The sequence below is a fragment of the Tessaracoccus zhenghani genome, assembly GCF_055326325.1.
This window is the reverse complement of record NZ_JBUZNQ010000002.1, coordinates 625,314-682,072: the sequence shown is the minus strand read 5'-3', so window position 1 is coordinate 682,072 and position 56,759 is coordinate 625,314. Positions and strand designations below refer to the sequence as shown.

The window sequence follows — 56,759 nt, the reverse complement described above, 5'->3', positions numbered from 1 at the left end:
TCGTGATCCTCGCCATCGCCGCAGGAGTCACCGCCCGGGTGGGAAGGGTGCGGCCGCTGATCATCGGGCTGGGCCTGGCCGCCATTCCCGTGGGGCTGTACCTCACCGGCCTGCTCAGGCTGCTCATCAACGGGATCATGAGCCTGGTGGACTGGTTCCAGCGCACCGTGTTCACCGACGCCGTGGCGTGGGGCCTGGGCCTGCTGGTGGGCGGCATCATCCTCACCGTCGTGGGGCTCATGCTGCCCCGGAAGCCCGCCCGTGAGCATGCGGTTAAGCCTGCCGCGGGCCGGGAGGCCCCCCAGCGCGACCGCACCAGGCAGTTGCCCGGCGCCACCGCGGCCAAGCCCGCCACCGGCACCGCGCCGTCGACGCCCTCCCCCGCCGCGAAGCCGGCCGCCAAGCCCGCCGCGCAGCCGGCTCAGAAGGGCACAGACCCCGAGGACGCGGAGATCGAAGCGCTGCTGCGCAAGCGCGGCATCATGTGAGCTGGGCGGCTCAGTCGGCGTCGGCGCTGCTGTAGCCCGCCGAGGTCGCCCCATTGGCCTTCAGCCACCGGCGCAGTTCGATGATCTTGCGCTTGCCACCCTCACCTTCGAGGAACTGGATGGCCAGCACGGGCCTGCGCTTGAGGGTGTCCTCCTGCTTGACCAACAGTGAACTCCAGGCATCGCCGGGACGCAGCCGCACCCCCGCGATCGTGTCCACGCCGTAGCGGCGCAGGAACGGCCCGTTGCGGACGGTGACCACACCGTCCGCCGCCCACAGCCGTGAATAGCCGACGGACAGCATGATGGCGATCATCAGGAACACGATGAACAGCAGCGTGCCCGCCTGCGCCCAGGTGACCTGCCCACGGATCTCCGGACCCAGCGCGTACCAGCCGTACAGCGCGCCGAAGAGCAGCACCATGGACAGCACGACACCGGTCATCAGCGCCGGCGGGCTGGAGTACGAGAGCCTCGCGGGGACGGGGTCTTCCTCGGGGGTGAGCGGCTGGTCGACGGGATCTGTCACGACGCTCCTCAGAGCCTGCAGGCGGCGAGTTCGGTGAGCAGGATGCCCCGCGCGCCGGCGTCGTGGAGGCGGTCCATGAGGAGGTGGGCACCCTTCCGGGGAACCAGCACGCGCACGGCGCTCCAGCCCTCCTTCGAGAGCGCCGACACCGTCGGGCCCTCCACGCCCGGGGCCAGCGACGTGGTGGCCTCCAGGTCATCGGTGTGCACGTTGTAGTCGAGCATCATGTAGTTCTGGGCGACGAGCACCGAGTGCAGGCGGGTCTTCAGCGCCTCCGCCAGAGGCGGCAGCGCGCTGCCGCCGTTGCGCTGGATGAGGACGGCCTCGGATTCGCAGATCGGTTCGCCGAACATCTCGAGGCCCGCGCGACGCAGCGTGGTGCCGGTGTCGACGACGTCGGCAACGATGTCGGCGACGCCCAGCCGGATGGCGGATTCGACAGCGCCGTCGAGCCCGACGAGTTCGGCCTCGATCCCCTTCTCGTCGAGGTACGTCTGGAGCAGGCCGGTGTAGGACGACGCGATGCGCTTGCCGCGGAGGTCTTCGAGCGTCATCGACGACCCGTTGACCGCAGCGAAACGGAACCGGGAGCCGCCGAAGCCGAGCGCCATGACCTCGGTGGCGTCCGCCGCCGAATCCAGGAGCATGTCGCGGCCGGTGATGCCGATGTCCAGATGGCCGCGGCCGATGTAGATCGCGATGTCACGGGGACGGAGGTAGTAGAACTCCACGCCGTGATCGGTGTCGATCAGCGTGAGGTCCTTGCTGTCGGTGCGCTGCCGGTAGCCGGCGGAGCGCAGCATCTGCGACGCGGCCTCGGCGAGGGCGCCCTTGTTGGGCACGGCGATGCGAAGGAGTCGTTCGGTGGTCACGTGTTCGTCCTCAGAGGTAGCGGTAGATGTCGTCGAGGTCGAGATCAAGGGCGATCATCATGACCTGCAGGTGGTAGAGCAGTTGGCTGATCTCCTCGGCGGCCTGGTCCTTCGACTCGTACTCGGCGGCCATCCACACCTCGGCGGCCTCCTCGACGACTTTCTTGCCGATGGCGTGCACGCCGGCGTCCAGCCGCTCCACAGTGCTCGAGCCTTCGGGCCGGGTGCGCGCGGTTTCGGTGAGCTGCTCGAAGAGCTGTTCGAAGGACTTCACGTTTCCAGACCTTATCGCTTAGAGCTTGATGCCGAGCAGCGCGTTGACCGCGGCGGACATCTCGGAGATGGCATCGGTGTCGTCGCCACCGATGCTGAGGCTGGCCGCCGCCCAGGTGTCGACGGCGGCAAGGGCGGCAGGGGCGTCGAGGTTGTTGCGGAGCGCGGTGCGCATGGCGGCGATCGTCTCGCCCGCAGGCAGCGCCCCGCCATCGTTGACCATGCCGCGCCACAGGGCGAGGCGCTCGGTGGCCCGTTCGAGCTGGTCCGGCGTCCACTCCCAGTTCTCCTGGTAGTGGTGGTCGAGTAGCGCCAACCGGATGGCCATGGGGTCCGCCCCGGCCTTGCGCAGGCGGCTGACGAGCTCGAGGTTGCCCTTGGACTTGCTCATCTTCTCGCCGTGGAGCGCCACCAGGCCGGAGTGCACGAAAGCATCCGCGAGAGGCTCACGGCTGGCCACGATGGCCTGCGCCGCGCACATCTCGTGGTGCGGGAAGACGAGGTCCGCACCGCCACCCTGGACGTCGAAGTTCGCTCCGAGGTAACGCAGCGAGATGGCTGTGCACTCGATGTGCCAGCCAGGACGACCCGCACCGAGTTGCGAGGACCAGCTGGGTTCGCCGTCGCGGGAGTAGCGCCACAGCAGGCTGTCGAGCGGGTGCCGCTTGCCCGGGCGGTCCGGGTCACCGCCGTTCTCACGGAAGCTGGCGATCATCTCCGCCTCGCTGAGGTGACTGACGCCGCCGAAGCCCGGCGCGGCTGCGGTGTTGAAGTACCAGTCCGGGTGCTCGTCGTCGCCCACCTGGTAGATGAGGCCGCTGGCGAGCAGGTCATCGATCAGTTCGGTGACGCAGCTGATGGACTCCACGGCGCCGATGTAGTTGTTCGGGGGCAGGACGCGCAGGTCCTGCATGTCGCTGCGGAACAGCTCCGTCTGGTCCGCGGCCAGTTCCTCCCACTCGACGCCGGTCTCGGCGGCACGCTCCAGGAGCGGGTCGTCGACATCTGTGACGTTCTGCGTGTAGTCGACGTTGAGCCCGAGGTCGCGCCAGACGCGGTTGATCAGGTCGAACGTGAGGTAGGTGTTGGCGTGACCCAGATGCGTGGCGTCGTAGGGGGTGATGCCGCACACGTACATGCGCGCGGTCTCCACATCCGCGGCCACAGGCACCAGGTTGCGCGACGCTGTGTCGAACAGGGTGAGCTTGTCCGGAACGGCGCCACCCGAGGGCGGCAGGGCCGGGACGTCAACGGTTTCCCACGCATACATGGGTCACAACTTACCGCCTAGATCGGAGGCCACGGGATGCTGGGCCACCGCTCGGATGGCCGCGGCATCGCTCCTTCCGCCAGCATCGCCTCGGCCCGCCCCGTCAGCGCGGCCCATTCCTCGTCGGTCAGTCCGGGCGCGAGCGGCGCGTCGATGCCCGCCGCGAGCGCGACGATGGAGAGCTCTTCCTCGGTGAGTGGATCGCCGGCCCATCCCCACAGGACGGTGCGCAGTTTGTTGTCCGGGTGGAGGCTCACGCCGTGGTCGACACCCGCGAGGGCGTCGCCGTGCGTGATGACGTGGCTGGCCTTGCGATCGGAGTTGTTCAGCAGCGCGTCGAACAGGGCGAGCGCGCGGAGCCGGGGGTCGTCGCGGTGCGCCAGCACAACGGGCAGGTCCTCAGCGTTCAGACCGGTGAGGATGGGCAACCAGGTCTCGTCCACGTCGGTGGGCTCAAGCAGATCGATCAGCGGCGTGGGGGCGCCGTCCACCCAGCGCTGGGCAGATCCCTCGCCGAGCGGCCCCTCGCACCAGACGGTCAGCGGCACCACACCGAACCCGAGTTCTTCTGACAACGCGTAGGCCGCGACCTCGCGGCGGCCGAGGGTGGCCATCGGGAAGTCCCACAGCGGAGCCTCCCCCGCCACCGGCTTGTACACCCAGTGCGCCTCCTCCTCGTCTACGGCGAGGAAGGTGGCGTTGGAGGCATCGACGAGCCGCCCTACGACCTGGAGCGCTCCGCTGGGCCCGGTCATCCGAACAGCGGCCCGCGGTAGCCGTTCGCGCGGGGGCAGATGTGTCCTGCCGGGTCCAGTGGCTGGCTGCACGCCGGGCAGGAGGGCCGCCCGGAGGCGACGACGACCTCCGCTCGGGAGGAGAACTCCCGCGCCATCACGGGCGTCATCCGGATCTGGACGAGCGAGTTCTCACCCTCCTCGTCAGGTTCGGCGGAGAAGAGTTCGAGGAGGAGGCGGTTGCGCTCATGGTCCCAGGCCAGGCCGATGGCCGCCGCGCGGAACAGCACCTCGACGGGCGCGTCGAGCGGACCGTTGTCAGCCGGTGGCTGCCGCGGCGGCACTTCGTGGCCCAGTTCCGCGAGCTGGTCGAGCACGTCGCCGACCCGCACGCCCAGCAGGAGCGTCTGCTCCTTCTCCAGTGCCACGGCCGCCAGGCGGTTGCCCTGCGCCACCTGGATGAGGAACAGGCGTTCACCAGGCGCGCCGATGGTGCCGACGATGCAGCGATCCGGGTTGTCGAAGGCGAGCATCATGGCATCACCCTACGCCCGCGACATCGCCGCCGCCGATGGTCGGAGCGGAGTTGCCCCCGAGGAGCGAGGCGAGGTCGCCTCCGGTGTTCACGCACACCACGAGGGGCCGCTCGCCGCTGTAGTCGATGACGCTCAGGCCGGCCGGGTGCACGTGGAGGCGCTGGAACTGGTCCAGATGCATTCCGAAGGCGTGCGCGAGGATCGCCTTGATCGGGTCACCGTGCGAGAACACGGCGATGACCTCGTCCGCGCCGTGCCTGCCCGCCACGTCGGCGATGGCCGCGGTGGTTCGATGGAACATGGCCAGCATGGACTCGCCGCCGGGGAAGGCCACGACGGAGGGCCTGGCCTGCACGTCGGCCCACACCTCCTGGGAACTCAGGTCGTCGAGTTTCGCGCCGGTCCATTCGCCGTAGTCACATTCGCTGACGCCGTCGAGCAGCTCAGGGTGGGGGAAGCCTGCCAGCGTGGCCGTCTCGATGCACCGCTCCACCGGGGAGCTGTAGGCGGCCGCGATGGTCACGTTCCTCAGCAGTTCACCGAGGGCCACGGCCTGCCCCCGCCCGATGTCGTCCAACGCCACCCCCGGCGCGCGCCCGGCGAGCACGCCCGCTGCGTTCGCCGTCGAGCGGCCATGCCTGATCAGCACCACCTTGGTCATGGGGCCCAAGCCTAGTAGCCTCATCGGCGGTACAGTGGCCCCCGGTTTGGCTTCGGGAGGACGCACATATGGACTGGTTGCAGGCGATCGTGCTCGGCATCGTGCAGGGGCTCACGGAATTCCTGCCCATCTCGTCGAGCGCGCACGTGTCGATCGTCGGGCAGCTGCTGTTCGACGGCCGCGACCCCGGCGCCGCCTTCACCGCCGTCACCCAGCTGGGCACCGAGACGGCCGTGCTCGTCTACTTCCGCAAGGACATCGCACGCATCATCGCGCGCTGGTTCGGTTCGCTCCGCGGCACGGTGGAGCACTCCGACCCCGACGCCCGCATGGGCTGGCTGGTGATCATCGGCTCCGTCCCCATCGTCGTGCTGGGGCTGCTGTTCCAGGACGCCATCGACACCACGCTGCGCAATCTCTGGATCACCGTGGCGATGCTGGCCGGCGTCGGCATCGTGCTGGCGATCGCTGACAAGTTCGGCGAGAACAACACCAAGGACCTGCGGCAGCTGAGCTGGCGCGACGGCATCCTGTTCGGTCTGTTCCAGGCTGCAGCGCTGATCCCCGGCGTGTCGCGCTCCGGTGCCACCATCTCCGGCGGCCTGTTCCTCGGCTACGACCGGCCCGCCGCCACCCGCTACGCGTTCCTGCTGGCCGTCCCGGCCGTCTTCGGCTCCGGCCTCTACAAGCTCAAGGACATCGGCGGCGACTCCACCGCGGCTTGGGGTCCCACCATCGTGGCTACCGTCCTGGCGTTCATCATCGGCTACGCCGTGATCGCGTGGCTGCTGCGCTACATCTCCACGCACAACTTCCGGCTCTTCGTCGTCTACCGTCTGGCGGTTGCCGCGATCGTCGCGGTGCTGTTGCTCACCGGCGTGCTCGCTGCCGCCTAGGCTGGGTCCCGCTATGCAGCTTCGTCCACTCGGTGCCACCGGTCTCCATGTCTCCCCCCTCGGCTTGGGGACCATGGCGTGGGGCCGCGACGTCGAGTGGCCGATGGCGCAGGCCCTCCTGCACGATTTCGTCGACGGTGGGGGCAACCTCGTCGACACCGCACCCGCGTACGGCGCCGGGGTCGCGGAGAAGATGATCGGCAAGGCCCTGCACGCGGGTCTGCCCAGGGAGTCGCTGGTCATCGCCACAAAGGCGGGCTTCGTCGTACGCGACGGACGCCGGGTGATCGACACGTCCCGCGGCGCGTTGCTCAACGACCTGGAGCAGTCGCTGCGGCGGCTGGGGACGGACCACGTGGACCTGTGGCAGGTGCACGCCTGGGGTGACGCCCCCGTCGACGAAACGATGTCGGCGCTGGACACGGCCGTCGCCCGGGGTATGGCCCACTACGTGGGTGTGTCGAACTTCGTGGGCTGGCAGACCGCCACGGCCGCCACCTGGCAGGACGCGGACCGGGCCCGGGTGACGCTGTCCAGCGTTCAGGTGGAGTACTCCCTGCTGGCACGGCGTGCCGAGGTGGAGGTCATCCCCGCCGCCGCGCACCACCGGCTGGGCGTGCTGGCGTGGTCCGGGCTGGGCCGCGGGGTGTTGACCGGCAAGTACGCCGGCGGCCGGATCCCGCGCGATTCCCGCGGCGCCTCAGATCACTTCAGCTGGTTCGTCGAGCCGTATCTGCAGCCCCGCTCGTCGGCGATCGTCGACGCGGTGGCACACGCGGCCCAGGGTCTGGGGCTGACAGCGGCCCAGGTGTCGCTGCTGTGGACCAGGGACGCTCCCCAGGTGGCCTCGGCCCTGATCGGCCCCCGCACCACGGAACACCTGGCCGAGCTCATGGACGTCGAGCACAAGACGCTCGTGCCGCCCATCGTCGCCGCCCTCGACGACATCTCCGGCGGCCCGAACGGGCTACGGCCGGCTAGCCCAGCTCGAACGTGATGTGGTGCAGGCCCTCGCCGTCGATCTCGAGGTGCAGCGTCCCGGTGACCTCTTCCAGTTCACCGGTGCCCGAGCCGGGGACGATCTCGTAGCGAAGCTCCTGCACGCCGCCCTGCATGGTGCCGAACTGCTGGAACGAGACGGCTCCCTTGCGACCGTCCAGCGTACCCTCGAAGACCTCCATGGCCACGTAGCCCGCCGTCCCGCTGGACGCGTCCCCACCTGAGACCATGACCCCCTTGCTGACGCCCTGCGCCGCGCCCTCCCACACCTTGGCGAAGTCGAACCTGCTGGTGGCGGGCAGCAGAGCCTCGGTGGGGGTGATCTCAATCTCAAAGGTCGCCTCAACGCCCATGTCATCTGCTCCTCAGACGTTCCGCGCCCACCTGCCGGGGCCCTTCTGGAGTCCACCCTAGCCCCGATTTGCGTAGTCCCGGGGTGTACCTGCTAGAGTTCCTTGTCGCTCCCCGAAAGGGAAGCACACCCTGTCCGGGTGGCGGAATTGGTAGACGCGCTAGCTTGAGGTGCTAGTGCCCGTTTAGGGCGTGGAGGTTCAAGTCCTCTCTCGGACACAAGTTGGAACCCCCAGTCAAATCGGCGAAAGCCGCACTGACTGGGGGTTCTGCCTTTTCTCCGTCTCGCCACGCCCCGACAGCGTGCACCACTCTGTAGCATGTTCATCGCACGTTCATCGCACGAGATCGCACGACGGGGGCATGCCATGAGGTTTGGCTACATTCGCCAGTCCGCCTCGTGCTCGTCACCGGCCGCACACTGCGTCACCTGCGGGCCGGGTTCGCCGATGTGGACAACTGGTTCGACGCAATCGTCGCCGAAAACGGCGCGGTGCTCCACACCAGTGCGGGGTCGCAGGTGCTGGCTCAGCCGATCGACCCAGCGCTGGCCGACGCACTCACGGGCCGCGGGGTCCGGGTCGACCGCGGGCAGGCACTCCTGGGCTGCTCGGCGACCCACGACCACCTCGTTCTGGAGGAGGTCCGTCGGCTCGGAGCCGACTACCAACTCACGCGCAACCGCGGCGCCCTGATGATCGTGCCGGCCGGCGTCACCAAGGGAACCGGACTGGACGCCGCACTCGACAACCTGGGCCTGTCCCGACACTCCACTATCGCCATTGGCGACGCGGAGAACGACCACACCATGCTCGCGCGCTGCGAGATTGGCGTCGCCGTCGCCAACGCCGTCGAGTCTCTCAAGCGCCGCGCCGACATCGTCACACTTGCCCCGGACGGCAAAGGGGTGATCGAGATCCTGCGGGGTGACGTCCTGGCCGGGCGCTCCCACGTGCACCCCGAACGCTGGCAGATCTCGCTCGGCACCTACCTCGACGCCACCCCTGCCACTATTCCGGCCTCCCAGGTCAACATTCTTGTGACGGGTGGCACCCGTGCCGGGAAGTCCTTTCTGGCCGGGCTCATCGCCGAGCAACTCATCCGTCTCGCCTACGCCGTGGTCGTCATCGATGCCGAGGGGGACCACACCAGTCTGGGCGCCCTGCCCAACGTCGTTCATCTGGGTGGGCACGAGCCCGGTCCCAGGACCGGGCTCATACGCACCCTGTTGAGTCACCATGGCACAAGCATCATCGCCGACCTGTCCCAGCTCACGGGGAAAGAAAGGCAAACGTGGTACCAGGAAACACCGCCCCGGCTCGCCGATCTGCGCAGCGACCGCGGCCTGCCCCACTGGGTGCTGATCGACGAGGCCCACGAATCTCTCGGCCAAGAGAGCAAGACTCCACACCTGTTCGCACCGGACCGCAAGGGCCACTGCATGATCACCTATCACCCCACCGAACTCAGTGCTGAGGCTCGGAACAGCATCGACATCCTTGTGTCCCTGCAGCCAACTACCCTTGATGCGGAGGACGCGGTCGTCGCCGCCCCCACGGCGTTTAGCAGGCTCCCGGTCAACGATGTCCTCGCCGCATTCTCCGCCCTCCCCACCGGGGCCGGCTTGCTCGTGCGCGCCAGCGAGCCCGGAGTGCTGCGCCCCTTCATAGTCGGCCACCGGCGTACCACTCACGAGCGCCACTGGCACAAGTACGCGACGGCGGACCTACCGGTCCATCGGCGGTTCGTGTTCCGCCGCAGCCGGGAGTCAACCTCCGGTCACGAGGCTGCAAATCTACGCGACTTCCACAGTGAGTTGGACGTCTGCGAGGCCGACGTCATCGCTCACCACGCCGAGGCCCATGACTTCTCCCGCTGGATCCGGGGCGTATTCCGCGATGAACGCCTCGCCGCCGAAGTCGAGCAGGTCGAGGCCGAAATGACCACCGCTCGGCGGGAGAACGTTGAGGCCGCCCGGCGTCGGCTCCTGGCTGCCCTCGAGCACCGCTACCCCGGCTGAGGCTTGCCCGGCGAGAGGTGCGCCGGCCGCGGCTCGCCAAGCCACGGCCCCCCCGACGGTGCCGGGAATGCCCCCGGAAGGATCCGAAGGGGTTCTGCTGGGCGGCTGCGGCCTACTTCACGCGTGAGCCGCGCGACCATCCCTCAATCTTCTCGGGCCTGGGTGAGCGGTGTTGCCCGTCTCATATCCGTGGTCGCGCAGCAGTCGCAGGCCACACAGCCCCAGAACCGGCCAGGTGTTTGAGGGTAAAGGCCAGCAGCAAGCTGATGGCTCTGGCTCCTCGTCGATTACCCCCTGTGGGGTGCGGACAGTCGTTCGGCCACGTTCTCCAGAGCCAAACCCCTTGACCCCTTGACCAGCACGACGTCCGCAGGACTCAGCCAGGCGGCGGCGGTAGCAGCGGCGGCGGCCCTGTCCGATGCCACGGTGCTCTCGACGCCACCGGCTCCGGAGACCAGGTCGTCGGCATGGGCGCCGATCGCGATCAACCGGTCCACGCCGAGCGCTGCGGCAAGCGCCCCGACCTCGACGTGCGCCGCGGCGGCCCCGGGGCCGAGTTCCAGCATGTCGCCCAGCACCGCGAGGAGGCGCCCGCCGGGTCTACGCAACGAGGCGAGGGTGCGCAGTGCCGCGGTCATGGAGTCGGGATTGGCGTTGTAGGCGTCGTTAACCACCAGCGCCCCGTCCGGACGGGAGCTGAGTTCCATCCGCCAGTGCGAGCGGGCGGTGGCGTTGCCAAGAGCCAGGGCAACCGTGGAAACGTCCAGGCCCTGCCCCAGCGCCGCCACGGCTGCGGCCAGCGCATTGCCCACCTGATGGGCTCCGGTCACCTGCAACGCCACCGGGGCAGACCCTCTGGCTGCGCCGCTGGCGTGCAGCATGAAGGTGGGCCGTTGCCTGTCAGAGGCCCCGACCTGCTCGGCCCAGACCCGCAGGTCCCCCCACCCGGGCGCAGCACCGACGGCAAAGGTGGCGATGCGGGCGCCGGTGCGTCCGGCCATCGCTGAGACGAGCGGGTCGTCGGCGTTCAGGACCGCCCAGCCTTCTGCGGGCAGCGCCTCCACGAGTTCGCCCTTTGCCTTCGCGATCGCCGCTACCGACCCGAACTGGCCGAGGTGAGCGTGGCCGACGTTGAGCACAATGCCAACGTGAGGCGTCACAATCGGGCACAAGGAGGCAATGTGACCACTGCCGCGGGCTCCCATCTCGCTGACCAGGAACCGTGTGGCCGCATCCACCCTGGTGGCAGTCAGCGGCACCCCGAGCTCGTTGTTCAACGAGCCGACAGGGGCGACCGTGGGGCCGGCGGTCGCCAGCACCTGGGCCAGTAAGTCCTTGGTACTGGTCTTGCCTGACGACCCGGTGATGCCGACGGTGACCAGTCCGGCCGCGACGGCTTCCTCCACAAGCGCCGTTGCCAGGGCGGTCAGCCCGGCCAGCGGGTCGGGCACCACAAGTTGCGGGACCGCCATGGGGAGTTCCTTGCGCACGAGGACGGCCGCGGCGCCAGCCGCGACCGCCCCCTCAACGAAGTCGTGACCATCGGCCCGCTCCCCCGGCAGAGCGACAAAGAGGGCGCCGGGGGAGCATGCGCGTGAGTCGATAACCACGTCGGGGCCGACGAGAGTGCCAGGGTCGCCGACCAGCCTGGCTCCCGTCAGGCGGGCCAACCGGTCGGCGGTCTCTCTACGCATGCGATTCATCATTCACGAATTCTGGTACGTCTGTCAAGTTACAGTCCACCATGATCAGCTTCTCGCGACTGACATCTCCGACGAGCGACGCTGACTTGACGTGGAGACACTTCTCCTGTTTCCTGGGGCAAGAAGGGGAGTAATCCTCGCTCCGCATCGTCAACACGGTCCCCACCTCGGGATCCGGTGCGCAGGGCCCACAAGGCCGATGAGACCTTCACGAAACTCGTGGAGGTCTTTGTCATGAATGTTCCTTGGTGGGCGTGGTTCGCCGTCCTAGGTGTGATCCTGGTGATGCTCGCCGTGGACCTGATCGCCCACCGCACAGCCCACGTGATCGGCGTGCGAGAAGCCGCCGTCTGGTCGATCGTGTGGGTGACGATCGGTGTCGCGTTCGGTGTGCTGGTGTGGACGTTGTGGGGGGCGGAATTCGGGCAGCAGTATTTCGCCGGATACCTGATCGAGAAATCCCTCGCCGTGGACAACGTGTTCATCTGGGCTATCATCTTCGCCGCGTTCGCGGTCCCGCGCGAGTTTCAGCACCGAGTGCTGTTCCTCGGCGTCCTCGGCGCGCTGATCTTCCGCGGAATCTTCATCGCCGCCGGCGCTGCGCTGATTGAGAACTTTTCCTGGATCCTCTACGTATTCGCCGCGTTCCTGATCTACACCGGGTGGCGAATGTTCCGCTCACGCAACGAGCACGTCCACCCCGAGAAGTCCCGCATCCTCAAGCTGTTCCGCCGGTTTGTGCCGATGACAGACGCGTACCACGGGCAGAAGTTCCTGATCCGCAAGGCAGGACTAGTAGTGGCGACGCCGCTGCTCGCGGTGCTGGTGCTGGTGGAGATCACTGACATCATCTTCGCCGTCGACTCGATCCCGGCGATCTTCGCCGTGACCAGCGAACCGTTCCTCGTCTTCACCGCCAACGCGTTCGCGATCCTCGGCCTGCGAGCCATGTACTTCCTCCTCGCTGACCTGATCCACCGGTTCGTCTACCTCAAGATCGGACTCTCGTTCGTCCTGATCTGGGTGGGCATCAAGATGCTGCTCCTGGATGTGCTCTACATCCCGACCACGATCAGCCTCGCCGTCGTCGCGACCATCATCACGGTGTCCATTGTCGCCAGCCTGCGCGCCACCCGCGGCCAAGGCCGACGCGAAGTGCAGGCCGAGGCTGCAGGGGCGTTCCGGATCGCCACCGACGAGGAGCTGGGCGCGGTCGAGCCGGTCTTCCGCCGCCGTGTACTTGTGCTCGCGGGGAGCCGGAACGATCGCTCCGGCGACTGACCGTAACGCCGGCCCGCTGCGATCAGGGAAACACCCGCGGCGGCGCTACACCCGATCCCTCAGCCAGTCAGAGGAGGTACACCCGACCGCCAGACTGAAGGGTGGTTGGCCGAAACTGCTGACGATGCCCAACGCCCACCGGCCGAGACGCGCCATGACCCGAGCTCAACCGACCCGCCGTTATCCACATCACCGCCCACCCCGAAGGGAACGCTAATGAAGTTGTTCGACCTCCTCACCAGCCTGGCTTCCCAGGCCCGCAACAAGACCCCCTCCCCAGCGCCGACCCCCGGCAGCGAACCCCGAGACTGGAGAAGCACGCTGCGGGGCACAGTGGACGCACTCATCGGTAACACGGCAGCGGAACCAGCCCAGCCGCCGTTCACGCCGCCCGCCGCCACCCAGTCAGCACCCTCGGGATCGGTCGGACTGACCCCATCGCCGCCGGATCACCAGGCGGCCGACCGTGCCGCTGTGGCCCGCTACGAGTACCTGCTGCGCACCGCCGAACCCGTCCAGCTTGAGCGGATCCACGCAGACGCGTTCGCACGCCTCACTCCCGCAGAGCGGGACCAACTCCACGCGCGACTGCGCACCGAATTACCCCTTGGGGAGCAGCCGCGCACATCGCAACCGGCCGATCTTGCCCGCACCGCCACCCGTGCCGAGGCTGCTCAGCCCGGCTTTCTGGCCGGTATCCTCGCCCGCATCCCTCGACCCGGCGCCGCCACGACCGGGCAGAGGGTCGGGGTGGCCGCTGCCAGCGCGGGAGGTGGACTCCTGATCGCCGTCGCCGGCGGTGCGGCAGTTAGCGCCATCGCCGCCCCGCTCCTCGCTGAAGCCGTCAACGTCGGTATCGATTTCGATGCCCTTGCCGGGTTGGTCAGCGTGGAAGGCTTCACCAGCGGTCTCGAGGATCTCACCCCCGGGGCCACTGACCTGGCTGACGGGGTGAGCGGCGTCGCTGCCGGGGCATCCGAGCAGGTCGGCGGATTGGGAGAAGACATCACTGGCTTCGGGGAACAACTCTCCAACCTTGAGATTCCCGGCTGGGGAAGACTCTTCGGAGGCTGACCGGAGCCAACCACGCTAAGCACGTCATCCCTGACCGGACAACAGACGGCGCCCGCTCGCTTGTTGAGCCAGTGCCCAGCAGGCCTCGCGCTTTCATGACTGAAGCGACTGGGATTCATGAGATGCGGAACATAGGCAGGGCGCCGTTATCCCGAGAAACCCCCTGTCCCTGCGGACGCTGACAAGGCGTGACGACCAACGCTCGGGATAACATATTCCGGCTCTTCACAGATGGCGGTGGGTGATGGGGCTGGATTTCGGACGGGCCCGGTGATGTGAAGGGGGCCCTCGGGTTGGCAGGATGAAGGTGTCTAAGCCACATCTGAAACCCAAGGGCCCTTGTGCGAAACGCTACCCCACCCTGCCTCGATACGTTCTGCCGTCTGGACCCTCTCGGGCTGTCCGTGACCGCCCAGCGCGTCGAACCCGACCACACTGTGCTGCGCTGCCGCCCCACGACACCTCCGTCGCCGTGTCCGGGGTGCGCCGGGCCGGGGGTCCGTGGGGTGTGACACTTCTCGTGGACAGTCGTTACCAGGAAGGAACGACGAGACGAGATGTCATCGAAACGCAGGAAGTACACCCCGGAGTTCAAGGCTGACGCGGTCCAGCTCGTGGTGGTCGCTCAGCGGCCGATCGCGCAGGTCGCGCGGGAGTTGGAGATCAATGAGAGCTCGCTGGGCTACTGGGTCAAGATCTACCGGGAACAGCACCCTGACCCGGCGAAGGCCCCGCCCCCGGTGGAGGGTCTGTCAGAGAAACGGTGTAAGTGGCTCCATCGCCCTGCGGGGCAGGAGGAGTCATGATGACCGAGACAACCACAAGCAGCAGCTCGTCGGCCGTGAAGTCGGCCAGACTGGAGGCTGTGACCCCAACACCACCCTCAGATGAGTCGGCTGAACTGGACAAGGCCCAGCGCGAGGCGATCGCGCAGTTGGTGCGCCAGGCCAAGGACGCCGGTGTCGCCCTGACCGGCCCCGACGGGCTGCTGAAAGCGTTGACCGCCCAAGTCGTCGAAGCAGCCCTGGACGAGGAACTCAACGAACACCTGGGCTATGACAAGCACGACCCGGTCGGCCGCGGCTCGGGCAACTCCCGTAACGGCACCAGGTCGAAGACGGTGATCACCGACAATGTCGGCGCGATCGACATCCAGGTGCCCAGGGATCGTAACGGGACCTTCGAGCCGCAACTGGTCAGGAAACGCCAACGCCGCTTGTCGGACATGGATGCCATGGTGCTGTCATTGTTTGCGAAGGGATTGACGACCGGGGAGATCGCCGCCCACTTCGCCGAGGTCTACGGCACGTCGGTCTCGAAGGACACGATTAGCCGGATCACCGACCGCGTCGTCGACGAGATGACCACCTGGATGACCCGCCCGCTGGAGCCGATCTACGCGGCGGTCTTCATCGACGCGATCGTGATCAAGGTCAGGGATGGGCAGGTCCGTAACCAGCCCTACTACGCCGCGATCGGTGTCGACCTCGAAGGCCACAAGGACATCCTGGGGATCTGGCCCGGCAACGGCGACGGCGAATCGGCGAAGTTCTGGTTCGCCTGCCTGACCGAGTTGAAGAACCGCGGCGTCAGGGACGTGTTCTTCATCGTCTGCGACGGCTTGAAGGGGCTACCCGACAGCATCGGCAACGTGTTCGGCCAGGCGAAGGTCCAGACCTGTCTGATCCACTTGCTGCGCAACAGTTTCGGTTATGCCTCGAAGCGGCACTGGCCCGAGATCGCCGCGAACCTCAGACCTGTCTACGAGGCCCCCACCCCAGAAGCGGCTGAGCGGGCGTTTGAGGAGTTCACCGCCAAGTGGGGCAAGACCTATCCCGCGATGATCCGGCTCTGGCGCAACGCCTGGAACGAGTTCGTCCCCTTCCTGGACTATGACGTCGAGATCCGCAAGGTCCTCTGCAGCACGAATGCGATCGAGTCGCTCAATGCCAGGTTCCGTCGCGCGGTGAGGGCCCGCGGTCACTTCACGAACGAGCAGGCCGCGTTGAAGACCTTGTATCTGACCGTGAGATCGTTGGACCCCAAGGGCACCGGACAGACCAGATGGGGCATGCGCTGGAAGCCCGCCCTGAACGCGTTCGCCACCACCTTCGCCGACCGCATGCCCGCGGCCAGCACCAGCCACTAGAAACCGCCACTTACACCGTTAATCGGACAGTCCCCGCGGGATCATGCTGTTCAGGATGTGACAAGATATATCGAGTTGCGTTACAATCAGAAAAGGTTGCACTCGGGTCTGGAGTATTCAACCCCGAATCGGGTCGAGGCGGCCTGGTACGAGGCCCAACAAGCAGCGTGAAATCATGTTTGGAACCGGTCCGAAATTCGTCCCACCGCTCAGACATGAATCGCGTCGATGAACACCACCGGATACACCGGGTCCAGTGGTCGGTTCTGCCACTCGCCCATCGAGTCCAGGACCTTGTCGGTGATCGTCGAGATCGTGGTCTTCGACACCTCAGAGCCATAAACATCGGCCAGATGCGCCGCGATGTCGCCATGGGTCAGCCCGCGAGCCGACAGCGACAACACCACGTCCTCGATCGCCCCCAAACGCCGTTGCCGCTTCGCCACCACGACCGGCTCAAACGACCCGGCCCGATCCCGAGGCACAGCGATCTCGACCGGGCCGGCCTTCGTCAGCACCGTCTTCGACCGCGTCCCGTTACGAGCGTTGTCGCTGCCCTCGACCCGCTCGTGCTTGTCATAGCCCAGATGCGCGGTCATCTCGCCCTCCAGGGCCGACTCCAGGACCAGCTTGGTCAGCTGAGCCAGCAGCCCGCCCTCGCCCTCCACGGACAGCCCCAGCCGCTGCGCGTCGCCCACGAGCTGCGCCACCAAATCCTTGTCCACCAGCGGGGGCGTTCCCGTCGCCGTCACCTGGTCCTCGACCTCCATCACGACCGCCTCAGCGACCGGCTCAACCTGCATCCTCATCGGGTACCTCCTACATCGGAGTTACACCGGAAAACGTACAGTCCCCTTTTCACCGTCGAAAGTGTTCAGTTTTCAAGCGTTGCCGACAGAGACGCGTGGAGTTCGCTACGCTTTGCCGCAAGAACGTGCTCCGGGGTCGGTGAAACTCCGAACCGGCGGTGATAGTCCGCGACCCGGCGGCTCCTTGTGAGCCAATGGTTGAACCGGTGGGATTCCGGTACCGACGGTTAAAGTCCGGATGGGAGGCGCACGCGGTTCGTGGCATTGCCGCGCGCCGACGCTCCTGCGTTGGCGGGTCCGGCTTCGCTGCGCGCTGGCATGTCCCTGCCCCGGAGTCGTCACACGAGACGACGGAGGGGCAGATGAGTCCGACCATCCTGGAAGACCGGCGATCAGCCGATGCGACCACAAGCGCGCACGAGAGCGCCATGGACCGTGCCCTCATGCTCGCCGCCCGGTCCCCGCGGGCCGACCCGAACCCACGCGTCGGCTGCGTCCTGGTCGACGATGACGGCCGGATCGTGGGCGAGGGCTGGCACCATGGCGCCGGAACGCCGCACGCCGAGGTTGAGGCGCTCAGCGGCGCCGGTCCGGACGCCGCGGGCGCCACTGCGTACGTGACCTTGGAGCCCTGCAACCACCATGGCCGCACCGGTCCCTGCGCCGAGGCGCTGCTGCGCGCCGGCGTCCGTCGCGTGGTGTACGCCCAGGCCGACCCGAATCCGCCCGCGTCCGGCGGCGCGGCCACGCTGGCCGCGGGTGGAGTGGAGGTGCTGGGCGGCGTCCGGGCAGCGGAAGCGGCCCTCCTCAATGAGGCCTGGACGTTCTCGGTGACGCACGGGCGTCCTTTCGTCACCTGGAAGGTTGCGGGCACCCTGGACGGCCGGACCGCCGCCGCGGACGGCACGTCGGCGTGGATCACGGGCCAGCCCGCCCGGCTCGACGTCCATCGGTTGCGGTCCCGCTGCGGGGCGATTGTCGTCGGGACGGGGACGGTGCTGGCCGACGATCCCCGCCTCACCGTCCGCCGCCCCGACGGCACGGAAGCGCCCCGGCAACCCGTCCGGGTGGTCGTCGGACGTCGCCCGATCCCCGCTGACGCCCGTGTCCTGTCGCCAGACGCGTCCACGCTGCTGCTCGCCGACGACCCGGCAGGTGTCCTGGCACGCCTGCAGGAAGCCGGTGTCCGTCATGTCTGGCTGGAGGGTGGGGCCACCCTCGCCGCGGCGTTCCTCACCGCCGGCCTGGTCGACGAGATCGTCGCCTACCTCGCGCCCGTCCTGGTGGGTTCCGGCTCCCCGCTGGTCGGCGACCTCGGCGTCGCCACCCTCGCGGACGCCCACCGGTACGCCCTGGTCGATGTGCGTCGTCTGGGCGACGACGTCCGGCTCACCCTCCGCCCCCTCCCCGATCTTTCAGAACCCCAACCGAACTCTGGCAAGGAGTGATCATGTTCACCGGCATCATCGAAGAACTGGGCGAGGTCGTCGAGATCCGCCACCTGGAGGACTCCGCCGTCGTGACCGTCCGCGGTCCGCTCGTCACCTCCGACGCCACCCACGGCAGCTCGATCGCCGTCAACGGTGTCTGCCTCACCGTGACCGGCCTGGACGGGGACCTGTTCATGGTCGACGTCATGGCCGAGTCACTCCGGCGAACATCGCTGGGCGGCCTCACCCCGGGGGACCGGGTCAACCTGGAGCGGGCGATGGGGTCCGACGGCCGGTTCGGCGGGCACATCGTGCAGGGACACGTCGACGGAACGGGCCGCATCCTGTCCCGTACGCCGGGCGAGCAGTGGGAGGTGGTCGAGATCTCCTGCCCAGCCGAGGTGCAGCGCTACCTGGTCGAGAAGGGCTCGGTCACCGTCGACGGCGTGTCCCTGACCGTGTTCGACATCCGGCCGGACCGGTTCACGGTCTCGCTGATCCCGACCACGCTCGAGCTGACGACCCTCGGTCCCGCCGCTGTCGGGGCGGTCGTCAACCTCGAGGCGGACATCCTCGGCAAGTACATCGTCGCCCACCTCGAGCGTCTCGAACTTGGCGCCCTGCGGGAGACCATCCATGCCTGAGTTCGCCACCATTCCCGCAGCCCTGGACGCGCTGCGCGCCGGCCGTCCGGTCCTGGTCCTCGACGACGCCGACCGGGAGAACGAGGGGGACGCCATCTTGGCGGCCTCGACGGCGTCCGCCGAATGGGTCGGGTGGATGGTGCGGCACACATCGGGCTACCTGTGCGCCCCCCTGCCCGTCGACTGGGCCGACCGTCTGGGCCTGCCCCTCATGGTTCCCGACAGCGCCGACCCGTTGCGGACCGCGTACACCGTCAGCGTGGACGCGGCGTCCGGGGTCACGACCGGGATCTCGGCGGCGGACCGGGCCACCACGCTCCGCGTCCTCGGCAACCCGGACGCCGCGGCGTCCGACCTGATCCGGCCCGGGCACGTCCTGCCACTGCGCGCCCGGCCCGGCGGGGTCTTCGAACGGCAGGGGCACACCGAGGCGACCGTCGACCTGTGCCGGCTGGCCGGCCTGCCGCCCGTGGGCGTGATCGGTGAACTCGTCCACGATGCGGGTGAGGTGATGCGGACGCCCGACGTCGTCGCCCTCGGCGCGGCCGAGTGCCTGCCCGTCATCACGATCGCGGACCTGGTCGCCTGGCGCGACCTGTACGACCGCGTCACGCTGGCCGCCGTAACGACGCTGCCCACCGCCCACGGGACGTTCGCGTTGCACGGCTACCGGGACCGGCGCACCGGCGCCGAACACCTCGCCTTGATCAGCCCACGCGGCCTCACCACCGATGGCGCGGCACCGCTCGTCCGCCTCCACTCCGAATGTCTCACTGGGGACGCGTTCGGTTCCCGCCGCTGCGACTGCGGCCGCCAACTCGACGAGTCCCTCGCCGTCATTGCCCGTCAGGGGGGTGTCGTGATCTACCTGCGAGGTCACGAGGGGCGCGGCGTGGGGCTGCTCGCGAAGCTGTCGGCGTACGCCCTCCAGGACGTCGGCGCGGACACCGTCGACGCCCAAACCCTGCTGGGCCTACCGGTCGACGCCCGCGAATACGGCGCCGCCGCCGCCATCCTGACCGCCCAAGGGGTGGTCCGGGCCGAACTGCTCACCAACAACCCGGCCAAGGCCGACGGCCTGCGCACGGCGGGGATCGACATCACCGGCCTCCGTCCGCTCATCGTGGAGCCCAACCCCGACAACGTGCACTACCTGTCCACCAAGCGCGAGCGGATGGGCCACCGCCTACCCACCGCGTCCACCCTCGTCCAGGAGGCCTGATGGCTGGCTCCGGCACCCCCCACCTCACCGTCGACGGCCGCGGCCGACGCATCACCGTCGTCGCCTCGTCCTGGCACGACCTCGTCATGAACTCTCTCGTCACCAACGCAGTTACCACGCTGGAACGGGCCGGCGCGACCGTCACGGTGGTCCGCGTCCCGGGCACGTTCGAGCTGCCGGTCGCCTGTGCCCGCCTGGCCCACCACTTCGACGGGCTGGTCGCGCTCGGTGTCGTCATCCGGGGCGGGACACCCCACTTCGACTACGTCTGCGCAGGCGCCACCCACGGCATCGTCGACGTGATGACCCGCACTGGAACGCCCGTCGGTTTCGGTGTCCTCACGTGTGACACCGAGCAGCAGGCGCTCGACAGGGCTGGGCTTCCCGGATCACCGGAGGACAAGGGACGCGAGGCGGCCGAGGCCGTCCTGGCCACCCTCTCTGCGCTGACCGCCGCGGTGCCCTGATCCTCCTACCATTGCAAGCGCCCGGACACCCGGAATGGCCGCCGCCGGTGAGCCGTTCGATCGTCTGCGCGTGTCACCACGTTCAAGGCGTGCGTGGCAGCTGGGCGACGTCCCTCACCTCTCCGATTGCTCGCTCGACGACGTCCTCGAGGATCGCGGCACCGATCGTTTCCTCACCGTCGACGACGAGCGCGAAGTGGGTGCCGCCCGCCTGCATGGCGGCCACGGCGGCCTCCAGGGGGGCGTCCTTCGCGATGGTCGCCAGCGGGCGGAGAAATGGACCGCCCGGCGCCACCCCGGCCGAACCCGCCACCAGTGGGGTCGTCGTCGACCGCACGCCGCACCCTGTCCCTGTCATCAAGGGTGGTGGCGACGTCTGGTCCGCCGACGTGGACGTCCGACTCTGGATTCGGCGGACAGGGACGATCCGTAGCGCCAGTCTCCTGGTGGCTTCGCGGCGCCCCTGTCCGCGAGGAGGAGCCGGAGCCCGTTAGGACGGATGTCGTGTTCGCTCGCCGCCGCCAGGAGGACGCCCATGAACCCCGAGCCACACCACCATGTCACCGGGACAGGATTGTGGCTCCAGGAGGCCGACGTCCACGGCGTCCTGCGCCGACGCGGGGCAAGTCGTACACCGAGATCGCCGAGACTGTGGGAGGTGTGACATGGAGGCCGTCGCTGTCACGTGCGTGGTTGCCCGAGGGCTCGTGGACGCCTTGGAGGCACTCCTCTTGAGCCTGCCTGGTCGGCGCCGCTCTGCTGGCAGCGTTGCGGTGAACGCCGGGTGGGTTGGGGCTGCGACGCTTGGCGGTCGTCGGCCTATGCTGAAGGCAGTCTTGGACGCGAGGTCCGCGCGGCCTTGGCTCCGGTGCTATTCCCCACGTATTCCCCACGACAAGGTGACGAAGTAGCAATCAACCCACATAAGACCTTGTCAGGGGGCCATTATCGGCTGACAGAAGAGAGCTTCAACTCCTCTCTCGCGCACAAAAGTGCCTCTGACTAGGGCAAATACAGGGAATCGGCGAGAGGTGAGAACCTCTCGCCGATTCTCTGTCTCTGGGTGCTGGTTCGCCTTTGGCGACGGGTGACACCGGGGGACGCGGTTCCCGATTGCCGTCGAGGACAGGCTTCTTGCCTGGTTGGGGGGGATCATCATTCCCCACGGGTTCCCCATGGGGAATGATGATCCCGGGCCTCAAGGAGGTGACTGACTTTCGGCCAGACTCTGGGTCGTGTGGGCCGCGATGGGCGAGACTGGACCGAGAGGACTGGAGGCGGGCGCAACGTGAGGGCCTGGCCGCGGTGGACTCCTCTGGAGCTCTCCGGATGACCGGCATGTCCGCATCGATGCCGGTGATGCCCTCCATCTGGACGGTCTCCGCAGCGGCCAACGGGCACACGATCCGCGCTGGCTGCACCAGCCCGGCCTCAGTCGCGTCCGATGCTGATGACCACGCCCCTGCCACGATCCACGGCCTTGACGCTCTCGATAAGCACCAGCAATCCGACACCGGCGGCCGCTGCGATCAGCAGATCGACCGCGCCCAGCGGCTCCAGCCGCAGGAGCACACCCAGCGGCGTGTAGAGCGCTACCAACTGCAGTGCCAGCACCAGTGCGGCGATCCACAGCAGCAACGGGTTGGAACGCCAGCCGATCGTGGTGAGCGAGTCGTGGTGGGACCGGGTGGCGAAGGCCTGCCCGATCTGCAGGAACGCAAGGGTGGTGAACAGCATCGACTGCCACGCCGGGTTGCCGGTTTCGTGGTACCAGAAGCCGATTCCCAGCGCCACGAAGCCGATGACCAGGCCGACCCACACCGTCCGACGGCCCAGACCGCCCGTCCAGAGACTCCCGCCGGGCACGTGGGGCGGCCTGCGCATCACCGTGGACTCAGCAGGCTCCTTGCCCATCGCGAGGCCCAGCAGGCCGTCGGTCATGAGGTTGAGCCAAAGCAGCTGCAGCGGGAGCAGGGCCACAGCCGCCGTAGCATCGAATGGGAGGAAGAGGAACGGGATGGGCCAGCCGACCATGACGATGATCTTGCCGAGGTTGCCGGCCACGGCGAACGAGACGAACCGGCGAAGGTTGTCATAGATGACCCTGCCCTCCTCGACGGCGGCGATGATGGTGGCGAAGTTGTCGTCGCGCAGCACCATGTCCGAGGCCTCCTTCGAGACGTCGGTGCCGGTGATGCCCATGGCCACGCCGATGTCGGACTTCTTCAGCGCGGGTGCGTCGTTGACGCCGTCGCCCGTCATGGCCACGATCTGGCCATGACGCTGCAGCGAATCGACCAGGCGGAGCTTGTGCTCTGGCGAGACGCGGGCGAACACGCTCACAGTCCTGGTGGCGAGATCGAACTCCTCGGCGTCAAGGCGGTCCAGCTCGACGCCTGTCAGCACTCCACCGTCGCGCCCGATGCCGAGCTCGCGGGCGATGGCCTGCGCAGTCAGGGGGTGGTCGCCTGTGATCATGACCGGTCGGATGCCGGCGCCCTGACAGGTGGCCACGGCTGTGGCCACCTCGGGCCGAGGGGGATCGATGATGCCGACGACGCCCAGCAGGACGAGGTCGGTCTCAGGGTCGGCCGGCGTGTGCCCGGGGCGGATGAGCCGCAGGGCGAGGCCCAGCACCCGCTGGCCACGTGAGGCCAGGTCCTTGTTGGTGTTCTCGACCCAGGCGCGCGTGGCGTCGTCGAAGGCTCGGACGCCGCCGTCGGCGAGCACGCCAGCGGTGCGGGGAACGAGCGCGTCGACGGCTCCCTTCACGAAGAGGAGATCGTGGTCCTGCGGTAGCTGCGCCAGCTCGGAGACCCGCCCGGCTAGCGCCGCGTGCCGGGTGCTCATGCGTTTACGTTCGGAATCGAAGGGCAACTCCCCGATCCTCGGCAGGACCGTGCGCAGGGTTACCACGTCGATCCCGCCCCGCTTGGCCGCGTCGAGCAGGCAGGTCTCAGTAGGGTCGCCGATCGCCTCAGCCCCCTCCCCGGCGACGTGGCGAAGCTCGGCGTCGTTGCACAGTGCCCCGGCCGCCAAGGCGACGAGGGCCAGACCTGACGGCGGGCCACCTCCCGGTGTCCAGAGGCCCTCGGGCAGGATCAGCGTTGAGACGGTCATCCTGTTCTGGGTCAGGGTGCCTGTCTTGTCCGAGCAGATGGTGGTCACCGAGCCCAGGGTCTCCACCGCAGGCAGTTTGCGCACCAGGGCGTTGCGCCGCAGCATCCGCTGGGCACCCACGGCCAGCGTGAACGTCACGACGGCCGGTAGACCCTCTGGGATGACCGCAACGGCCACCGAGATGGCGGTGAGCACCAGGTCGCTCCACGTCTCGCCGGCGAGCGCGCCAAGGACCGCAACGACCCCTGCGGTGACGACGCCCAGGACGGCAAGTTGTTTTCCGACGCTGTCGAGGCGCGCCTGGAGCGGGGTCTGCTCCGCCGTCACCCCCTGGAGCAGGTCGGCGATCCTGCCCAGTTCCGTGGCCATGCCAGTGGCGATGACCAGACCCACGCCACGGCCGTAGGTGACCTCGGTTCCGGAAAATGCCATGTTGACGCGATCACCCACGGGGAGGTCTGAACCCGCTAGAGGTGCGGTCATCTTGTCCACGGCCTCGGACTCGCCCGTCAGTGCCGCCTCCTGGATCCTCAAGGAGACCGCCTCGAGCAGTCGTAGATCGGCCGGGACCACGGTGCCCGCGTCCAGATGGATCACGTCTCCCGGTACCAGTTGCCGTGCCGGTAATGGGACGGTGCCGCCGTCGCGGAGGACCCGCACGGTGGGTACCGTCATTTGGCGCAGGGCGGCGATGGCTTTCTCTGCTCGGTACTCCTGGAAGAAGCCGAGTAGTGCGAACAGCAGCACGATCCCGCCGATGGCACCGGCCTCCAGGAACTTGCCGAGGATCAGCGAGAGGACGGTGGCCGCGATGAGGATCAACACCATCACCGAGGTGAACTGCTCCCACAGGATCTTCCAGGCCGGTGTGCCGCCGCGGTCGATGAGTTCGTTGGTGCCGTAGCGCTTCAAGCGCTCCTCGGCCTCTGGCGTCGTGATCCCGGAGGCCCGCGAGTCAGTTCGCGCCAGAGCGTGGTCGGTGGTGATCAGATGCCAGGACGGATCAGTCTCGGCTGGGCTGTCGTCGGTGAGGCTGTCCGTGGGCAAGCTGTCTCCCGGAGTGAGGTGCATACGAGTGAGGTTCATGCAAAGGAAGAACGTCGAGTCTCTCCCGCCTTACGGCCGATCCGACGGGCTTGCGCCGTGCTGACGTCGGACCCGTTGTGGGGATACTCCCTCTCCGCACAACTCGAGGGTACCTGCCCTTGGGGGCAGCCGCAACTACGCTAGACGCATGCCTGGGCCGCCCCAGTTGCGTGGGACTTGACAGTGAGACAATACGCTGGGCCGACACTTGGCGGAGATGGCCCTATTGGGGTCGGTGCCAGTTGGAGAAAGCGAAGAGCAGTGCACCGATGAGGGTGACACTTAGCCCTACCGCCAACAACTCGTCCGGTTCCGGCCTGGCAACGAGCACCTCAAGGAATCGCACCACGATCACGAGCAGCAGCGTCCCAGCCGTTCGGCCCTTGAGGTGGTCAAAGGAGAGCGTGGTGAGGCTTGGGGGCAGGTTGAGGTCGCCCACAAAGAGTTCCCACAGTCCGTAGCCGACGATGAGCATCACCGTGGCGATGAGGATCGAGTCCACGCTCTCGTACAATTTGACCAGCGCAGCGTCGGGGTTAGTCGACGCGGTGAGCAGCGTCTCGACAAACAACAAGGCCTTGCTGAGTGCCCAGAGGTAGGTGGTCACGGACAGCAGAAGTGCTGTGACCGCCCCGATGGCCGCGATGTAGCGAAAAAGCTCGAGACCCCGTTTCATCGCCCCGGCGCCCCGCATGGATGGCCCTACGCCGGGGGCCTCAGCCTCGTCCCGGTGGGTCGGCTCAGTGTTCATCACGGTCCACAGGGACAAGCGTCCGGGGGTTGCAGCACCGTGGGTATCATGCCGAGAGTGTAGCAGTCCGGCAGACGGAGCATCGGCGCGGGAGCCGGCGCGCCACAAGCAAGTTACGAGGGCACGCCGGTCGTCCTTACGGCTATCCCGTGTTCTGCAGACCGGCAGCCGCTCCGTTCACGGTCGTCAACAGGACCCGCGTCCACTGTTCCCGGTCCTCCTCAGACGGGGCGTCGTCTCCCGGACCGCCTTCGCGGATGACGCGCAGTGCGCGCAACTGCAGGTGGCTGAGCGCGTCGATGGACGGGGCCCGCAGTGCAACCCGGGTGCCGAGGCGGAGCTTGCGTTCCAGTAGCTCCTCCTGCTCCAGGGTCGCCAGCACCAAGCTGCGCGTCAGCTCGTGCTCCGCCAGCACGGCGCTGGTGACGCTCAGCTGCCCACCGAGTGCCAGGAAGGACTTCGCCAGGCGCGGGTTGGCCTTCGCGAGGCTCATCTCCGCAATGTCGATCATGCTGGCAAACAGCGGCCACTGACGGTAGGCCTCGCGCAACCGCTCGAGGTCATCCACAGCGGCCAACCCGGAGCCCAGCCCGAACCAGCCGGGCACGTTCGCCCGGATCTGGGACCATGCGAACACCCAGGGGATGGCCCGGAAGTCACTCAGATCCCTGCCCTTCTCCGCGCCGCTTCGCCGCGCCGGGCGGGATCCGAGCCTCAGCCGCCCCAATTCCTCAAGCGGGCTCGACGCAGCCACGACATCGGCGAAACCAGGCGTGCGCACGAGGCTGAGGTAGGTCTCGCGAGAGACCCGCTCCACCGTCGTCGCGACATCGTCGAACTCCTCAGCGGCGGCACGGTTGCGGTGCACCACGTCGTCGGTGTCTGCGAGCAGCACCGCCGACGTGAGTCGTTCCAGGTGCGCCTGGGCCAGGGTCACGTCCGCGTATCGGGCGAAGATGACCTCACCCTGCTCGGTGACCTTGAACCGGCCGGAGACCGAACCCGGAGCCTGGGCCAGGATGGCCCGGTGAACAGGGCCTCCGCCACGGCCCAGGGATCCGCCTCGGCCGTGGAACAGCGTGAGTTGGATGCCGTGACGCTGCGCCCACTCAACGATCTGGGTCTGCGCCCGGTAAAGAGTCAGGGTTGCGCTGGCCGGCCCGACGTCCTTGGCCGAGTCCGAGTAACCGACCATCACCTCGACGTGCCAGTCCACCTCGTCGAGCCAGCTGCGGGTGCTCTCCAAGGTGAGCCACTCTTCAAGGACACCGACGGCCCCGCTCAAGTCGGCTCCGGTTTCGAAAAGCGGAACCACGTTCAACCTGAGGGCGGCGTCACCGACCGCGAGGCGAGCAAGTGCGCGCACTGCGACGAGGTGCTGAGCCTGCTGGGTGAAGCTCACCACGTGACGGCCGCACGACTGAGCCCCCCAGCGCTCCTGAAGCCAGGACATGACCCGAAGCGTGTCGAGCACCTCGCGGGTGGCGTCGCTGAGAGCCTGGACGTGGGCCGGCCAACCGTTGACCGCGAGCGAGTCGAGCAACTCCAGCCGCGTGGGGCTGCCCGGCGCTTCCGGGTCCCAGTCGAGTTGCCCGAGCAGTTCGTCCAAGACTCGCCGGTGCACATCGCTGTGCTGGCGCACCTCCAGGTCGGCCAGGTGGAAGCCGAAGGTTTCGGCCAGCCAGATCAGGTGCTGGAGCTCCCCGAAAGCCGCCCGTGTGTCTCCTGCCTGCTCCAGGGAGGTCTGGATCAGACTGAGATCAGCCACCAACTCAGCGGGCTCGCGGTATGCGAGATCGATCTGGCCCTCTCTGGTGGCGGTGAGCCTGGTGGCGACGAAGAGTAGCTTCTGCCGGTGCGGTTCTCCCGGAGACGATTTGCGGATCGATTGGAAGATCTCCGGCGCCGTGACCGCATCACGGGCCAGCGCATTGGCCAGTTCGGGCGACGGGGGGCTGGCGTCCTCGCTCATCGTGAGGGTGCGGGCGACGCGATCTGCTCCGGTGGTGAGCGCCTTGAGGATGCACTCCGCCTGGATGGTCATGGTCTGCCGGGTGACCTCGGCTGTGACGAACGGGTTGCCGTCACGGTCACCGCCCACCCAGGAACCGAACCGCAGGAAGCCGGGAACCGACGGGCGACACCGGCCCGGCTCCCCGTCGGCGATCGCGGACTCGACAGTGCGGTACAACCGTGGCACCGCTTGAAACAGCGTCTGGTCGAACACGGACATCACGGTGCGAACCTCGTCCGAGGGTTGTGGTGGTGCGGTGCGCAAGGGGGAGGTTCGGCTGAGGATGTCGATCTCCTCCAGCATCCGGCGCTGAGCAAAATCCCGCTCTTGTGAGCCGGAGCTCGGATCGTCGTAGCGGTCCAGTTGTTCGGCGATCCGGTGTAGGGCTGAGGAGACAGCGCGCCTGCGAGCTTCCGTGGGGTGTGCGGTCAGCACCGGATGGATGCGGAGGTTCTTCACCCGAGCCGCCGCGGGGCCGAGTGCAGCCACCGCCGGCCACACGTCCGGCGCAGTGCCCGCCACCTCGGAGTGTGTCCCGCGAATGAGCCTGGAGCGGTACCGCTCCTCGCTGAGGTTGATCAGGTGGAAGTGAACGGTCAGGGCCTGCGCGAGTTGAAGCGCCTGAGTAGCGGTCAGTGCCCCGACGATCCGGCCAGGCTCCTCGGGGTCGCCGCCATCGGCGGCCCGTGCCGCAGAGTCCTGCACTTGCCGCATAAGCGTGGCGAGCGCGCCGGCTCCCCACTCGTGGAGCACCTGCTCATGCAGTTGTGTGAGGATGTCGATGTCGGCTTCCAGGAGCCGGTCAAGACCGTACAGATCCTGGTCCAGGTGGATCGCCTCGGCAAGGGGATTGATCATTGGTACCTCTCTATTTCGTGAATGAAGAATCGGGTATCATGCTCCACTATGGCACCTGGCGACTGGACCTTTCTCTCCAATTACGGCCACGTCCTCGTGGCCCTGGCCAGAACCCCTACTGCGCGGATGCGAGACATCGCGCAGCAGGTGGGTATCACTGAACGCGCCGTGCAGCAGATCGTCGGTGAGTTGGTGACGCAGGGTTACGTGATCAAGGAAAAGTCGGGACGGCGAAATGAGTATCGCCTGGCTCCCGACACCCACCTGCGCCACAACCTGGAGCGCGGCGTCAGGGTCGCCGACTTCGTGGCGATGGTGAGCGGGGCTGGTGAAGCGAATGTGACTCGCGGGACGCCGAACAGGGCGAAGAGTTGACTTACCCATGCCCCCATCTCTCGCGATCGGGCGTTGCGGTCGGTCTGCCCCCGCCTCGCATTGGACTTGCTACAGCTCCTAGTTTCCGGAATTGCACTTCGCGTGTCAAGTCGCTATTGTTCTGACCATGGACGAGGACTTCTTTGGCGATCTCATCGCTGCGAACCAGCGCTACGCGAGGTCCGGGCCCCGCCCCTTCGACGGCATCGCACACGCAGGGATCGCCATCGTGACATGCATGGACTCACGCCTGGAGCCCTTGGAGATGCTGGGCCTGACACTGGGCGAGGCCAAGATCATGCGCACGCCTGGAGGCCATGTCACAGTGGACGCGCTCACCGGATGCGTGTTGGCCGCACACCTTCTCAACGTGGACCGCATCCTGATCGTCCAACACACCCGCTGTGCCATGGCCAGCGGCGACGACGATGCGATCCGTCGGCGCGTGTCGGAGACGACCGGTACGGACCTCGGCACCCTGCCCATCGGGGCGGACCCGGACCAGCATGGCCGGATCCACGCCGATGTCGCACTGCTGCGGCAGCACCCGTTGCTCTCTGACCGGGTTAGGGTCGGAGGCTTCCTGTACGACGTTGAGACCAGCCTCCTGGAACAGATCGCATGAGCACCCCCCCTGCTCAGGGCAGCTCCAGCGAGGCTTACGCAGGGACCGCTCGTTTTCCGATGCCAGCATTGCTGGTCTTGGAGGACGGGCGGTTCTTCTGCGGCACGTCGTTCGGTGCCGCTGGAGAGACTTTCGGGGAGGCCGTCTTCTCCACAGGCATGACGGGCTACCAGGAGACTCTCACCGATCCCAGCTACCACCGCCAGGTCCTGATCGCGACGGCTCCCCACATCGGCAACACCGGATGGAACGACCAGGACAATGAGTCGCGCAGGATCTGGGTGGCCGGTTACGTGGTCCGCGACCCTTCACGGATCCACTCGAGTTGGCGCGCCAGCGGCTCCCTGGACGACGAACTGCGGCGGCAAGGGATCGTCGGCATCGCCGACCTCGACACGCGGGCGCTGACGCGCCACATCCGTGACAACGGCGCGATGCGGGTGGGCGTCTCCACGATCGAGACCGACCCCCAGCAACTGCTTGCGCGGGTGTTGGAGACGCAGCCCATGCTAGGGGCGGACCTCGTGGCCGATGTCACAGTGGCTTCGAAGCAGGTCGTCCCGGCAGTGGGCAGGAAGCGCTTCACAGTCGCCGCGATCGATCTCGGCATCAAGGACATGACCGCCACCCGGCTCGCCCAGCGAGGAATCGAGGTGCACGTCCTGCCTGCTGCGAGCACCCTCGACGACATCACCGCAGTGGGTCCCGATGGAGTCTTCTTCTCCAACGGGCCCGGCGACCCGGCGGCAGCCGGGCGTGCGGTGGACCTTCTCACCGAGATTCTGGATGCGGGGCTGCCCTACTTCGGGATCTGCTTCGGCAACCAGATCTTCGGTCGCGCACTCGGCTTCGGCACCTACAAGCTGAAGTACGGCCATCGCGGCATCAACCAGCCGGTGATGGACCTGGCCAGGGGCACGGTGGAGATCACCGCCCAGAACCACGGCTTCGCCGTCGATGCCCCTCTGGGCCAGTCCGTGTCCACCCGCTGGGGAACCGCACGAGTTTCCCACGTCTGTCTCAACGACGACGTGGTCGAGGGCCTGGAGTTGCGTGACTATTCCGGCCGACTGACTGCCTTCGCTGTTCAGTATCACCCGGAGGCAGCCGCCGGACCGCACGACGCCGACTACCTGTTCGACCGCTTCGTCGACGTCATGGCAGGAAGGGACGCCTGATGCCCCGTCGCACCGACATCTCCTCGATCATGGTGATCGGCTCCGGGCCGATCGTCATCGGGCAGGCGTGCGAGTTCGACTACTCCGGCACGCAGGCCTGCCGCGTGTTGCGCGAGGAGGGGTTCCGGGTGATCCTGGTCAACTCCAACCCGGCCACCATCATGACCGACCCCGAGTACGCCGACGCAACTTACATAGAACCGATCAGGCCCGAGTACCTCGAACAGATCATCGCCGCGGAGCGCCCCGACGCGCTGCTCGCGACGCTTGGAGGCCAGACCGCACTCAACGCCGCCATGACCCTGTTCAAGAACGGGGTGCTCGACCGCTACGGTGTCGAACTCATCGGCGCCTCCGTCGACGCCATCGAAAAGGCGGAGAACAGGCTGGAGTTCAACCAGATCGTCACCTCACTCAAGGTGCCCGGCGCTGACGCCGGTGTGGCACGCTCGCGAATCTGCCAGGTCATGGACGAAGTCCTTGCCGCCGCGGGGATCCTCGGATACCCCATCGTGGTCCGGCCGAGCTTCACCATGGGCGGGCTCGGCTCCGGCATCGCCTACAACCAGGAGGAACTGATCCGGATCGCCGGGGCAGGACTTTCGGCGTCGCCGGTCACCGAGGTGCTGATCGAGGAGTCGATCATCGGCTGGAAGGAGTTCGAACTCGAAGTCATGCGCGACGGATCGGACAACGTCGTGATCGTGTGCTCCATCGAGAACCTAGACCCCATGGGCGTGCACACCGGGGACTCCATCACAGTGGCCCCCGCCATGACGCTCACAGACAGGGAGTACCAGGCCATGCGCGACGTGGCCATCGCGGTGACCAGGGCGGTCGGCGTCGAAACTGGCGGCTGCAACGTCCAGTTCGCACTCAACCCTGTCGACGGGCGGCTGATAGTGGTGGAGATGAACCCGCGGGTCTCCCGATCCTCGGCGCTGGCCTCGAAGGCCACCGGCTTCCCGATCGCGAAGATCGCAGCGAAGGTGGCGGTGGGCTACACCCTCGACGAGATCCCCAACGACATCACCGGCGAGACGCCCGCCTCGTTCGAACCGTCGCTGGATTACGTCGTGGTCAAGTGCCCGCGCTTCGCGTTCGAGAAGTTCCCAACCGCTGACAGCACCCTCACCACGCACATGAAGTCAGTGGGCGAGGCCATGGCCATCGGCCGAAGCTTCACCGAAGCACTCGGCAAGGCTCTGCGCTCGCTGGAGGACCCGGCGGCTCTCTTCGACTTCACTCGCCCGATCATCGAGAGCGTGGACGAGCTGCTGCGCCGCATCGCCCGACCGCACGACCACCGCCTCGCCCTCATCATGCAGGCGCTTCGTGCCGGCGCCACCTCGGCACAGGTGGTAGAAGCAACCCGGATCGATCCGTGGTTCGTCGACCAACTGCAGCTGATCCGCGAGACGGCCGACCAGGTGTGCTCGGCCCCAGAGCTGACGGGCGGTCTCATGCGGCTCTCCAAGCGACACGGCCTCTCCGACGATCAGATCGCCGACCTGCGCAATCTCAGCCCTGACGTTGTCCGTGGCCTCCGCTGGGCGTTCGGCATCCGGCCCGTGTACAAGACGGTCGACACCTGTGCCGCCGAGTTCGCCGCCCGGACGCCGTACCACTACTCCAGCTACGACGAGGAGACCGAGGTCGAGCCCCGCGCCCGGCCAGCCGTCATTATCCTGGGCAGCGGTCCCAACCGGATCGGGCAAGGCATCGAGTTCGACTACTCGTGCGTGCACGCGGCCATGGCGTTGCGGGACGCCGGCTACGAGACGGTGATGGTCAACTGCAACCCCGAGACGGTCTCGACCGACTACGACACCACCGACCGGCTGTACTTCGAACCCCTGACGCTGGAGGACGTGCTGGAGGTGGTCCATGCCGAGCTCGCGGCCGGGCCCGTGGCGGGCGTCCTCGTGCAGCTGGGCGGGCAGACGCCGCTCAAGCTCGCACAGGCGCTCAAAGACCGCGGAGTCCACATCGTGGGCACGTCGCCAGAGGCCATCCACCTGGCTGAGGATCGCGGAGAATTCGGCGCCCTCCTCAGCTCCGCGGGCCTGCTGTCCCCCCAGCACGGCACGGCCGTCTCCGCCGGACAGGCGCTGGCGGTCGCCCACACGATCGGTTACCCCGTGCTGGTTCGTCCCAGCTACGTGCTGGGCGGGCGCGGCATGGAGATCGTCTACGACGACGCCTCATTGGCGAGCTACATCCAGCGCGCAACCGAGATCGACCCCTCGCACCCCGTGCTCGTGGACCGGTTTCTCGACGACGCGATCGAGATCGACATCGATGCGCTCTACGACGGGGCGGAGCTTTACATCGGCGGCGTGATGGAACACATCGAGGAGGCCGGCATCCACTCCGGCGACTCGGCGTGCACCCTTCCTCCGATTACCCTCGGTACCGAGACCATCGACCAGATTCGCAGCTCCACCGAGATCATCGCCAAACGGATCGGGGTGAAGGGCCTGATCAACATTCAGTACGCGCTGCTCGGCGATGTGCTCTACGTGCTTGAGGCCAACCCGCGGTCGTCGCGGACCGTGCCCTTCGTCTCGAAAGCCACCGGCACGCCGCTGGCCAAGGCCGCAGCCCGCATCTCACTCGGCGCGATGATCGCCGAACTCCGCTCAGAGGGAATGCTTCGCTCCGGGGGAGACGGCGCGACGGCGCTCGAGTCGGCACCGATCGCCGTGAAGGAAGCAGTGTTGCCCTTCAACCGGTTCCGCAGCCCCGAGGGCGTCGGCGTCGATCCGCTGCTCGGCCCAGAGATGAGATCCACAGGCGAGGTCATGGGGCTTGATGCGGCCTTTGGCACCGCCTTCGCCAAGAGCCAGGCCGCGTCGTTCTCCGCTCTTCCCACGAGTGGGACGGTGTTCGTCTCGGTGGCGAATCGCGACAAGCGGCACGCGATCTTCCCGATCAAGCGGCTCGCCGACCTCGGGTTCCGGATCCTGGCCACAGAGGGCACGGCACAGGTGCTGCGCCGCCACGATGTTGCGGTCACTGTGCTCCGGAAGGCGTCGCAAGGTACAGGTCCCAACGGTGAGCCGACGGTGGTGCAGGCCATCGCGGCAGGCGAGATCGACCTCGTGGTCAACACGCCGCACGGCCACTCGCTCCATGGCAGCCCCCGACAGGACGGCTGGGAGATTCGCGGCGCGGCCATCCGCGCCGGCGTGCCTTGCGTGACCACGACCCAGGCCCTCGCGGCGTGCGTGCAGGGCGTCGAATCCCTGCGCCAAGGAACCCCGGGGGTGCGTTCGCTGCAGTCCTGGAACGCCGCGATTCGAGCTGATCTCCACCGATCCGTGCCCCCTGGAGTGGGCCACAGCCCCAAGGCCACACAAGAGGCGGAGTTGCGCACCGTCGCTCCCGACGACCACTGTACTCAGCGTGGCTGAGCCGACACCCTCGTCGACACTCCCTCTTTCATGAGGCGGCTTGAGAGACCCGCTTGCTGGGCTGGCTGGTCGCGATTTCGGTGCTGGCCGGGTGGGCTGTTTGCCGGCTGACGCTGCCGGGCAACGGCTGTGCAGGTTCTCGGTCGATGGGGTCCACGGATCGTGTGGCTGGAGCCAGCGGCGGGGTGTCTGGGTCTTGTGTGGGGGCCGGGGTGGCGTGCTTGTGTGGACGACGCTCAATAACTGGTCAGTTTCACCGGGGGCGTTGACAGGACTCCGGAGCTGAGGTCTCTGGTGCCAGTCCTTCTTCGCGTACTGGGTGCAGAACACGGTGGAGACGGCGTCGTAGCGGCGTTCGAGGAGTCCCAGCAGCATGCTGCGGGTGCTGTCTGGGGTGTGACACTTCTCGTGGACAGTCGTTACCAGGCAGGAACGACGAGACGAGATGTCATCGAAACGCAGGAAGTACACCCCGGAGTTCAAGGCTGACGCGGTCCAGCTCGTGGTGGTCGCTCAGCGGCCGATCGCGCAGGTCGCGCGGGAGTTGGAGATCAATGAGAGCTCGCTGGGCTACTGGGTCAAGATCTACCGGGAACAGCACCCTGACCCGGCGAAGGCCCCGCCCCCGGTGGAGGCGGCCCGCCTGGCCGCGTTGGAGGCCGAGGTGCGCCGGCTGTCGGAGGAGAACGCGTTCCTGAAAAAAGCCGCGGCCTTCTTCGCCAGGACGCAACCGTGACCGACATGTTCACGCTGATCCACGCGGAGAAGGCCACCCACTCGGTCGAGTTGATGACCCGACTGCTGCACGTTTCACGCGCCGGTTACTACTCGTGGGTGAAGCGACGCGACACCCCGAGCCCGGCGGCGACCCGACGGGCGGAGGTGACCGCCGCGGTGATCGACAGCCATACCGCCTCCAACGGCGTCAACGGGCACCGCCGGGTGCGCGCTGACCTGACCGCCGACGGCGTGCCCGCCTCGGAGGGAATGGTGCGCTCGATCATGCGCCAGGCCGGGATCGCCGGCATCCAGCCCCGCACGAAGAAACGCACCACGATCCCCGCCGACGACGCCGAACAGCGCCCCGACCTGGTCAAACGCGACTTCACCTCCGACACGCCACGGACCAAGCTGGTCGGTGACATCACCTACCTGCGCACCGGCGAGGGGTGGCTGTTCCTGGCCACCGTGATCGATCTCCACTCCCGGATGGTGGTCGGCTGGGCAATGGCCGAGCACATGCGCACCGAACTGATCAGCGCCGCTCTGCGGATGGCCCACACCCACGGACACCTCGCCCCTGGAGCGATCTTCCACTCGGACCGCGGATCTCAGCGCAGGTTCAACCGGTCGTCGCAACACCTGAGGTCAGGAGGGTGTCGTGGGTCGACCGTCGATGTGGGAGACGGAGGTTGCCAAGCGTGGGCCGATGCGGTCACCGGGGCATCCGGGTCACCACCGCGCGAAGGAGCGTGAGTTCTGGGACGAGGTGGCCACGGGGAAGTTGCCGCGGGAGGCCGCCGAGGCGGTGGGCGTGGCTCAGGCCGTGGGGCAGCGGTGGTTCCGTCATGCTGGCGGGATGACGCCGTACTCCTGGCCTGCCCCGTCAGGCAGGTACCTGTCGTTCGCGGAGCGAGAGGAGATCGCGATCCTGAGAGCGCTCGGCAAAGGCGTCCGCGAGATCGCCGCCACGCTCAGGATGAGTCCGTCGACGATCTCAAGGGAGTTGCGCCGGAACGCGACGACCAGAAGCGGGAAGCTCGAGTACCGGGCCTCGGTGGCTCAGTGGAAGGCGGAGCTGTACGCCCGCCGGCCCAAGACCGCGAAACTCGTGAGCAATCAGCGGCTGCTTCGCTACGTCGAAGATCGGCTCTCCGGTCAGATCCGCTTGCCGAGCGGCGTGACCGTCGCTGGCCCCACGGAGCGGGAATGGAAGGGCTTGAACAAGCCACACCGTGAAGATCGTCGATGGGTCAGAGCGTGGAGCCCCGAGCAGATCTCCAACCGGCTCAAGGTCGACTTCCCCGATGATGAGTCCATGCGGATCAGCCACGAGGCGATCTACCAGGCCTTTTTCATCCAGGCCAGGGGCGCGCTGAACCGGGAACTCATCCTCTGCCTGCGCACCGGGCGGGCCCTGCGGATGCCCCGGGCCAGATCGAAACGTGTGGCCTGGGCCCACGTAACCCAGGAAGTCTTGATCAGCGAGCGCCCTGCAGAGGCCGAGGACCGGGCGATCCCAGGCCACCATGAGGGGGATCTGATCATCGGGACCAACAGGTCAGCGATCGGCACCGTCGTCGAGCGCACCACGGGCTTCACGACCCTGGTCCATCTCCCGCGAGAAGACGGATGGCGCGAACAGCCAATCGTCAAGAACGGGGCCGCTCTGTCAGGCTACGGGGCCACCTCGATGAACAAGGCGCTCGCGGCGGCGCTGGCATCCATGCCCGACGAGCTCAAACGGTCGCTGACCTGGGACCGCGGCAAGGAGATGTCGGCCCATGCCCAGTTCACCATCGACACCGGCCTCAAGGTCTACTTCGCCGACCCCCGAAGCCCCTGGCAACGAGGCACGAACGAGAACACCAACGGGCTCTTGCGCCAGTACTTCCCCAAAGGAACCGACCTGGCTAGGTGGGGACCAGAGGACCTCACCGCCGTCGCCCACGCTCTCAACACACGCCCCCGCAAGAGACTCGGCTGGCGCACACCAGCCGAAGTCTGGAACCAACATCTAGAATCACTCACACAACAACGCGTTGCGACGACCAGTTGAATCCGCCCTGCGACCCGCGGTCGGAATGCACGATGCAGCCGGCGACGTCGACGCCTAGCGCTGCGCGGGCGGTGACCGCGTTGTTCAGCGCCTGCACGGCCAGGCGGGACTTCATGCGGGCATCGATGGAGTAGCCGACGATCCGGCCGGACCAGAGGTCCTTGACCGCGCACAGGTAGAGCTTGCCCTCGCCGGTGGGGTGTTCGGTAATGTCGGTCAGCCACACCTGGTTCGGTCCCTTGGCGGTGAAGTCGCGTTCGACGAGGTCGTCGTGGGCGGGTGGTCCCGGCTTCTTCCCGTTGGCGCCTCGTTTCTTCCCGAACGCGCTCCACCAGCGGTTGGCAGAGGTGATCCGCCAGGCGGTGCGGTCCGCCATCACCTGACCGGCGTCGCGGGCCTCGTCGGCCAGCAGACGGTGCCCGAACTCCGGGTCGTCACGGTGAGCGTCGAACAATGCGTTGGCCCGATACGCGGCGACGAGCTCTCGCTCGCCGATCGGATGGGTGAGCCAGCGGTAGTAGGGCTGGCGGGCGAGCTTGAGGACCCGGCACGTCACCGCGACGGGGATCCCGTCGGCGGCGAGCTCACGCACGAGCGGGTACATCATTTTCCCGGCAGGTTCGCCTGCGACAGATACGCCGCTGCCCGGCGCAAGACCTCGTTCTCCTGCTCCAGCAGCCGGATCCGTCCAGCGACGCCCCACGGCGTCACAGATCAGATGTCACCTACTCGTGCAGCAGTCCCCTCGTTGACGTGCTGGTCGAGCTCGGCGGCCATCCGGGAGACCTGGGACTTCGAGAGTCCGTCGATGCCCAGGGTTTTGACGAGCTTGTCCATTCGGCGGGTGGACACCCCGGCGAGGTAGCAGTCCGCGACCACGGTGATCAGGGCGGTCTCGGCTCGTTTGCGGCGCTCCAGGAGCCATTCGGGGAAGTAGGAGCCGGTGCGCAGTTTCGGGACGGCGACGTCGACGGTGCCGACGCGGGTGTCGAGGGGTCGGTGGCGGTAGCCGTTGCGTTGCGCGAGCCGGTCGGCCGAGGGCTGGCCCCATTCGGCTCCGCAGACCTGGTCGGCGTCAGCGGACAGGAGGGCGTTGATCAGGGTCTGCAGGAGGGTGCGCATCATGTCGGGCGAGGCCTGGGTGAGCAGGTTGCCCAGCACGTGGGCGGGGTCGACAATGTGTGGAGCGGTCATCGTGGTGATGTCCCTTTCGAGAGAGCTGTGAGAGGTGAACTCGAAGGATCCCACGGTGACCGCGCCATCGTCTTCCGACTCGGCCACCGGGGCTACACCACTATGAGGGACTTAACTCCGGCGCGGACGCCCGACTCTGGGCATGAGCGCGATGAAACCCTCTCGGCATGAGCGACCCTCATCGACCGTGCGGCTGGTTGTCATGGCGCCGTCTTCATCCGGTTCGGAGCCAGGGCGGAATCATTGGCCTTGCGCGCGTCGGCACCGTCCCCTCCGTCGCACGTTCGCCGCACGAAACAATCCAGATCGAAGCCGATTCGGCGTACTTCGAAGTCAAACGGATTTCAAAGGAGGTTCAAGTCCTCTCTCGGACACACTGGAAACCCCCGGTGATCAGCGGAAACGCAGATCACCGGGGGTTTTGCTTTTCTCTACGCGTGCCTCGCTCACCAGGTGGGTCGCAGCGGGAAGCCGTTGGTGCCGTCGTCGGTGGCACGCACCGCGAGAACGTGGTGCAACTGGACGTGGTTGCGTTCGAAACTCAGCCTGGAACCGGCCATGTAGAGGCCCCAGGCACGGGCCTTCGTATCCCCCACCTCCGCCACGCAGGCATCCCAGTGGTCGACGAGGTTGCGGCACCAGGCGGCGAGCGTGAGGGCATAGTGCGGGCGGAAGTTCTCCTCGTGGATGACCTCGAACCCGGCGTCCTGGGCGTCCCTGATGATGATGCCGGACCCGCTCATCTCGCCGTCGGGGAAGATGTAGCGGTCCAGGAACGGACCCACCGGCTCGCGGCGGTTGTGGGAATGCGTGATGCAGTGGTTCAGGAGCCGGCCCTCCGGCCGGAGTCGATCCCGCAGGAACGCGAAGTAGGTGGGGTAATTCTTCACGCCGATGTGTTCCGTCAGCCCGATCGAACTCACGGCGTCGAAGCCACTCTCGGTCACGTCGCGGTAGTCGCCGTGCCTGACCTCGGCGAGGTCAGCGAGCCCCTCCCGCGCGATGGCTTCGGTGGCCCAGAGCGCCTGCTGGCGCGACAGCGTCACCCCCACAGACCGCACGCCGTAATGCTGCGCCGCGTGGCGCACCATGCCGCCCCAGCCGCAGCCGACGTCGAGCAGCCGCATTCCGGCGCGCAGCCCCAGCTTGCGGCAGATCAGGTCGTACTTCTCCGCCTGCGCCTCCTCCAGCGTCGCGTCCTGCCTGGGATAGACGGCGCAGGTGTAGGTCATCGACGGGCCGAGGACATGCTCGTAGAAGGTGTTGGAGACGTCGTAGTGATGCGAGATGGCGTCCGAATCGCGGGCCTTCGAGTGGCGCAACCCCTTGGCGAGACGCCGCCAGCGTGGCGGGTACTCCAGCGGGGGCGGCGGGGGCGGCTTGAGCGTTTCGAGCCCGAGAGAGCGCGCCAGTTCGAGCGCCTCGGGGGCGCTGGGCAGCCGGAACGCCACCTGGTCCTGGATGAGCTTGAGGATCTCGTAGGGGTCGCCCGGGTGCACGCCCCGCAGCTCGAGGTCACCGGCGAGGTACGCCCTCACCATGCCGAGTTCGCCGGGGGCGGTCAGCAGGTACGCGAGTCCGCGCCGGGTGCGGAGCGCCAGGCCGAGCTCCGAGTCCTCCGGTCCCGTGGCGCTCCCGTCCGATGCCGTGAATCTCAGGGGCATGCCCTCGCGCAGCAGCGACGCGACCGCGTCGGCGATGGGCATCCGTGCGTTCAGGTTCTGTTTCATCGTTCCTCCACCGCCTTCTCGTACAGGCTGGTCAGCCGGTTGTCAGGGTCATAACGGGCCTTCACCGCGGCGAGATTCGCGCCACCATACAGACGCTGGAACGTGTCCCGGTCGTAGAAGGCCTCGGAGTAGAGCGACTTGTGGCCTCCCAGCGCCTGCACCTTCTCTTCGATCGCCCTGTTGCGCGGCGCGAGCGGCGCATCCGGTCCGACGGGCACCGCGCCCCAGAAGCCCACGTTGACGTAGGTGGTGCCCCCGCGCAGGGGGTAGGTCGGCCAGGGCCGGGCGCCGGGTCCGCCCGTCGACCTCAGGCGCAGGGGGCAGAGCCACACCGGCCGCATCCCGACGGCCCCGTCGAACCAGGTGAGGAACTCCCCCACCCGCTCCACCGGCACCTCGACGTCCTGGATCACGCGTTCCTGCCGCGGGCGGTGGGCCAGTGCGTCCAGCCGCTCGCTGAAGCGGGTGCGACGGTCGAGCCCGACCAGCCGGTGGTAGACATCGGAGCGGCGCCAGCGACGGGGCCACAGCCTGCGGACCAACGGGTGCTGGACGCCGAACGCGCGCGAGCACCAGAACCAGTCCGTGTCCCACCGCCAGAGGTAGTCGTAGCCGGTGAGACGGTCGGTGGAGAGGCTCCGGATGGAGCGGTAGTAGATCTGTTGACCGGTGTAGTCGCTGACAGGGCCGGAGGGCGCGTCGGCCCAGGTGGCGAGGGTGAGGTAGTACTCCCCCGGCGCGAAGGCCACGCCGTCGAGGCCGTCGACCGCGGTGCCGTCGTGGGAGCGGGTCGCGCAGATCTCGGCGATGGTGGCGGCCAGTGAGTCGGTGTCGCTGAAGCGCAGGTGACGCAGTGCGACGAAGGCGGGTGCCGGCTCGAGTTCGATCACGAGGCGGGTGACGTAGCCCAGGGAACCGTAGGAGTTCGGCACGGCATCGAAGAGGTCGTCGCCGGGCCTTGTCGTGACCACCTCGCCGGCCCCGGTGAAGACGTCCATCTCGAGGACGGACTCGTGCGGCATGCCGTTGCGGAAGCTCGTGGACTCGATACCGAGCCCGCTCACCGCACCACCGATGCTGATCGTCCGCAACTGCGGGACGACCAGCGGCATCAGCCCGTGGGCGAGCGTGGCGTCCACGAGGGTTTCGTAGGTGCACATGCCCTGGACTTCCGCCGTGCGCGTCACGGGGTCGACGGCCAGTACCCCGGTGAGGCCGGAAACGTCCAGTCCGGGAGCTGTCATGCCGGCTCTCGGACGGAACAGGTTCGACGTGGGCTTGGCGAGGCGCACCGGCGAGCCTGCCGGGATCGCCTCGTACGACGATCGCAGCCTCGCTATTGCCTGGTCATGCTCCGTCCGGACAGGTGCTGCTGCCACGAGGCCACAGTAACCCGGAGCCTCTCGTGTATCTGCCCGGACGGAGAATCCGTAGCCCTTTCGCTTTCGCCACTCAGGCCGACGCTACGCTCGGCGAGAGGGGACTTTGAGTGAAGGAGAGCCTCATGGCAACGTTGGCAATCGTCGGGGCAGGGCCCGGTCTGGGCGCCGCGGTCGCGCGCAGGTTCGGGCGCGAAGGATTCTCGGTGGCGCTCATCTCGCGCGACCAGTCGAAGCTGGACGCGCTGGCGTCCGCGCTCGCCGACGACGGCGTGACCGCGCGCGGATACGCAGCCGATGTCCGCGATGCCGCGTCCCTCGAGGCCGCGCTGTCGGCAGCGGCTGACGAGCTGGGTCCGATCACCGCTCTGCAGTACAGCCCACTCCCGTCCCGGTCATACCTGGAACCCGTCCTCGACCTCACCCCCGAACTGGCGCTCGAGGCGCTGCGCTTCTCAGCGTTGGGCCTCATCACGGCCGCACGTGCAGTTCTGCCTGCGATGCGCGCCGCGGGCGGCGGCACGATCATCCTGATCAACGGTGGCACCTCGGTGAAGGCCCGGGCGGGCTTCTCGGGCACGTCGGTGGCCTTCCCGGCCGAGAGCGCGTACGGCGAGATGCTGCATGAGGCGCTGGCCGACGAGGGCGTCCGCGTCGTTCAGTTGGTGATCCCCGGCTCCATCCCCAAGCTGAAGGTCGCCGACGGCGTCGACGGGGTCGCGGAGCGCATCTGGCAAGTCCACACAACACCGGGTGAATTCAGGACGATGCTCATCCCACTCGAGGAGGGGCGCGAGTAGCGCCCGATCCCGGGCGCGGTGCATAGAGTGGGCGCATGGCCGTTCCAGTCACGCTCGCGATCCTCGGCGCCTCAGGCGACCTCGCCACCCGCCTCCTCCTGCCCGGTCTGGGGACCCTCCTCGAGACCAACCCCGAGTACGACGTGACCCTGGTGGGGTGCGCCGCCGATGAGTTGTCCCAGGAGGAGTGGGTTGGGCGCGTCCGCGGGGCGCTGGGTGGCCGGTGCGCCAAGGCGAGCGTCGAACGGGTGATCGCCACCACGCGCTACGAACAGCTCGACCTCACCGACGCCGGCGCCCTGCGCACCCTGCTCGATGGCCTCGGGGACGCACCGGTGCTCTACCTGGCGCTCCCGCCCCGGATCTCGATCGAGCTCTGCAAGGCCTTGACCACCCTCGAGATTCCGCCGGGGCTCCGGCTCGCCCTGGAGAAGCCGTTCGGCTCCAGCCTGGAAACCGCCCGCGAACTCAACGGGGTGCTCGCCGGCCTCGTGCCGGAGAACCAGCTCTTCCGCATCGATCACTTCCTCGGTAAATCGGTGGTGCTCAATCTCCTCGGGCTCCGCTTCACCAACCGCATCTTCGAGCATGCCTGGAACAACCAGAACATCGAGAGCGTCGACATCACCGTCGACGAGGTGCTGGCGCTCGAGGGCCGCGCCGGCTACTACGACGGTGCGGGCGCGCTCCGCGACATGATCCAGAGCCACCTCCTGCTGGTCCTGGCCCTGTTCGCGATGGAGGAGCCGCCGTCGCTCAACGAGCGCGACGTCCGCGACCTCATCGCCCTGATGCTCCGGCACACCCACGTGTGGGATGACGACCCGGTGGCCTCCTCCCGTCGCGCGCGGTACACGGCCGGCCAGATCGGCGGCGAGGCTGTCCCGAACTACGTCGACGAGCCGGGTGTCGACGCCTCGCGGAACACCGAGACGCTGGCGGAACTCACCGTGAGGATCAACACGGACCGGTGGGCCGGTGTCCCGTTCCGGTTGCGCAGCGGCAAGGCGCTCGGCGACGCCCGCAACGGCATCACCGTGGCTTTCCGTCCGGTGGACCACGTGCCGGAGGGCTTCACGGAGGCGCCGCCGAACGTGCTGAGCATCGGCATGAAACCCGCCAACATCAGGCTGGGGCTGTCGACCAACGCTGAGTCCAACCGCTTCCAGTTGGACCAGTCGGTGCTCTCGACGGACCTCGCGGAGAGCCCGCTCAAGCCCTACGGCGAAATCCTCGACTCCATCTTCCGCGGCGACCCGCTCCTGACCGTGCGCGGTGACGTGGCCGAGGAATGTTGGCGGATCGTGCAACCGGTCATTCACGCCTGGCAGCAGGGCCTGGTGCCCTTGGATGAGTATGTGGCGGGAGGAGCAGGGCCGACGCGCTGGAACGCGTGACCCGGACTTCGGGGCGGAAGCACCGTTGGGCCCCAGATGTCCTTCAGCGCGGCCCGTTCCCATCGCTCGACGCTCGAGTTCACGTGCGCAGTTCAACTGCATGGGATTCACCGCTTCCACACTCTTCGACGGGAAGTCCAGCAGCGCATCGGCGGCACCTTCCAACAAGTCCACAAGTGACGGAAACAGTTCGGGACGCCTGGCGGACACAGCACGAAGGGTAGGGGCGTAGTTTGGCTCAATGACGCAACCTTCCGATGTTTCCCCGACCCCGCCGGGCTGGAAGCGGGCCCTCGGCATCCTGGGGATCGTCGCTCACCTCGTGGTGGGCTACATCTACCTGACAGTGGGGCTTGTCACCCCTATGCCGTGGCTCCTGGGCTTCTGGGTGATCTGGGCGGTGCTCCTGCTGGTCTGCCTGCGGCTGTTGCGGGACCGTCCGCTGCTTGTCCTCCTGGTCCCAGTTCTGGCGCTCGGCATCCTCATCGGCGGGCTGTCGCTTGGTGAGGCTCTGCTGGGATGGAGTGCCTGACCGGGCAGTGCCACGACGAGTCGGCAGTTCGGGAATGCCCGTGGGAGGTGAGACACGTGCGGAAAGTGCTCCAGTGCTCCCTTTGTCACACTTCCCGGGTCGCGCATCGACGTTCGTCAATGCGCCTAAACTGGATGGATGTCCACCGTCCCCGAGTGCGCAACAGCCCCCACCTCGATGATGTCGCCAGAACGAGCAGCGTGTCTGGCCGAACTGTTCAAGGCGCTCTCAGACCCCACGCGGGTACGACTCCTGGCCCACATCGCGGACTCCCCCGACGGCACCGCCTGCGCCTGCCACATCCCGGACACGCTCGGCATCAGCCAGCCGACGTTGTCACACCACCTGAAGAAGTTGACGGCCGCCGGCCTGGTGACGCGCGAGCAGCGGGGGCGTTGGGCGCACTACACGGCGGCCAGCGACGTGCTGGAAGTGGCCCGCGAGTTCCTGGGCACCACCACTGAGGACGCGGCCCGGTGCTGCTGACGGGCCGCTCCCCCAGTTCAGCGTGCGGCGCTCAAGCCGGCCAGCTCGGCACCGATCGGCGGGACCTCCTGCATGACGAGTTGCGCCAGTCTGGGCGCGTCGGCACTCACCTGGGCCAGCGGACCGGCCTCGTTCGCCGCCCGCTGCATGAGCAGCGGTGACGAGGTGCCGGTCTGGGACAGGGTCTGGTTGACCACCCAGGCCCAGGGCGCGATCCCCGCTCGAGACAGGTCTTCGACGAGGCCCTGCGCCTCCAGCACCGGGGTCGTCTCCGCGGTGGTGACGATGACCAGCTTCGTGTAGTCAGGGTCCTGGAGCCGCATGAGCGGTGTGGTGAACCTGGCACTGCCCAACCCGCGGGCCACCTCCCGGTGGTACGAACCGGTGGCATCCATCAGCAACAGGGTGTGCCCGGTGGGCGCGGTGTCCATCACCACGAACCGCTTGTCCGCCTGCCCGATCGCCTTCGAGAAGGCCTGGAAGACCGCGATCTCCTCCGTGCACGGCGATTTGAGGTCCTCCTCCAGCGCAGCGCGACCGGCCGCGTCGAGGTTCTTACCCTTCGTGGCCATCACCCGGTCCCGGTAGTCCTGGGTGGCCCGGTCCGGGTCGATGCTGGTGACCTCGATCCCCGCCGCGTCCATGCCGACGGTCCGGTCCAGATGCGCGGCCGGGTCCGTCGTCGTCAGCAGTACGTCCTTACCCCGATCGGCGAGCGCGACGGCGAGTGCAGCGGCAACGGTCGTCTTGCCGACGCCGCCCTTGCCCATACACATCACGAGGCCCTTGTCCGCGCTGACCAGCTCGTCGACCAGGGCGCCGAGCCCCGGGGCGCCGGCCGCTGGCTGGCCGGCCGCCACGGCCGCGGGCGGATCCGCCGGGCCGAACATGCGGCGCAGCGCGTCGACGCCCACCATGTTGGTGGCCCTGAGGGGCAAGGTGTCGAGCTCGAGCCGCTGCAGCCCGAGGGGCAACTGCTCCAGCGCCTGCGCCTCGCGGGCACGGATGGCGTCGGCGAGCGCATCGTGGATCTCCTCCGGGGGCAGGACTCCGTTGACGACGAGGTGGCTGGCATGAATGCCGACGGTGGCCAGTTCGAGCAGTGCCCGCTCAGCCTCGTCGAGGCTGGACTGATCGGCCCGGGCGACCAGGATGATCCGGGTGCGCTCCGGGCTCGCCAGGGCCTCGACGGCCGCAGCGTAGGTGCCGCGGGCCTTGTCCAACCCGGACATCGGCCCGAGGCACGAAGCGTCGCCCAGCCCCTCGTCGAGGAACCCCGTCCATTCGCCGGGCAGTTCCAGCAGCCGGATGGTGTGTCCCGTGGGGGCGGTGTCGAAGATCACGTGGTCGTAGGCCGCCGTCCGGGCGGGTTCTGCCAGCAGTTCGGTGAACTCGTTGAACGAGGCCACTTCCGTCGTGCACGACCCCGACAGCTGCTCGGTGGCCGCCGCAAGATCCTCGGGCTTCAGGAAGTCGCGCACCGGGGCGAGGGTCCGCTCCCGGTAGCGGTGGGCAGCCTCCTCAGGATCGATCTCAATGGCATCGAGCCCGGGGACGGCCGGCACAGACACGACGCGGTGCCCCACCTCGACGCCGAACACCTGTCCGACGTTGGACGCAGGGTCGGTGGAAATCAGCAGGACACGCCTGCCCTCATCCGCCAGCCGCGTGGCCAGGGCGCACGCCACACTGGTCTTCCCCACCCCGCCCTTACCGGTGAGGAACACGTTGCGGGGCAGGTCCGTGAGGAACCTCATGAGCAGCATCCGCCTCCGCCACAGCAGCCGCCCTCACCAGCGGTGGCAGCCGTGAGGCCCAGATCCGGGTGTTCGTCGACGCCGGCGAATCGCGCCAGCTCCGAGCGGTCCGGGTAACGGCCGGTGAGGACGGTGGTGCCGCCCACGACGACCAGCGGTAGGCCGTCAATGCCGGCCACCCGCATGAATTCCTTGGCCGCCTCTTCCTCTGCGAAGGCTGCCGGGTCCGACGCCAGGTTCGCCCTTGTCACCGCACCCCCACGCTCCTTCAGCCAGGCGACGTCCGCAGCGAAGTCCACCAGTGTCTGGTCCACGTCGGTGCCACAGACACCGGTGTTGCAGCACAGCGGCGGTTCAAAGACCTTGATCGCGTTCATCATGAGACTCCCTTGTATTGATGCACATCGATATGATTCTCTGAGCATACAACTCGTCGAGCAGAGACTCGCCCCGCCCCTGAGAAAGTGGAAATGATGCCCGAGACCAAGCCCCACCTCCTGTTCGTGTGCGTCAAGAACGGCGGCAAATCGCAGATGGCAGCCGCCCTCGCCCGCCAGTTCGGCGGTGACGCCGTGGAGGTCACGTCAGCGGGCACGAAGCCCGGATCATCCCTCAACGAGGCGTCCGTCGAAGCACTCGCGGAGGTGGGGGCCTCCATGGAGGGCGAGTCGCCGAAGCAACTCACCGACGACATGCTGAGGGCCGCCACCCACGTCATCCTCGTCGGAACCGAGGCGCAGGTTGAGCCGGTCCCCGGCATGACCGCCCCCGTCGAGGTCTGGGACACAGACGAGCCGAGCCTCCGCGGCATCGAGGGCGAGGAGCGGATGCGGCTGGTCCGCGAGGACATCTTCACCAGGGTGGCCGAACTGGTCCTCGAGGCGACCGGGCAGAACCGTGCAGACCTCGAGCGGTACCGCGGCATCGTCGGCGACCTGGCACGGCACTATGACGGCATCTTCAGCTACGACGAGGTGCGCGCCGCCGTTCGCACGGCCCACGCCGAACTGGCAGCCACCACCAAGGCACCCCAGTTCCTGCCGCTCTTCGTGGAGCGGTTCGCGCACGACAAGCTCCGCGCTGCAGCGAAGGCCAAGGGACAGCCCACCGACGGCAAGCCGGAATTGCTGTTCGTCTGCGTCCAGAACGCGGGACGCTCGCAGATGGCCGCTGCCATGGCAAAGCACTTCTCCGATGGCCGGGTCAACGTGCGCTCGGGAGGATCCAGGCCTGCGGGCAAGCTCAACCCGGACGCCGAGGCAGTCCTGGCCGAGCGTGGCATGGATGCCACCTACCTGTTCTCCAAGCCGCTCACCAACGACGCCGTGGAGGCCTCGGACGTCGTGATCACCATGGGCTGCGGCGACGAGTGCCCGTTCTACCCCGGGAAGCGCTACGAGGACTGGGCGGTCGAGGATCCCAACGGCCGCCCCATCGAGGACGTCCGGCGGATCGCGGACGACCTCGAGACCAGGGTGAAGGCGCTGCTGAGCGACCTCGGCGTGCTCGAGCGTCAGTGACCCGCACCACCCGCAACCGGGTTTGACCCGCAGGGAGGATGACCCCTAAGTTCATATCGATTTTCATCGATACATAGAGGTGGACCATGGTCCTGGCGGCAGCAATCTTCGTGGCGACTCTCGTGCTGGTCATCTGGCGACCCCGCGGACTGGGCATCGGGTGGACAGCGTTGGGAGGAGCCGCCGTCGCGCTGGCCACCGGCGTGGTCCACCTGTCAGACGTTCCGACGGTCTGGGGCATCGTGTGGAACGCCACGCTGACCTTCGTGGCGGTCATCGTCATCTGTTCGATCCTCGACGAAGCAGGCTTCTTCGAATGGTCGGCGCTCCACCTGTCACGGTGGGCCCGCGGCCGCGGCGACGTCCTGTTCAACCTCATCGTGGTGCTGGGCGCGGGCATCGCTGCGCTGTTCGCCAACGACGGTGCGGCCCTGACGCTCACGCCCATCGTGTTCCAACTGATCATCGCGCTGAAATTCAGCCCGCGCGTCGCCTTCGGGCTGGTCATCGCCACCGGGTTCATCGCTGACACCACCAGCCTGCCGCTGGTGGTCTCCAACCTGGTCAACATCGTGATCGCCGACTACTTCCGCATCGGCTTCGCGCGCTACGCCCTGGTCATGGTGCCCGTCGCGCTCGTCTCGCTGGGCGCCAGCCTCGTTGTCCTGCGCCTCTTCTTCCGCAGGTCCATCCCGGGCGCCTACGACGTGTCGGCGCTGCGCCGCCCCGAGGAGGCCATCCGGGACCGCCCCACCTTCCTCGCGGGAGTCGTGGTGCTCGCCGTCCTCCTGCTCGGCTACTTCGCCGCCGATCCCCTCGGGGTGCCCGTGGCTGCAGTGGCCAGCACCTGCGCCGTCGTCATCTCGTTGGTCGCGGCCCGGCAGCCCCGCGCGCTGTTCAGCGTGCTCCTGCCGGCTGCCCCGTCGGCCGACACCCACGCGGAGGATGCCGACGAGCTGCTCAGCGTCGGTGCGGGACATGTCGCCACGGACCTCCCCGCCGCGCCGGCCGGCCACGCCTCGCCCACCCCGCCAACTGCGGCCACTTCCGGCGCGCTGCGTCCCATCATCGACGTCTGGACCGTGGTGCGGTCCGCGCCGTGGCAGATCGTCCTGTTCAGCCTGGGCATGTATCTCGTCGTCTACGGCTTGCGCAACGCCGGCCTGACCGATCACCTCGGCCAGCTGCTGGCATGGGTGGCGGGCCATGGGCACACCGCCGCCGCCGTCGGCACGGGCTTCCTCGTGGCGGTCATGTCCTCCGTCATGAACAACATGCCCACCACCCTGATCGCCGCCCTCGGGATCGACGCGGCAGGGGTCACCGGCCTGACCAGGGAACTGATGGCCTACGCAGCCGTCATCGGCGCCGACCTCGGACCCAAGATCACCCCCATCGGCAGCCTGGCGACCCTGCTGTGGTTGTCGGTCCTGGACAAGAAGGGCATGCACATCGGGTGGGGCACGTACTTCAAGGTGGGCGTCGTGCTGACCGTGCCGGTGCTCGCCGTCACGCTGCTGGCGCTGGCGGGGTGGCTCACCGTGCTCAGCCTGTGACGGAAGGCCGCGCCACCAGGTTGCGTCAGGCTTCGGTACGCTTGCCCAATACCCTCCCCCGGACACAGGAGTCACCCATGGGCATTCTCAACAAGCTGTTCGGCCGATCTTCGGCCAACGACGACGCCCCGGTGACGCTGTCCACCTTCGACACCGATGCGGTCCGCGTGAAGATCGACGAACTGATCGGCTCCCTGGGCGAGCTCGCGGACGCGATGGACACCGAGGACGCGCCCCTGTCCAACCCCGGTTGGCGCGGGCGGCTCCGCGACGTGCGCAACGCGCGTGGCGAACTGCGTCTGCTGTCCCGCAGGTCCCAGTTCACCAAGGACGATCTTTACGAGGTGCTGACCACCGTCCGGCCCCTGTACCGCGGTGAACCGCCGAAGGATTTCGCTCACCTCGCGGGCCTCAATGAGCGAGTGGTCAATGGAATCGAAGCGGTCCACCAGGCCGCCAACTGAGCCGGCAGGCACATAGGCGCTCAGGGCACTGAGCGATCGAGCAGCCGACGCATCGTAGCGGCACCGGGATTGAGCTATGAGCCACCCCGGCCTGACTGTCGCCACCGCCCCCTCCATAGAGTGGGACCATGGCGACTTTCGCGGACACCGCTGCAATCAATCTCCGCCTCGGCCTTCTGGGACTTCCCCTCGTCGAGGGCAAGGACTCCCAGGAGGCCCTTAACCTGGTCCGGCCCGTGCTGGCGCGTCAGAGGGAAGCCAACCGGCGCCTCGGGCACCGCCTCCCCGCGGTCGACACCCGGATCCAGAACTTCCTCGATGCCTATCTCGAAGGCGTCGACGCCAAACCCCGGCTCCCCCGCCAGACCCTGGTTCTCGACCAGGCGGGCCTCGCGCGCGAGATGAGCCTCCCCGTCGACGGCGACACCTTCGCCTCCGCGCAACTCACGAGCTACCGCCTCGTCAACGGCATCCTCCACAACCCGGCCAACGACCGCCGCACCACCAAGGGCGTGTTCCACATCGCCGAGGGCGGCCTGCCCATCCAGGACGACAAGATCGCCGTACCCCGCGGCACGTTCGGCAAGCTGTTGGAGCAGGCGTTCAACCCGCCGGCCGACGCAATGATCCTGCCCTACACCTCTGAACAGCCGGAGCAGCCGAAATGCTGGGTTTCGCTGCTCATGCGCCCCATCGTCGTGCCGGAGGTGCCGGGCTACATCCAGCAGAAGTCCATGGAGACCCGGTTCTTCGCCCCGGCCACCCTCATGGCCAACCTCGATTTCGTCGAGGGCATCTTCGGCAACGGCGGCGACCCGTACATCCCGGAGAACGACGCGAGCCTCAACCCCGAGACCTGGACGGGCCACACCGGCGCCGTCATCCTGGCACCGCACCTGACCAGGCTGAAGAAGAAGGACCTCGGGCTACCCCACTGGGACGACGCCACCGAGCGCCAGCGCCGTGACGGCATGTGTTGGAAGGACGAGGACGAGCTCTACAACGGCGGCTCCGCCTTCAAGGCCTGCGCCCGCGATGAGCGTGGCGTCATCGTCACGGTCATCGCCGACAACTACTTCGGCTACTGCAAGAAGGAGGTCAAGGCACAGATCAGCTACGCCGCGAACCTCCTGGGCCTCGTCGAGGAGGAGCACTCGGGCGGCGCCATCGCCTTCCCCCGCTACAACCTGGGCCAGACCTTCACCGCCACCTACACGGACGAGTCCTTCAGGATCGCCGACGTGGTGGCCCGCGACCCCGAGCGCTTCACCGTCCAGCCCGAGGGCCACGCCCTCGATGCCGAGCAGCCGCACGTCATCCTCGTGCCGGAACAGGCGAGCTACTCGCTGCGCGATTCGACGGTGAGCTGGCACATCGACGGTGAGACCCGCACGATCCCGCTGCGCGCCGACGTGCAGTACGTCGGCCCGGACGGCTACCTCGTCGAACTCGGTCACATCGCGGCCGACGGCGACCAGTGGACGCTGCTGGGCACCTCGCCCGTCGCCACGAACTGCCACAAGCCGGCCACGGTGTCCGGCGGCGGCAAGTCCGAGATCTCCAAGTCCATCACCGACGCCTTCGTCTTCGGCAACGCCTACGTCAACGACTTCGTCGAGGACATGGCCGCCGTCGCTGCGATCGTGCACCGCGACTTCTCGACGCGGTTCATCGACCCCGCCGCCGACGACCACCGCCCACTGCTGTCCGACGCGCGCAGCGTGGGCTCCGTGATCAAACTCCTGACCCCCAGCCGCGAGTTCACCGACGAGTACAACGAGTGGCTGGCCACCATCCCCCACCACATCAAGGAACTGGTGTTCGTGGTCAAGCGCTTCTACCGCCCCGAGTGGGGTGGCGACTGGGCCTCCCACTTCTCGGTGGGCCGCATCAACGGTCGCGCCGGTCACGCCATGCGTCTCGACGGCGACAAGATCACCGTCAACATGCTGCGGGTGGGGTTCGCACCGGACGGCTCGTGGCGGCTCTTCGGGCTGCGCCACGACTTCCACCCCTCGGCCAAGGTGCAGACGGAGGACGACATCAGCGCCTCCATCGTCGTGCCGGGTGAAGCGGCCGGGCGCGAGGACGGGTTGTCGCGCAAGTACACCACCAACTGCGAGTCGCTGCTCTTCCAACGGCCCGACGACGCCATCCACCGCGGCTACGACAAGCAGGCGGAGGCCGACATCGCCGGCGGCGCGTTCATCAGCAACTTCGAGCCCCTGACCCCCGACGACGCCAGCGCCCTGGTGGACAACGCGATCGAGTTCTCGAAGTTCACCAAGCCGATGCAGAAGCTCATCCGCCGCATGGCGAAGGGCAACCAGAAGGCCGGCTTCTTCGTCTCCTCCGCCCATCCCAGGATCATCAACGGGGCCCGCTCCAAGAACCCGCGCTACCTGCAGATCCGCTCCGACGTCTCCCGCCCGAGGGCCACCGCAACCGCCGAAATGGTCACCCGCCTCCACCGGTCGCTCCCAATGGACGCGCCGCTGCGCCTCCCCGTCGACATCGTGGCAGCCGGCCGCCGCAACAACGCGGCCGAAGAGGGCGTGCCGCCGCTGTGTTCCTACGCCCCGCTGCACTACATGGAACTGCCTGAGCTGTTCATGGAGTTCATCGCGTCGATGACCGGCAAGTCGCCGTCCACGACGGGCGCGGGCTCCGAGGGTGCGATGACGAAGGGCCCGTTCAACGCGCTGCCCTCCGCCGTGGACCTCAACGCCGCCTTCCTGTCTTTCGCGCTCACCGGGTACGACGGCTGGCTCTCCAGCGCCGGGGTCATCGGCCCCAACGTGCGCGTCGACCATGACATCTCGTTGCTCGTGCCGGAGGTGTTCTGCCGGATGACGCCCGAGGAACGTGACGCGAAGCACCTCATCGGCGAAGGTGCCCTGGAGCGGGTCGAGGACTTCGAGCACAACGGCGAGACGCTGGAGGCCTCCCGCCTCGGCTACCGCATGACCGCGAAGTTCCAGTCGAAGTACTTCGGCCGCATCTTCATGCACCCGCACGTCGTGTTCTCAGAGCCCATGCTGAAGCCTGAACTGCAGGACATCGACGCCTACGCAGAATCAGTGCGCACCATCGTGAAGACGCACCAGCGGGTGGCCCAGTCGTACATCGACGACGGGACCATCGCCCTGGCGGTGCCGCCGATCCGGGCGCTGTTGGAGATCATGGCCACCGGAAGCTCCGCCGAGGGCCTGACGCTGCACGACGAGGCGTTCCGCGCCATGTTCGACCGCGACAACGTGCTGGCCTCCGACTGGTACTTCGAGCGGCTCCGCTCGAAGACCGCTGCTGACGCCAAGTTGGCCGAGATGGCCACCGGCGCGATGCAGCGGTTCATCAGCGAAGAGGTCAACGCCGACGCCGCCCAGCGGCTCTGCATCAGCGAGAAGATCTCGGCGATGCAGTCCAAGCTGAAGAAGGCGTCGGGCCAGGAGGCCGCCGAGGCCCTCCGCGGCACACTGGGCCGCCAGGTCAACTGGCGGTTCTAGCGCGGCTCAATCCGCGACGAGGCCCTCGACGAGTTCATGCGTGAGCTCGTCGAGGGTCTCGAGCGTTGTGGTCCTCGCCAGGAGTTCGGCGGCCGGCGGGTGGAAGTGGGGCGGCACGGCGACCACGGCCATCCCGGCCGCCAGTGCCGACTTGATGCCGTTGGTCGCATCCTCGACTGCCACGGACCGCGTGGGGTCAACGCCGAGCAGTTCACAGGCCCTGAGGTAGCCGTCGGGGGCCGGCTTGCCGCGCTCGACCTCCTCCGTGGAGACACTCACCCGGACGACATCGGCCAGACCCATCACTTCGACCCCGGTGTCGATCAGCAGCCGGGGCGACGAGCTGGCGATGGCGACCGGGTAACACTCAGCCATCCGTCGGACCGCTTCAACTGCTCCGGTGAGCACCGTGATGCCCCTGCGATAAGCCGCCGCCATGCCCTCGATGGTGCGCTGGGCCGCCTCCTCCGGTGCGTACGGAAGCCCCACGACATCGACCAGGTGCCTGGCCCACTCCTGCGTCGACATGCCCATCATCGCCTGGGTCGAGCCGTCCGGCCAGGTCAGCCCGGCGTCGGCGGCGAGCCCGCGACGCACCTGGTCCCAGATCTCCTCGGTGTCCGTGAGCGTGCCGTCCATGTCGAACACGATGGCCTGAGGGCCCATGGGTGTCTCCTAACTCGATGCGGTTCCGCGCCAGCCTAGTTCTTTCGCTAGCATGGGCTCTTGTCGGACGGCTGAATTCGGTGAGATCCCGGAACTGTCGCGCAACCGTGATCCCGCTGCTGCGGGGAGTCGGACCTCCGCCCGGCATCACGGTTACCTCCGTCGCGACCAGCGGAACCGCCTCTCGGGCGACGGACCTACACAGAAGAGGTCCAGCAGATGCTCCGACGCACCGCCCTCACCCGCCTTGCCGTTCCCACCGCCGCCGTCCTGACCATCGCTCTCGCCATCCCCGCACTGCACGCCGCGGCCGCCCCCAGCGAGGCCGAGGAATGCGTCCAGGCGGGCAACGTCTGGGTCCACATCGAATACGACGAGACCGTGACCGGCGCCTGCGCCACCGAGTTCGCCAGCGCGCAGGAGGCGCTCCTGACCACCGGCGTGACCGAGGATGACAGCTGGATCCAGACCGTGGACGGCCGCCTCTCCGAGGGCACCGAGTGGTGGTCCGTCTACTTCATGTCGCCCAACGACGACGGCACGTACCCCGGCGAGTGGGAATTCGCGGAGGTCGGCGTCGCCGAACTGGAGATGTATCCCTCGGAGGTGCTGGCACTGAAGCTCCAGGACGACTACAACTTCATGGACCAGACGCTCGCACCGGCCGTGAACCCGGTCGACGGCGTGGTGCTGACCGATGAGGAGCCCGCCCCCAGCGCGTCGCCCAGCCCCTCGGTGAGCCAGACCCCCGCCCCGTCCGCCTCGCCGGCGGTTTCCGCATCACCGACGGTGTCCGCATCGCCGGTTGCTTCGCCCTCCGCCTCGGTGGAGGTCACCGCCACCGCCGTTCCGAGCCGCCCGGGTCTGCCCAAGACCGGTAACTGATGAACGTGCGTCCTGCCGCCCTGCTCGCCTCCCTGTTCCTGGCCGTCGCCGGTGGCTGGGTGGCATCACCGTCCGCCTCTGCGGCCGTCACAGACGGTCACTGCACGACGGATACGGGGGTCACCCTCGTGGTGGACCACCAGGAGCTGGGCGGCGGGCGCATCATCAAATGCGTCGAGGACGTGCCCGACGGCACCAGTGGCCTCCGGCTCCTCAAGCTGGCCGGCCTGGCCTCGGAGGGGACCATCCACGACGGGCCCGGCTTCGTGTGCCGGATCGGCGGGCGGCCCTCGGTCAACGAGAGCATCCCTCTGGACGGCAGCCCCGACTACCGGGAACGCTGCGTCGACACCCCGCCCAAGACGGCGTTCTGGAGCTACTGGCACGCCCCCAACAACGGCTCCTGGACCTTCTCGCAGCTGGGTGGAGGCAACCGTGAGGTGATCCCCGGCGGCTACGAGGGCTGGTCCTTCTCCCTCAACAACACCGAGAACAGCAACCCGCCGCCCGGCGTCACGCCGTCGCACCCGGTGGTGAAGCCGCAGCCCGCCCCCACCACGAAGGCGCCGGCACCCACCACCCAGGCACCGGCGGCCACCACGACGGCCCCTGCCGCGACGACGGCCGCTCCCACCACGCAGGCCCCCGCGGCCACGCAGGCTCCCGCGACGACGCCGGCGGCACCCACCACTGCGGCCCCGGCCAGGACGACCACAAAGCCCCGAACGAGCACCACACCCCGCGTCGTCAGCACGCCGACGGAGCCGAGCCGGAGCGCGAGCCCCGAGGCCCCGGCCATCACGCCGTCGTCCGCGGAGCCCGAAAGCGCCGAGGCCACGCCGTCCGCGTCGGCCAGCCGCACCGTCGAATCCGTCATGACGGAAACCGCTGCGGCGGGCTCGAGCCCCACCGACGAGCAGATGGCAGCACCGGAAGGTGCCCCGCCGGTGGCCGCCACTGTCGCCGATGACGGCGGTGTGCCGACGGGCACCCTCGTAGGAGCAGGGGCTGTCGCCGCCATCGGGCTGGGTGGTGGCGTCATGTGGTGGCGACGCCGCGGCCTGTGATCAAACGCTACTTCCTTCCCCGACAACTGCACCCGTTCGCCTGGTGGGGGTGGGCGCTCGCGCTCGCCGTGGCCGCGTCGTCGACCTCCAACCCGCTGTTGCTGGCGGGTTTCATGGCAGTGGCCTCCCTGGTGGTCATCGCACGACGCGCGGACTCGCCCTGGGGAAGGGCCTTCAAGCTGTACCTCTACCTGGGCCTGTTCATCGTGGTGCTCCGTGTGGCGTTCCGGATCGTCTTCGGAGGCGGTGACGGCCCCACCGTCCTCTTCACGCTGCCCGAGGTCCCGCTGCCCGTCTGGGTGCGAGGCATCCGCCTGCTCGGGCCGGTCTCCCTGGAGGCGGTGGTGACCGGCTTCTACGACGGAATGCGCCTGGCCACGATCATCGTGTGCGTGGGCGCGGCCAACGCCCTGGCCAACCCGAAGAAGCTCCTCGCCAGCCTGCCCGGCGCGCTGTATGAACTGGGCACCGTCATGGTGGTGGCCGTGTCCGCGCTCCCCCAGCTGGGAGACTCGCTGCAACGCGTGGCTCGCGCCCGAAAACTGCGCCGCGCCCCGGCCGCACGGGGTCGCAGGCAGCGGCTGAAGGTGGTGGAGACCATCATCGTGCCCGTCCTCTCGGACGCCCTTGAGCGCTCCCTGGCGCTGGCCGCTTCCATGGACGTGCGCGGCTACGGGCGCGCCGGCAGCGCCTCCGCCCGGGACAGGGTCGTCTCCTTGGCGCTGGGGCTGGCCGCCATGTCGCTGTTGGCGGTGTGGGCCTACCGCTTCCTCGCCGCCGCCCCGGACCAGTTCGTCTTCCGGGTGCCGGTGATCTCCACGCTGCTCCTCCTCGCCGGCGTCGCCGCCGCGGTGGGCGCCTTGCGGGTCTCAGGCAGAACGGTGAAGCGAAGCCAGTACCGGCCCATCCGATGGGCGCTGGCGGAGACCGTCGCGGTGGCCGCGGGGGTGGGCGCCGCAGCCGTGGTCTACCTCATCGCCGACTCCGACGACGCGGGGGCGCTCTTCCCCAGCATCTATCCCTTCGTCTGGCCGGAACTGACCCTCCCGCTGCTGTTGGCGCTGGGCCTCGCCGCGCTGCCGGCATTCGTCACCCCGCCGCCCACCGCGGCCCAGAGGAGGACCAGGGCATGATCCGTTTCGAGAACATCTCCTTCCACTACGCGAGCAGTGAGACGCTGCGCCTCGGCGCGGTGGACTTCCGGATCGAC

48 protein-coding genes, 1 tRNA gene, 3 pseudogenes and 1 riboswitch (2 of these 53 cut by a window edge) are annotated in these 56,759 nt (G+C 67.9%); of the genes and pseudogenes, 31 read left to right on the top strand and 21 right to left on the bottom strand.

Annotated elements, in window-relative coordinates; genetic code table 11:
* A protein-coding gene (locus ACZK4S_RS06945) for a hypothetical protein (RefSeq protein WP_076063945.1) crosses the window boundary here: on the top strand, positions 1–488 show its 3' portion. The gene continues 37 nt to the left of window position 1, outside the view; the window shows 488 of its 525 coding nt (coding positions 38–525); its start codon lies off the left edge, out of view; it ends in the stop codon at positions 486–488.
* Between the two features lie 10 nt (positions 489–498).
* On the opposite strand, the gene ACZK4S_RS06940 is transcribed toward ACZK4S_RS06945, so the two are convergent.
* The 7 genes from ACZK4S_RS06940 to ACZK4S_RS06910 are packed head-to-tail and all read right to left on the bottom strand — an operon-like array spanning position 499 to position 5,363.
* Positions 499–1,017, bottom strand: coding sequence for a hypothetical protein (locus ACZK4S_RS06940; RefSeq protein ID WP_463643811.1), 519 nt, complete (start codon positions 1,015–1,017; stop codon positions 499–501).
* Positions 1,018–1,025: 8 nt separating this feature from the next.
* Complete coding sequence (gene hisG, locus ACZK4S_RS06935; protein ID WP_076063940.1) at positions 1,026–1,889, bottom strand: ATP phosphoribosyltransferase; 864 nt, start codon at positions 1,887–1,889, stop codon at positions 1,026–1,028.
* 10 nt (positions 1,890–1,899) lie between these two features.
* Entirely contained in the window at positions 1,900–2,163 is a 264-nt protein-coding gene (locus ACZK4S_RS06930) for a phosphoribosyl-ATP diphosphatase (RefSeq protein ID WP_076063938.1), read from the bottom strand.
* A gap of 18 nt (positions 2,164–2,181) precedes the next feature.
* Complete coding sequence (gene mshC, locus ACZK4S_RS06925) at positions 2,182–3,432, bottom strand: cysteine--1-D-myo-inosityl 2-amino-2-deoxy-alpha-D-glucopyranoside ligase (RefSeq protein ID WP_463643810.1); 1,251 nt, start codon at positions 3,430–3,432, stop codon at positions 2,182–2,184.
* A 17-nt stretch (positions 3,433–3,449) separates the two neighbouring features.
* Complete coding sequence (locus ACZK4S_RS06920) at positions 3,450–4,187, bottom strand: Rv2133c family protein (protein WP_463643809.1); 738 nt, start codon at positions 4,185–4,187, stop codon at positions 3,450–3,452.
* On the bottom strand, positions 4,184–4,702 hold the full coding sequence (locus ACZK4S_RS06915; RefSeq protein ID WP_076063930.1) for an Rv2134c family protein: 519 nt from the start codon (positions 4,700–4,702) through the stop codon (positions 4,184–4,186). Before ACZK4S_RS06915 ends, ACZK4S_RS06920 begins: the two co-directional genes overlap by 4 nt.
* A 4-nt stretch (positions 4,703–4,706) precedes the next feature.
* A complete protein-coding gene (locus tag ACZK4S_RS06910) occupies positions 4,707–5,363 on the bottom strand; it encodes an Rv2135c family putative phosphatase (protein WP_076063928.1) in 657 nt (218 codons plus the stop codon).
* 68 nt (positions 5,364–5,431) lie between these two features.
* On the opposite strand from ACZK4S_RS06910, the gene ACZK4S_RS06905 reads away from it, so the two are divergent.
* On the top strand, positions 5,432–6,259 hold the full coding sequence (locus tag ACZK4S_RS06905; RefSeq protein ID WP_076063926.1) for an undecaprenyl-diphosphate phosphatase: 828 nt from the start codon (positions 5,432–5,434) through the stop codon (positions 6,257–6,259).
* Between the two features lie 13 nt (positions 6,260–6,272).
* Positions 6,273–7,256 (top strand): aldo/keto reductase, encoded by a 984-nt coding sequence (locus ACZK4S_RS06900; protein ID WP_076063923.1) that lies wholly within the window; start codon positions 6,273–6,275, stop codon positions 7,254–7,256.
* Here the strand turns inward: ACZK4S_RS06900 and ACZK4S_RS06895 are convergent.
* Positions 7,237–7,611 (bottom strand): DUF3224 domain-containing protein, encoded by a 375-nt coding sequence (locus tag ACZK4S_RS06895; RefSeq protein WP_076063921.1) that lies wholly within the window; start codon positions 7,609–7,611, stop codon positions 7,237–7,239. The genes ACZK4S_RS06900 and ACZK4S_RS06895 overlap by 20 nt on opposite strands.
* A gap of 132 nt (positions 7,612–7,743) precedes the next feature.
* Here ACZK4S_RS06895 and ACZK4S_RS06890 point away from each other — a divergent pair.
* Positions 7,744–7,828 (top strand) — tRNA-Leu (locus tag ACZK4S_RS06890).
* Between the two features lie 181 nt (positions 7,829–8,009).
* Positions 8,010–9,629, top strand: a complete 1,620-nt coding sequence (locus ACZK4S_RS06885; RefSeq protein WP_463643807.1) for an HAD hydrolase family protein — start codon at positions 8,010–8,012, stop codon at positions 9,627–9,629.
* Positions 9,630–9,916: 287 nt separating this feature from the next.
* Here ACZK4S_RS06885 and ACZK4S_RS06880 read toward each other — a convergent pair whose 3' ends face one another.
* Entirely contained in the window at positions 9,917–11,323 is a 1,407-nt protein-coding gene (locus tag ACZK4S_RS06880) for a UDP-N-acetylmuramoyl-tripeptide--D-alanyl-D-alanine ligase (RefSeq protein WP_076063987.1), read from the bottom strand.
* 243 nt (positions 11,324–11,566) lie between these two features.
* Between ACZK4S_RS06880 and ACZK4S_RS06875 the strand changes: the two genes are divergently transcribed.
* From ACZK4S_RS06875 to ACZK4S_RS06860, 4 genes are all read left to right on the top strand, one after another.
* A complete protein-coding gene (locus ACZK4S_RS06875; protein WP_076063985.1) occupies positions 11,567–12,613 on the top strand; it encodes a TerC family protein in 1,047 nt (348 codons plus the stop codon).
* Positions 12,614–12,829: 216 nt separating this feature from the next.
* Complete coding sequence (locus tag ACZK4S_RS06870; RefSeq protein ID WP_076063916.1) at positions 12,830–13,687, top strand: hypothetical protein; 858 nt, start codon at positions 12,830–12,832, stop codon at positions 13,685–13,687.
* A gap of 557 nt (positions 13,688–14,244) precedes the next feature.
* Complete coding sequence (locus ACZK4S_RS06865) at positions 14,245–14,493, top strand: transposase (protein ID WP_463643806.1); 249 nt, start codon at positions 14,245–14,247, stop codon at positions 14,491–14,493.
* Entirely contained in the window at positions 14,490–15,836 is a 1,347-nt protein-coding gene (locus ACZK4S_RS06860) for an IS256 family transposase (protein ID WP_463643804.1), read from the top strand. Before ACZK4S_RS06865 ends, ACZK4S_RS06860 begins: the two co-directional genes overlap by 4 nt.
* Positions 15,837–16,045: 209 nt before the next feature.
* Here the strand turns inward: ACZK4S_RS06860 and ACZK4S_RS06855 are convergent, their stop codons facing one another.
* Complete coding sequence (locus ACZK4S_RS06855; RefSeq protein ID WP_463643803.1) at positions 16,046–16,639, bottom strand: transposase; 594 nt, start codon at positions 16,637–16,639, stop codon at positions 16,046–16,048.
* Between the two features lie 128 nt (positions 16,640–16,767).
* Positions 16,768–16,899, top strand: a riboswitch (FMN riboswitch).
* 108 nt (positions 16,900–17,007) lie between these two features.
* Between ACZK4S_RS06855 and ribD the strand changes: the two genes are divergently transcribed.
* The 4 genes from ribD to ribH are packed head-to-tail and all read left to right on the top strand — an operon-like array spanning position 17,008 to position 20,408.
* Positions 17,008–18,093, top strand: a complete 1,086-nt coding sequence (ribD, locus tag ACZK4S_RS06850; protein ID WP_233120781.1) for a bifunctional diaminohydroxyphosphoribosylaminopyrimidine deaminase/5-amino-6-(5-phosphoribosylamino)uracil reductase RibD — start codon at positions 17,008–17,010, stop codon at positions 18,091–18,093.
* 2 nt (positions 18,094–18,095) lie between these two features.
* Positions 18,096–18,719 (top strand): riboflavin synthase, encoded by a 624-nt coding sequence (locus ACZK4S_RS06845; protein WP_076062262.1) that lies wholly within the window; start codon positions 18,096–18,098, stop codon positions 18,717–18,719.
* Positions 18,712–19,941, top strand: coding sequence for a 3,4-dihydroxy-2-butanone-4-phosphate synthase (gene ribB / locus ACZK4S_RS06840; RefSeq protein ID WP_068750357.1), 1,230 nt, complete (start codon positions 18,712–18,714; stop codon positions 19,939–19,941). Before ACZK4S_RS06845 ends, ribB begins: the two co-directional genes overlap by 8 nt.
* Positions 19,941–20,408 (top strand): 6,7-dimethyl-8-ribityllumazine synthase, encoded by a 468-nt coding sequence (gene ribH, locus ACZK4S_RS06835; protein ID WP_076062264.1) that lies wholly within the window; start codon positions 19,941–19,943, stop codon positions 20,406–20,408. Before ribB ends, ribH begins: the two co-directional genes overlap by 1 nt.
* Before the next feature lie 82 nt (positions 20,409–20,490).
* Here ribH and ACZK4S_RS06830 read toward each other — a convergent pair whose 3' ends face one another.
* The 4 genes from ACZK4S_RS06830 to ACZK4S_RS06815 form a co-directional block, all read right to left on the bottom strand.
* Positions 20,491–20,745 carry a CBS domain-containing protein gene (locus ACZK4S_RS06830; protein WP_076062268.1) on the bottom strand — a complete coding sequence of 85 codons (255 nt, stop codon included), beginning with the start codon at positions 20,743–20,745 and terminating at the stop codon, positions 20,491–20,493.
* Between the two features lie 1,094 nt (positions 20,746–21,839).
* Positions 21,840–24,614 carry a cation-translocating P-type ATPase gene (locus tag ACZK4S_RS06825; RefSeq protein WP_463643801.1) on the bottom strand — a complete coding sequence of 925 codons (2,775 nt, stop codon included), beginning with the start codon at positions 24,612–24,614 and terminating at the stop codon, positions 21,840–21,842.
* A gap of 223 nt (positions 24,615–24,837) precedes the next feature.
* Positions 24,838–25,365: a YqhA family protein gene (locus tag ACZK4S_RS06820; RefSeq protein WP_143570989.1), complete on the bottom strand. Its 528-nt coding sequence runs from the start codon at positions 25,363–25,365 to the stop codon at positions 24,838–24,840.
* Between the two features lie 142 nt (positions 25,366–25,507).
* Complete coding sequence (locus ACZK4S_RS06815; RefSeq protein ID WP_463643800.1) at positions 25,508–28,237, bottom strand: phosphoenolpyruvate carboxylase; 2,730 nt, start codon at positions 28,235–28,237, stop codon at positions 25,508–25,510.
* Positions 28,238–28,285: 48 nt separating this feature from the next.
* Here ACZK4S_RS06815 and ACZK4S_RS06810 point away from each other — a divergent pair, with 48 nt between their 5' ends.
* From ACZK4S_RS06810 to ACZK4S_RS06785, 6 genes and pseudogenes are all read left to right on the top strand, one after another.
* On the top strand, positions 28,286–28,612 hold the full coding sequence (locus ACZK4S_RS06810; RefSeq protein ID WP_459017855.1) for a helix-turn-helix transcriptional regulator: 327 nt from the start codon (positions 28,286–28,288) through the stop codon (positions 28,610–28,612).
* 127 nt (positions 28,613–28,739) lie between these two features.
* Positions 28,740–29,237 (top strand): beta-class carbonic anhydrase, encoded by a 498-nt coding sequence (locus ACZK4S_RS06805; RefSeq protein ID WP_463643799.1) that lies wholly within the window; start codon positions 28,740–28,742, stop codon positions 29,235–29,237.
* A 59-nt stretch (positions 29,238–29,296) separates the two neighbouring features.
* A complete protein-coding gene (gene carA / locus ACZK4S_RS06800; RefSeq protein ID WP_459055943.1) occupies positions 29,297–30,415 on the top strand; it encodes a glutamine-hydrolyzing carbamoyl-phosphate synthase small subunit in 1,119 nt (372 codons plus the stop codon).
* Positions 30,415–33,831: a carbamoyl-phosphate synthase large subunit gene (gene carB, locus ACZK4S_RS06795; RefSeq protein WP_463643798.1), complete on the top strand. Its 3,417-nt coding sequence runs from the start codon at positions 30,415–30,417 to the stop codon at positions 33,829–33,831. Before carA ends, carB begins: the two co-directional genes overlap by 1 nt.
* Before the next feature lie 445 nt (positions 33,832–34,276).
* A pseudogene (locus tag ACZK4S_RS06790) lies at positions 34,277–35,307 on the top strand (IS3 family transposase).
* Positions 35,228–36,610, top strand: a complete 1,383-nt coding sequence (locus ACZK4S_RS06785; protein WP_076062282.1) for an IS30 family transposase — start codon at positions 35,228–35,230, stop codon at positions 36,608–36,610. Before ACZK4S_RS06790 ends, ACZK4S_RS06785 begins: the two are co-directional and overlap by 80 nt.
* A gap of 7 nt (positions 36,611–36,617) precedes the next feature.
* Here the strand turns inward: ACZK4S_RS06785 and ACZK4S_RS06780 are convergent.
* From ACZK4S_RS06780 to ACZK4S_RS06765, 4 genes and pseudogenes are all read right to left on the bottom strand, one after another.
* A pseudogene (locus ACZK4S_RS06780) lies at positions 36,618–37,297 on the bottom strand (DDE-type integrase/transposase/recombinase); the annotation flags it as partial.
* Between the two features lie 63 nt (positions 37,298–37,360).
* A pseudogene (locus ACZK4S_RS06775) lies at positions 37,361–37,804 on the bottom strand (transposase); the annotation flags it as partial.
* Between the two features lie 446 nt (positions 37,805–38,250).
* The gene (locus tag ACZK4S_RS06770; RefSeq protein WP_463643797.1) at positions 38,251–39,534 is read right to left on the bottom strand and encodes a class I SAM-dependent methyltransferase; all 1,284 of its coding nucleotides are present in this window, start codon (positions 39,532–39,534) and stop codon (positions 38,251–38,253) included.
* Positions 39,531–40,913, bottom strand: coding sequence for an FAD-binding oxidoreductase (locus ACZK4S_RS06765; RefSeq protein ID WP_463643796.1), 1,383 nt, complete (start codon positions 40,911–40,913; stop codon positions 39,531–39,533). Before ACZK4S_RS06765 ends, ACZK4S_RS06770 begins: the two co-directional genes overlap by 4 nt.
* A gap of 125 nt (positions 40,914–41,038) precedes the next feature.
* Here ACZK4S_RS06765 and ACZK4S_RS06760 point away from each other — a divergent pair, with 125 nt between their 5' ends.
* From ACZK4S_RS06760 to ACZK4S_RS06745, 4 genes are all read left to right on the top strand, one after another.
* Positions 41,039–41,713, top strand: coding sequence for an SDR family NAD(P)-dependent oxidoreductase (locus ACZK4S_RS06760; RefSeq protein ID WP_463643795.1), 675 nt, complete (start codon positions 41,039–41,041; stop codon positions 41,711–41,713).
* 35 nt (positions 41,714–41,748) lie between these two features.
* The gene (locus ACZK4S_RS06755; protein ID WP_076062291.1) at positions 41,749–43,110 is read left to right on the top strand and encodes a glucose-6-phosphate dehydrogenase; all 1,362 of its coding nucleotides are present in this window, start codon (positions 41,749–41,751) and stop codon (positions 43,108–43,110) included.
* A 241-nt stretch (positions 43,111–43,351) separates the two neighbouring features.
* A complete protein-coding gene (locus tag ACZK4S_RS06750; RefSeq protein WP_463643794.1) occupies positions 43,352–43,642 on the top strand; it encodes a hypothetical protein in 291 nt (96 codons plus the stop codon).
* Between the two features lie 138 nt (positions 43,643–43,780).
* The gene (locus tag ACZK4S_RS06745) at positions 43,781–44,128 is read left to right on the top strand and encodes an ArsR/SmtB family transcription factor (RefSeq protein ID WP_463643793.1); all 348 of its coding nucleotides are present in this window, start codon (positions 43,781–43,783) and stop codon (positions 44,126–44,128) included.
* Positions 44,129–44,145: 17 nt separating this feature from the next.
* Here ACZK4S_RS06745 and arsA read toward each other — a convergent pair whose 3' ends face one another.
* Complete coding sequence (arsA, locus tag ACZK4S_RS06740; RefSeq protein WP_463643792.1) at positions 44,146–45,885, bottom strand: arsenical pump-driving ATPase; 1,740 nt, start codon at positions 45,883–45,885, stop codon at positions 44,146–44,148.
* A complete protein-coding gene (arsD, locus tag ACZK4S_RS06735; protein ID WP_238974199.1) occupies positions 45,882–46,265 on the bottom strand; it encodes an arsenite efflux transporter metallochaperone ArsD in 384 nt (127 codons plus the stop codon). The genes arsA and arsD overlap by 4 nt, the downstream gene beginning before the upstream one ends.
* A 90-nt stretch (positions 46,266–46,355) precedes the next feature.
* On the opposite strand from arsD, the gene ACZK4S_RS06730 reads away from it, so the two are divergent.
* The 4 genes from ACZK4S_RS06730 (at position 46,356) to ACZK4S_RS06715 (ending at position 52,931) form a co-directional block, all read left to right on the top strand.
* A complete protein-coding gene (locus ACZK4S_RS06730; RefSeq protein WP_463643791.1) occupies positions 46,356–47,405 on the top strand; it encodes an arsenate-mycothiol transferase ArsC in 1,050 nt (349 codons plus the stop codon).
* 86 nt (positions 47,406–47,491) lie between these two features.
* Entirely contained in the window at positions 47,492–48,961 is a 1,470-nt protein-coding gene (locus ACZK4S_RS06725) for an arsenic transporter (protein WP_463643790.1), read from the top strand.
* A 77-nt stretch (positions 48,962–49,038) separates the two neighbouring features.
* A complete protein-coding gene (locus ACZK4S_RS06720; protein WP_463643789.1) occupies positions 49,039–49,425 on the top strand; it encodes a hypothetical protein in 387 nt (128 codons plus the stop codon).
* A 128-nt stretch (positions 49,426–49,553) separates the two neighbouring features.
* A complete protein-coding gene (locus ACZK4S_RS06715; RefSeq protein WP_463643788.1) occupies positions 49,554–52,931 on the top strand; it encodes a PPi-type phosphoenolpyruvate carboxykinase family protein in 3,378 nt (1,125 codons plus the stop codon).
* A 6-nt stretch (positions 52,932–52,937) separates the two neighbouring features.
* Here the strand turns inward: ACZK4S_RS06715 and ACZK4S_RS06710 are convergent, their stop codons facing one another.
* Positions 52,938–53,597, bottom strand: a complete 660-nt coding sequence (locus ACZK4S_RS06710; RefSeq protein ID WP_463643787.1) for an HAD family hydrolase — start codon at positions 53,595–53,597, stop codon at positions 52,938–52,940.
* Positions 53,598–53,816: 219 nt separating this feature from the next.
* On the opposite strand from ACZK4S_RS06710, the gene ACZK4S_RS06705 reads away from it, so the two are divergent.
* The 4 genes in view from ACZK4S_RS06705 to ACZK4S_RS06690 are tightly spaced (each overlapping or abutting the next) and all read left to right on the top strand, a layout consistent with a single transcriptional unit that may run on beyond the window.
* Positions 53,817–54,482: a hypothetical protein gene (locus ACZK4S_RS06705; protein ID WP_463643786.1), complete on the top strand. Its 666-nt coding sequence runs from the start codon at positions 53,817–53,819 to the stop codon at positions 54,480–54,482.
* Positions 54,482–55,549: a hypothetical protein gene (locus ACZK4S_RS06700; protein WP_463643785.1), complete on the top strand. Its 1,068-nt coding sequence runs from the start codon at positions 54,482–54,484 to the stop codon at positions 55,547–55,549. The genes ACZK4S_RS06705 and ACZK4S_RS06700 overlap by 1 nt, the downstream gene beginning before the upstream one ends.
* Positions 55,546–56,682 carry an energy-coupling factor transporter transmembrane component T gene (locus tag ACZK4S_RS06695; protein WP_233120783.1) on the top strand — a complete coding sequence of 379 codons (1,137 nt, stop codon included), beginning with the start codon at positions 55,546–55,548 and terminating at the stop codon, positions 56,680–56,682. The genes ACZK4S_RS06700 and ACZK4S_RS06695 overlap by 4 nt, the downstream gene beginning before the upstream one ends.
* Positions 56,679–56,759, top strand: the start of a protein-coding gene (locus ACZK4S_RS06690) for an ABC transporter ATP-binding protein (protein ID WP_076062312.1). It continues 1,500 nt past the right edge of the window; the window shows 81 of its 1,581 coding nt (coding positions 1–81); the start codon lies at positions 56,679–56,681; its stop codon lies beyond the right edge, outside the window. The genes ACZK4S_RS06695 and ACZK4S_RS06690 overlap by 4 nt, the downstream gene beginning before the upstream one ends.

Coding starts and splice junctions, on each gene's coding strand:
- mshC (WP_463643810.1), bottom strand. CDS start 3,432: ATGTATGCGTGGGAAACCGTTGACGTCCCGGCCCTGCCGCCCTCGGGT.
- ACZK4S_RS06920 (WP_463643809.1), bottom strand. CDS start 4,187: ATGACCGGGCCCAGCGGAGCGCTCCAGGTCGTAGGGCGGCTCGTCGAT.
- ACZK4S_RS06915 (WP_076063930.1), bottom strand. CDS start 4,702: ATGATGCTCGCCTTCGACAACCCGGATCGCTGCATCGTCGGCACCATC.
- ACZK4S_RS06910 (WP_076063928.1), bottom strand. CDS start 5,363: ATGACCAAGGTGGTGCTGATCAGGCATGGCCGCTCGACGGCGAACGCA.
- ACZK4S_RS06905 (WP_076063926.1), top strand. CDS start 5,432: ATGGACTGGTTGCAGGCGATCGTGCTCGGCATCGTGCAGGGGCTCACG.
- ACZK4S_RS06900 (WP_076063923.1), top strand. CDS start 6,273: ATGCAGCTTCGTCCACTCGGTGCCACCGGTCTCCATGTCTCCCCCCTC.
- ACZK4S_RS06895 (WP_076063921.1), bottom strand. CDS start 7,611: ATGGGCGTTGAGGCGACCTTTGAGATTGAGATCACCCCCACCGAGGCT.
- ACZK4S_RS06880 (WP_076063987.1), bottom strand. CDS start 11,323: ATGCGTAGAGAGACCGCCGACCGGTTGGCCCGCCTGACGGGAGCCAGG.
- ACZK4S_RS06875 (WP_076063985.1), top strand. CDS start 11,567: ATGAATGTTCCTTGGTGGGCGTGGTTCGCCGTCCTAGGTGTGATCCTG.
- ACZK4S_RS06870 (WP_076063916.1), top strand. CDS start 12,830: ATGAAGTTGTTCGACCTCCTCACCAGCCTGGCTTCCCAGGCCCGCAAC.
- ACZK4S_RS06865 (WP_463643806.1), top strand. CDS start 14,245: ATGTCATCGAAACGCAGGAAGTACACCCCGGAGTTCAAGGCTGACGCG.
- ACZK4S_RS06860 (WP_463643804.1), top strand. CDS start 14,490: ATGATGACCGAGACAACCACAAGCAGCAGCTCGTCGGCCGTGAAGTCG.
- ACZK4S_RS06855 (WP_463643803.1), bottom strand. CDS start 16,639: ATGCAGGTTGAGCCGGTCGCTGAGGCGGTCGTGATGGAGGTCGAGGAC.
- ribD (WP_233120781.1), top strand. CDS start 17,008: ATGAGTCCGACCATCCTGGAAGACCGGCGATCAGCCGATGCGACCACA.
- ACZK4S_RS06845 (WP_076062262.1), top strand. CDS start 18,096: ATGTTCACCGGCATCATCGAAGAACTGGGCGAGGTCGTCGAGATCCGC.
- ribB (WP_068750357.1), top strand. CDS start 18,712: ATGCCTGAGTTCGCCACCATTCCCGCAGCCCTGGACGCGCTGCGCGCC.
- ribH (WP_076062264.1), top strand. CDS start 19,941: ATGGCTGGCTCCGGCACCCCCCACCTCACCGTCGACGGCCGCGGCCGA.
- ACZK4S_RS06825 (WP_463643801.1), bottom strand. CDS start 24,614: ATGAACCTCACTCGTATGCACCTCACTCCGGGAGACAGCTTGCCCACG.
- ACZK4S_RS06820 (WP_143570989.1), bottom strand. CDS start 25,365: ATGAACACTGAGCCGACCCACCGGGACGAGGCTGAGGCCCCCGGCGTA.
- ACZK4S_RS06815 (WP_463643800.1), bottom strand. CDS start 28,237: ATGATCAATCCCCTTGCCGAGGCGATCCACCTGGACCAGGATCTGTAC.
- ACZK4S_RS06810 (WP_459017855.1), top strand. CDS start 28,286: ATGGCACCTGGCGACTGGACCTTTCTCTCCAATTACGGCCACGTCCTC.
- ACZK4S_RS06805 (WP_463643799.1), top strand. CDS start 28,740: ATGGACGAGGACTTCTTTGGCGATCTCATCGCTGCGAACCAGCGCTAC.
- carA (WP_459055943.1), top strand. CDS start 29,297: ATGCCAGCATTGCTGGTCTTGGAGGACGGGCGGTTCTTCTGCGGCACG.
- carB (WP_463643798.1), top strand. CDS start 30,415: ATGCCCCGTCGCACCGACATCTCCTCGATCATGGTGATCGGCTCCGGG.
- ACZK4S_RS06785 (WP_076062282.1), top strand. CDS start 35,228: ATGTGGGAGACGGAGGTTGCCAAGCGTGGGCCGATGCGGTCACCGGGG.
- ACZK4S_RS06770 (WP_463643797.1), bottom strand. CDS start 39,534: ATGAAACAGAACCTGAACGCACGGATGCCCATCGCCGACGCGGTCGCG.
- ACZK4S_RS06760 (WP_463643795.1), top strand. CDS start 41,039: ATGGCAACGTTGGCAATCGTCGGGGCAGGGCCCGGTCTGGGCGCCGCG.
- ACZK4S_RS06755 (WP_076062291.1), top strand. CDS start 41,749: ATGGCCGTTCCAGTCACGCTCGCGATCCTCGGCGCCTCAGGCGACCTC.
- ACZK4S_RS06750 (WP_463643794.1), top strand. CDS start 43,352: ATGACGCAACCTTCCGATGTTTCCCCGACCCCGCCGGGCTGGAAGCGG.
- ACZK4S_RS06745 (WP_463643793.1), top strand. CDS start 43,781: ATGTCCACCGTCCCCGAGTGCGCAACAGCCCCCACCTCGATGATGTCG.
- arsA (WP_463643792.1), bottom strand. CDS start 45,885: ATGAGGTTCCTCACGGACCTGCCCCGCAACGTGTTCCTCACCGGTAAG.
- arsD (WP_238974199.1), bottom strand. CDS start 46,265: ATGATGAACGCGATCAAGGTCTTTGAACCGCCGCTGTGCTGCAACACC.
- ACZK4S_RS06730 (WP_463643791.1), top strand. CDS start 46,356: ATGATGCCCGAGACCAAGCCCCACCTCCTGTTCGTGTGCGTCAAGAAC.
- ACZK4S_RS06725 (WP_463643790.1), top strand. CDS start 47,492: ATGGTCCTGGCGGCAGCAATCTTCGTGGCGACTCTCGTGCTGGTCATC.
- ACZK4S_RS06720 (WP_463643789.1), top strand. CDS start 49,039: ATGGGCATTCTCAACAAGCTGTTCGGCCGATCTTCGGCCAACGACGAC.
- ACZK4S_RS06715 (WP_463643788.1), top strand. CDS start 49,554: ATGGCGACTTTCGCGGACACCGCTGCAATCAATCTCCGCCTCGGCCTT.
- ACZK4S_RS06710 (WP_463643787.1), bottom strand. CDS start 53,597: ATGGGCCCTCAGGCCATCGTGTTCGACATGGACGGCACGCTCACGGAC.
- ACZK4S_RS06705 (WP_463643786.1), top strand. CDS start 53,817: ATGCTCCGACGCACCGCCCTCACCCGCCTTGCCGTTCCCACCGCCGCC.
- ACZK4S_RS06700 (WP_463643785.1), top strand. CDS start 54,482: ATGAACGTGCGTCCTGCCGCCCTGCTCGCCTCCCTGTTCCTGGCCGTC.